Origin of the sequence: Streptomyces sp. ISL-94 (genome assembly GCF_018614075.1) — a bacterium.
GTDB lineage: Bacteria > Actinomycetota > Actinomycetes > Streptomycetales > Streptomycetaceae > Streptomyces.
Map to the genome: position 1 here is coordinate 16,114 of NZ_JAGGOZ010000077.1, position 56,155 is coordinate 72,268.

The window sequence follows — 56,155 nt, forward strand, 5'->3', positions numbered from 1 at the left end:
CTTTCCGGTCACAGCACTAGTCGGCCGGGAGACCGCGCAGCGCGGCCGTCGCCGCCACCGCCAGGCGCGGGTGGGCCTGGGCGCGGGTGAGGAGCTCGCGGGCCCGGGGGTCGCCGAGGGCGCCGAGGCCCTCGACGCAGGCCAGGGCGACCCGCCAGTACGGGTCGTGCGGGGACAGCAGCCGGGACAGCGTCGCCATCAGCGCGGGGGCCGATTCCGGGGCGCGCAGGGCGGTGAGCAGCCGGACCGGCTGGAGGGCGTAGGCCGTGCGCAGGCCGTTGGTGGCGAGGGCCGCGGCCGCGCGGGCGGTGCGGGGGTCGCCGAGCGCGGCCAGCGCCTCGGCGGCGGCCGCGCAGCGCGGCGGGTCGCGGTGGTTGAGCAGCAGCACCAGGGACTCGAAGGCGCGGCGGTCGCCCGCCAGCCCCAGGCGGTAGGCGGCCAGTTCCCGGGCCCACAGGGGCAGGCCGGCCGAGGTCAGGGAGGCCGCCAGGGCATCGGGGTCCGCCGCGAGGAGGACCTCGTACTCCGCACACTCCGGCGAACCCGCGGCTTCCGCCCGCAGTCGCTCCAGCACGTCGTTCACACGGCCACCCTAGGGGAGGCCGTTGATCGATGATCGATGATCGATACATTTGGGCAGTACAGGTCACATCTCCGCACTCTGGCGCGACAGTTACCGGCGAGTTACTGTCCTGGTAACACGCACGAGGACGGCCTGGTGACGCAGCCGCCTCGTGCCAGTCGGTTCTGCACCGCCCCGCACGGCGTGACCCCGGGACAGGGTTACGCCGCTTCGCCCGCCGGGCTCTTCGCCTCCGGGCTCTCTCCGTACGGCTCCGTACGGGGCCGTACCGCTTCGTACGGCCCCCTACGCCCCGGTACGCCCTCCGTGCGTTCCGCACGGCTCTTCCGTACGGCATTACGCGCGCTGTGCGCCGCGCGTCCCCAGTCGTCACCCTCTTCCACTGGAGTCCCTCGATGGACCGTCCGTCCAGTCACCCCACCCTCCAGACCATCGCCGTCGTCGGCCTCGGCACGATGGGCACCGGCATCGCCGAGGTCCTCGCCCGGGCCGGCCGCGAGGTCATCGGCATCGACGTCAGCCAGGCCGCCGCCCGCCGGGCCGCGGCCTCCCTCGCCGCCGCCACCGCCCGCTCCGTCACCCGGGAGCGCCTCACCGAGCAGGAGCGGGCGGACGTGCTCGCCCGCTTCCGTACCTACTCGGATCTGGGCGCCGCCGCCGAGGCCGACCTCGTCATCGAGGTCGTGCCAGAGTCGTACGAGCTCAAGCAGCAGGTGTTCCGCGAGCTGGACGCGATCGTCCGCCCCGACACGATCCTGGCCACCGGCACCAACGCCCTGTCGGTGACCCGTATGGCCGCGGAGTCCCAGCGCCCGGAGCGCGTGCTGGGCCTGCACTTCTTCAACCCGGCTCCGGCGATGAAGCTGGTCGAGGTCGTCTCCTGCGTCCTGACCGCCCCGTCGGCCGTCGAGGCGGTCACCGCACTGGCCCGCGAGCTCGGCAAGGAGCCCGTCTCGGTCGGCGACCGGCCCGGCTTCGTCGCCGACGGCCTGCTCTTCGGCTACCTCAACCAGGCCGCCGCCATGTACGAGGCCAAGTACGCCTCCCGCGAGGACATCGACGCGGCGATGCGGCTCGGCTGCGGCCTGCCCATGGGCCCGCTCGCGCTGCTCGACCTGATCGGCGTGGACACCGCCCGCACCGTCCTGGAGGCCATGTACACCTCCTCCGGCGACCGGCTGCACGCCCCGGCCCCGATCCTCGGTCAGCTCGCCGAGGCCGGGCTGACCGGGCAGAAGTCCGGGCGCGGCTTCTACACGTACGAGGCCCCGGGCAGCTCGGTGATCGTCCGCGACCTGCAGACCCCGCCGGACGGGGCCCTGCTCGGCGCGGGCCGCCCCGTCACCTCGGTCGGCGTGGCCGGCTCGGGCACGATGGCGAGCGGCATCGCGCAGGTCTTCGCGCAGGCCGGCTTCGCGGTGGTGCTGGCCGCCCGCAGCCACGAGAAGGCGGAGGCGGCGAAGGCCGCGATCGGCAAGTCCCTCGGCCGTGCGGTGGCCAAGGGCCGGCTGACGGACGAGGCCGCGACGCGGACGCTGGACCTGATCACCCCGGCCGGTTCGCTGGACGCCTTCGCCGAGGTGGACCTGGCCGTGGAGGCGGTGGCCGAGGACCTGGCCGTGAAGCAGGAGCTGTTCGCGGCTCTGGACAAGGTCTGCAAGCCGGGCGCCGTGCTGGCGACGACCACCTCCTCGCTGCCGGTGATCGCAGTGGCCCGCGTGACCTCGCGTCCGCAGGACGTGATCGGCATGCACTTCTTCAACCCGGCCCCGGCGATGAAGCTGGTCGAGGTGGTCCGCACGGTCCTCACGGCCGACGATGTGCACGCCACGGTCCGCGAGATCTGCGTCAAGGTGCGCAAGCACCCGGTGGACTGCGGGGACCGGGCCGGCTTCATCGTGAACGCGCTGCTGTTCCCGTACCTGAACAACGCGATCAAGATGGTCGAGCAGCACTACGCGAGCCTCGACCAGATCGACGCGGCGATGAAGCTGGGCGGCGGCTACCCGATGGGGCCCTTCGAGCTCCTCGACGTGGTCGGCCTCGATGTCTCGCTGGCCATCGAGAAGGTCCTCCACAAGGAGTTCCGCGACCCGGGCCTGGCCCCGTCCCCGCTGCTGGAGCACCTGGTGGCGGCGGGCTGCCTGGGCCGGAAGACCGGCCGCGGATTCCGTGAGCACGCCCGCCGGTAGGGGGGGTCCGGCCGATCAGGGCCGGATCAGCCCGGGTCGGCCGGCGCCGTGGATGGCAAGGCGGAGGAGGGAGTCGATGCGGAGCATCGACGACCGACGACAACGCGGCCAGGCGCGGCGCCGACCGACCCGGGCCCGGCCATGATCGGCCGGACCCCCCCTGACCCCCGGCCGGGCCAAGAGCCGGATGCGTGGGGAGGGCTCCTCGGGCCCGCCGGACCCTCACGGCGGGCAAACCCTCCCGACGAGCACTGTGTGCCCAGTGCCTGCCCTCCCCCGCATCCCTCCCCGTCCCACCCCCCTCAGGCGCGCTCACCCGCGCGAATGAAGTACTTTCGCTCTATGTCCCAGCCCGCCAAGACCTCGCCCCGCGCCTCCTCGGCCGCCGACGCCCCGGAGAGCGCGGCCGGCACCCGGGCTGCCGCTCAGCGGCTCAAGATGCGCCGCGAGCTCGCCGCGGCCGCCATGGAGCTGTTCGCGACCAAGGGGTACGAGGCGACGACGGTCGACGAGATCGCCGCGACCGCCGGGGTGGCGCGCCGGACCTTCTTCCGGCACTTCCGGTCCAAGGAAGAGGCGATCTTCCCCGACCACGACGACACCCTGACCCGCGCCGAGGCCGTCCTGGACGTGGCCCCGGCGCACGAGCACCCGCTCGACACGGTGTGCCGGGGGATCAAGGAAGTCATGAAGATGTACGCCGCCTCGCCGGCGGTGTCGGTGGAGCGCTACCGGCTGACCCGCGAGGTGCCGGCGCTGCGGGAGCGGGAGATCGCCTCGGTGGCCCGGTACGAGCGGCTGTTCACCCGCTACCTGCTGGCCCACTTCGACGAGACCGACCACCACGACGGCAACGACGATCCGCTGCTGGCCGAGGTGGCCGCCTCGGCGGTGGTGACCGCCCACAACCACGTGCTGCGGCGCTGGCTGCGGGCGGGCGGCCAGGGGGACGTGGAGGCGCAGCTGGACCACGCCTTCTCGATCGTCCGCAAGACCTTCGGTACGGGCATCGGCGCGGGCCGCACCCTGAACACGGCCGCGCCGGCCGCCCGGGCGGCGGTCCGCACGGAGGGCGAGGTGCTGGTGGCGGTGGCCCGTACGGACGCCCCGCTGGACGAGGTCATGCGGACCATCGAAGAAGCACTGCGCAACAAGTAGTCGAAAAGCAACACGCGCGACCCTCCTCACACAGGCCGCCCCGGAGACCGGGGCGGCCTTTTCTTATGCCCGACTTGCCCCTACTCGCGGGTAACTTTGATCGATCATCGCTCATCTGCGCAGGTCAATAGGCAAATGAGAGAAAGTTTTGGCACGCGGTGCCTTGTCGAGTGACACGGGGTGCCATACGTTGAATCTCGTCCGGACGTCCCCGCGGTCCACACCCACACGGTGCAGACCGCGCCCCGGATGCCTGCGTCACCAGGCCCCGCACGCCCCACCACAGGCGCGCCCGCACCACACTCGCCGGACCGACGGCACCCACCACCCGTTCCACGCACCTGCGTATCCCTCAGCGCACCCTCATCAGCGCTAGCCGGAGGCTCTACCGTGAAGGACATCCTGGACGCGATCCAGTCGCAGGCCGCTACGGCCGCCGACTTCGCGGCCCTGCCGCTCCCCGACTCGTACCGCGCGATCACCGTGCACAAGGACGAGGCGGAGATGTTCGCCGGGCTCACCACCCGCGAGAAGGACCCGCGCAAGTCCCTGCACCTGGACCAGGTCCCGGTGCCGGAACTCGGCCCGGGCGAGGCCCTGGTGGCCGTCATGGCCTCCTCGGTCAACTACAACTCCGTGTGGACCTCGATCTTCGAGCCGGTGTCCACCTTCAGCTTCCTTGAGCGCTACGGGCGCCTGTCGGAGCTCACCAAGCGCCACGACCTTCCGTACCACATCATCGGCTCCGACCTCGCGGGCGTCGTGCTGCGCACCGGCCCCGGCGTCAACGCCTGGAAGCCCGGCGACGAGGTCGTCGCGCACTGCCTCTCGGTCGAGCTGGAGTCCTCCGACGGCCACAACGACACGATGCTCGACCCCGAGCAGCGCATCTGGGGCTTCGAGACCAACTTCGGCGGCCTGGCGGAGATCGCGCTCGTCAAGTCGAACCAGCTGATGCCGAAGCCCGACCACCTGAGCTGGGAGGAGGCCGCCTCCCCCGGCCTGGTGAACTCCACCGCCTACCGCCAGCTGGTCTCGCGCAACGGCGCCGGCATGAAGCAGGGCGACAACGTCCTGATCTGGGGCGCCAGCGGCGGCCTCGGCTCCTACGCCACCCAGTTCGCCCTGGCCGGCGGCGCCAACCCCATCTGCGTGGTCTCCAGCCCCGAGAAGGCGGACATCTGCCGCGCGATGGGCGCCACCGCGGTCATCGACCGCAACGCCGAGGGCTACAAGTTCTGGAAGGACGAGCACACCCAGGACCCGAAGGAGTGGAAGCGCTTCGGCAAGCGCATCCGCGAGCTGACCGGCGGCGAGGACATCGACATCGTCTTCGAGCACCCGGGCCGCGAGACCTTCGGCGCGAGCGTCTACGTCACCCGCAAGGGCGGCACCATCACCACCTGCGCCTCGACCTCGGGCTACATGCACGAGTACGACAACCGCTACCTGTGGATGTCGCTCAAGCGGATCATCGGCTCGCACTTCGCGAACTACCGCGAGGCATGGGAGGCCAACCGCCTGATCTCGAAGGGCAAGATCCACCCCACCCTGTCGAAGGTCTACTCCCTGGAGGAGACCGGCCAGGCCGCCTACGACGTCCACCGCAACCTCCACCAGGGCAAGGTCGGCGTCCTGGCGCTGGCCCCCGAGGAGGGCCTGGGCGTCCGCGACCACGAGCTGCGTGCGACGCACCTCGAGGCCATCAACCGCTTCCGCAACGTCTGAGAAGCCCAGAGGCCAAAGGGACAGCCTGAGATGACAGAGCGCCAGAAGGACCGTCCGTGGCTCATGCGGACGTACGCCGGCCACTCCACGGCCGAGGCGTCCAACGAGTTGTACCGCCGCAACCTCGCCAAGGGCCAGACCGGCCTGTCGGTCGCGTTCGACCTGCCGACGCAGACCGGCTACGACCCCGACCACATCCTCGCCCGCGGCGAGGTGGGCCGGGTCGGGGTCCCGGTCTCCCATCTGGGCGACATGCGGCGGCTGTTCCAGGACATACCGCTGGAGCAGATGAACACCTCGATGACGATCAACGCCACCGCCATGTGGCTGCTGGCGCTCTACCAGGTGGCCGCCGAGGAGCAGGGGGCGGACGTCTCCCAGCTCCAGGGCACCACCCAGAACGACATCGTCAAGGAGTACCTCTCGCGCGGGACGCACGTCTTCCCGCCCGGGCCGTCCCTCCGCCTGACGACGGACATGATCGCGTACACGGTCAACCACATCCCGAAGTGGAACCCGATCAACATCTGCAGCTACCACCTGCAGGAGGCCGGGGCCACCCCGGTCCAGGAGATCTCGTACGCGATGTCCACGGCGATCGCCGTCCTGGACTCGGTGCGCGACTCGGGCCAGGTGCCCGAGGAGCGCTTCGGCGAGGTGGTCGCCCGTATCTCCTTCTTCGTGAACGCGGGCGTCCGCTTCATCGAGGAGATGTGCAAGATGCGCGCCTTCGGCCGCATCTGGGACCAGGTCACCCGCGAGCGCTACGGCATCGAGAACGAAAAGCAGCGCCGCTTCCGCTACGGCGTCCAGGTCAACTCCCTGGGTCTGACCGAGGCGCAGCCGGAGAACAACGTCCAGCGCATCGTGCTGGAGATGCTGGCGGTCACCCTCTCCAAGGACGCCCGGGCCCGCGCGGTCCAGCTGCCGGCCTGGAACGAGGCGCTGGGCCTGCCCCGGCCCTGGGACCAGCAGTGGTCGCTGCGCATCCAGCAGGTCCTGGCGCACGAGAGCGACCTGCTGGAGTACGAGGACATCTTCGCCGGATCCCACGTCATCGAGGCCAAAGTCGACTCCCTGGTCGCCGACTGCCTGGCCGAGATCGGCCGGATCCAGGAGATGGGCGGGGCGATGGCCGCCGTCGAGTCCGGGTACCTGAAGTCCCAGCTGGTTTCCTCGCACGCCGAGCGCCGCGCCCGGATCGAGGCCGGCGAGGACAAGATCGTCGGCGTGAACTGCTTCCAGCAGACGGAGGAGAACCCGCTCACCTCCGACCTGGACGGCGCCATCATGACGGTGGACCCGGCGGTGGAGGCGCTCACCGTCGAGCGCATCGGCCGCTGGCGGGCCGAGCGGCAGGAGTCCTCGGACCGGCAGGGGAACGGCGATCCCTTCGTCTTCCCCACCACCCAGCAGGCTCTGGAGCGCCTCAAGGAGGCCGCCGCCGGCACCGAGAACCTGATGGAGGCCACCCTGGAGTGCGCCCGGGCGGGCGTCACCACCGGCGAGTGGTCGAGCGCGCTGCGCGAGGTGTTCGGCGAGTTCCGCGCCCCGACCGGGGTCTCCTCGGCGCCGGTGGCGGTCACCGCCGAGCCCGGTACGCCGATGCACGAGGTCCGCGAGAAGGTGGCCCGTACGGCCGACGAGCTCGGCTCGGGCCGGCTGCGGCTGCTGGTCGGCAAGCCGGGCCTGGACGGGCACTCCAACGGCGCGGAGCAGATCGCCGTCCGCGCCCGCGACGCCGGCTTCGAGGTGGTCTACCAGGGCATCCGGCTGACGCCCGAGGAGATCTCCTCGGCGGCGCTGGCCGAGGACGTGCACTGCGTGGGACTGTCCATCCTGTCCGGTTCGCACAGCGCGCTCGTCCCCGACGTGCTGGAACGCCTGCGCCTGGCGGGGGCGGGCGACATCCCCGTCATCGTGGGCGGCATCATTCCGAATGCCGACGCGGTGACACTCAAGGCGGCCGGCGTGGCCGCCGTGTTCACCCCCAAGGACTTCGGCATCACGGAGATCATCGGCCGTATCGTCGACGAGATCCGCAAGGCCAACAAGCTCGATCCCATCAACAGCGCCGACAACGCTGACGTCGTTGAAAGCACGGAGGTTCCCGCATGACCACGCCCTCTTCCCCGGTCAACCGGCTCCGGCCGCGCCGCTCCTGCCTCGCGGTGCCGGGCTCCAACCCCCGGTTCCTGGAGAAGGCGCAGGGCCTGCCGGCCGACCAGGTCTTCCTGGACCTGGAGGACGCCTGCGCGCCGCTCGCCAAGGAAGGCGCCCGCCACACCATCGTGGACGCGCTGAACAACGGTGACTGGACGGGCAAGACCCGGGTCGTGCGCGTCAACGACTGGACCACCCACTGGACGTACCGCGATGTGATCACGGTCGTCGAGGGGGCCGGCCAGAACCTCGACTGCATCATGCTGCCGAAGGTCCAGGACGCCCAGCAGGTCGTCGCCCTCGACCTGCTCCTGACCCAGATCGAGAAGACCATGGGCTTCGAGGTCGGCAAGATCGGCATCGAGGCGCAGATCGAGAACGCCAAGGGCCTGGTGAACGTCGACGAGATCGCGGGCGCCTCCTCGCGGCTGGAGACCATCATCTTCGGCCCGGCCGACTTCATGGCCTCCATCAACATGAAGTCCCTGGTCGTGGGCATGCAGCCGCCCGGCTACGGCGCGGACGCCTACCACTACATCCTGATGCGGATCCTGATGGCGGCCCGTATGCACGACCTCCAGGCGATCGACGGGCCCTTCCTCCAGATCAAGAACGTGGACGGCTACCGCGAGGTCGCGGGCCGCGCCGCCGCCCTCGGCTTCGACGGCAAGTGGGTGCTGCACCCCGGCCAGGTCGACGCCGCGAACGAGGTCTTCTCTCCCTCGCAGGAGGACTACGACCACGCCGAGCTGATCCTGGACGCCTACGACTGGTGCACCTCCGAGGCCGGCGGCAAGAAGGGCTCGGCAATGCTCGGCGACGAGATGATCGACGAGGCCAGCCGCAAGATGGCCCTGGTCATCTCCGGCAAGGGCCGCGCCGCGGGCATGCAGCGCACCACCAAGTTCGAACACCCCTCGATCGAGAAGACGGCGGAGGCGTAGGGCCATGCAGTTCGGACGCACGTACGAAGAGTTCGAGGTCGGGGCGGTCTACAAGCACTGGCCCGGAAAGACGGTCACCGAGTACGACGACCACCTCTTCTGTCTGCTGACCATGAACCACCACCCGCTCCACATGGACAGCAACTACGCCGAGAACACCACCGACTTCGGCAAGAACGTCGTGGTGGGCAACTACATCTACTCCCTGCTGCTGGGCATGTCGGTCCCCGACGTCTCCGGGAAGGCCATCGCCAACCTGGAGATCGAGTCCCTGCGGCACGTGGCCCCGACCTTCCACGGCGACACGCTCTACGGCGAGACCACGGTCCTCGACAAGACCCCGTCGAAGTCGAAGAACGACCGCGGGATCGTCTACGTCGAGACCAAGGGCTACAAGCAGGACGGCACCCTCGTCTGCGTCTTCCGGCGCAAGGTGATGGTCCCGACCGAGACGTACATCAAGGAGCGCGGCGGCGAGCAGCCCGGCCGCCCGCAGCTGAAGGAACAGGGGAAGTAGCCATGGCCCGACTCGCCCAGACCGCCGGGCTGAACGACGTCCAGCGGGAGATCCTCAAGACCGTCCGCGAGTTCGTCGACAAGGAGATCATCCCGGTCGCGACCGAGCTCGAGCACCGCGACGAGTACCCGCAGCAGATCGTCGACGGCCTCAAGGAACTCGGCCTCTTCGGCCTCATGATTCCGGAGGAGTACGGCGGCCTGGGTGAGTCGCTCCTCACCTACGCCCTGTGCGTCGAGGAGATAGCGCGGGGCTGGATGTCCGTCTCGGGCATCATCAACACGCACTTCATCGTGGCGTACATGCTCAAGCAGCACGGCACGCAGGAGCAGAAGGACTACTTCCTCCCCCGCATGGCCCTGGGCGAGGTGCGCGGCGCGTTCTCGATGTCCGAGCCGGGGCTGGGCTCCGATGTGTCGGCCATCACCTCCAAGGCGGTGAAGGACGGCGACGAGTACGTCCTGAACGGCCAGAAGATGTGGCTGACGAACGGCGGCACGTCCACCCTGGTCGCGGTCCTCGTGCGCAGTGACGAAGGACACCCCGAGGGCACCGCGCCCCACAAGTCGATGACGACCTTCCTCGTGGAGAAGGAGCCGGGCTTCGGCGAGGTGCGCCCCGGCCTGACCATCCCGGGCAAGATCGACAAGATGGGCTACAAGGGCGTCGACACGACCGAGCTCATCATGGACGGACTGCGCATTCCGGCCAATCGCGTCCTCGGCGGCGAGACCGGCCGAGGGTTTTACCAAATGATGGACGGGGTCGAGGTCGGCCGCGTCAACGTGGCGGCGCGTGGTTGCGGTGTCGCTCAGCGTGCGTTCGAGCTGGGTGTCTCATATGCCCAGCAACGTCATACTTTCGGCAAGGCGATCGCCGAGCATCAGGCCATCCAGTTCAAGCTGGCCGAAATGGCTACCAAGGTCGAAGCCGCCCATGCGATGATGGTCAACGCAGCACGCAAAAAGGACTCCGGGGAACGAAACGACCTCGAAGCAGGGATGGCGAAGTACCTCGCCTCCGAGTACTGCAAGGAGGTCGTGGAGGACGCCTTCCGTATCCATGGCGGCTACGGGTTCTCGAAGGAGTACGAGATCGAGCGCCTCTACCGGGAGGCTCCGATGCTGCTGATCGGTGAAGGTACCGCCGAGATTCAGAAAATGATCATCGGGCGACGCCTGCTTGAGGAGTACCGACTCCAGGGCTGAAAGTACTTTTTGCGGCGGATCCTCCCGGGATTCGTCGCAGAAGTGTCACTGGCAGTCACTGGCCGACGGCCATCGACTCGTCTTCTGGCTTGCCCAGTTGTTGCGCGCAACCGATAGCATTCCAGTAAAGCCGCCGTCCCGTCCCCCTGTTTGCGGCGCGGCAATCACCCGCTACGAAGGTCATCCATGCCCCACAGCCAAACCTCTGCACCTCGCGACAGCCTCCTTGGCGTACGCCTCGCGCGCGGAGCATCGCCGTGGCTTCTGCCGACCGTCGCCACCGCGGCGCTCAGCCTCACCCGGGCCCGCAAGTCCGGACGCTGGGCCGCGGCGGCCGTGCCCGCCACCGCTCTCGCGGCGGGCATGCTGTGGTTCTTCCGCGACCCCGAGCGTGAGATCGCCCAGGGCCGTGTCATCTCGCCCGCCGACGGTGTGGTGCAGAGCATCATGCCGTGGAAGGACGGACGGACCCGGGTCGCGATCTTCATGAGCCCGCTGAACGTCCACGTCAACCGCGCGCCCCTCGCGGGCACGGTGACGTCCGTGGAGCACATCCCCGGCGGATTCGTCCCGGCGTTCAACAAGGAGAGCGAGAACAACGAGCGCGTTGTCTGGCACTTCGACACCGAGCTCGGTGACATCGAAATGGTGCAGATCGCCGGCGCCGTCGCCCGCCGCATCGTCCCGTACCTGCCGGCCGGCACCAAGGTGGAGCAGGGCGAACGCATCGGTCTGATCCGCTTCGGTTCGCGCGTCGACATCTACCTCCCCGAGGGCGTCGAGGTCGCGGTCGAGGTCGGTCAGGCCACCACCGCGGGGGTGACCCGAATTGACCGTGACTGACCCTGAGACTCCCGCCGCAGGCTGGGTTCCGGAGTCCGCCGAGGAGGAGTCCGCCGAGGACGACATGCCGCTGTCACTGCGGCTGTCGATAGCGGACACCCTCACCCTCGGCAACGCGACGTGCGGATTCATGGCGGTGTACTTCACCACCACCGGAATCCTCATCCCGCACCTCACCGGCAGTGGCGAGTCGGGCATGGCCCGCAGCAGCGCCGCGACGGCAGTGATACTGATGCTGCTCGCCGCGGTCTTCGACCTCTTCGACGGCATCGTGGCCCGCAAGCTGCGCAGCTCGCCGATGGGTGCGGAGCTGGACAACCTGTCCGACCTGATCAGCTTCGGCCTGGCTCCCGCGTACTTCGTGCTCGTCTACGGCATGGTCGCTGTCGACGCGCACCAGAAGATGTCGGCGCTGGCCGCGATCGTGGTGCTGCTGGCGGTGGTGCTCAGACTCGCGCGATTCAGCTGCGTGACGATGAAGGACGGCATGTTCCAGGGCATGCCGAGCCCCTTCGGCGCGCTGACGGTCGTCTCGATCGTGCTGCTGGAGCTGCCGTTCGTCCCGACGCTGCTGGCGATCATCGGGGTGGCCTGGCTGATGGTGAGCCGGGTCGAGTACCCCAAGCCGCGCGGTGTCCTCGCGGTGGCGATGCTCAGCTGGATCGTCGGGGCGATGGGGCTGCTGGCGGCCTGGGCGTTCGACGCCCCGGGCGGTCAGCTGCTGCTCCAGACCGGCTGCGCCCTGCAGATCGCTCTGGCGGCCACCATTCCGCTGTTCGCCACGACCCGTCGTGCGAACACGTTCCGGCACAACCGGCGCGAGGCGCGAGCCGCGACGCTGCGCTAGCTGTTGTGTGAGAGGGCCCCGGATGCCGATGGCATCCGGGGCCCTCTCGCATGCGGCCGCGGCCCCGCTGCCGGGGCTCCGCCCCAGACCCCGCGCCTCAAACGCCGGCGGGGCTGGATTTGCCCGCCCTGCGCATTCGGGTGCGGCTCAACGAAGTCTCGGCGGCACTTGGCAGCGGAGTCCAGCCACATCCAGTCGCGCCGGCGTTTCAGGCGCGGGGGACCGGGGGCGGAGCCCCTGGGCCTTTCAGCCTCGCCCGCGTTTGAGGCGCAGGGGGCCGGGGCGGAGCCCCTGAGCCTTTCAGCCTCGCCGCGTTTGAGGCGCAGGGGGCCGGGTGGCGCCCCCCGGGAGCGGCGCCGCGCGCCCCGGCCCCGCAGGGGGACACGGCGGGCCCGCGCTGGAGGCGACTAGGCTTGATGTCGGAAAGTCGCCAGCCGCCGACTCCTTCGCCCCCGATCCTGGAGCCATGCACACCGACACCGAGCGCTGCGTCAGAGCCGTGCAGTCGAAGGACGCCCGCTTCGACGGATGGTTCTTCACCGCCGTCCTGACCACCCGGATCTACTGCCGGCCCAGCTGCCCCGCCGTGCCGCCCAAGGTCGAGAACATGACCTTCCTGCCCAGCGCCGCCGCCTGCCAGCAGGCCGGGTTCCGGGCCTGCAAGCGGTGCCGGCCCGACACCAGCCCCGGATCCCCCGAGTGGAACGCCCGCGCCGATGCCGTCGCACGCGCGATGCGGCTGATCCAGGACGGGGTCGTGGACCGGGAGGGAGTCCCGGGGCTCGCCGCCCGCCTCGGGTACTCCGCCCGCCAGGTGGAGCGGCAGCTCAACGCCGAGCTCGGGGCCGGTCCGCTCGCCCTGGCCAGGGCCCAGCGTGCGCAGACCGCCCGGCTGCTCATCGAGACCTCCGCGCTCCCGATGGGCGATGTGGCCTTCGCCTCCGGGTTCGCTTCCATCCGCACCTTCAACGACACCGTCCGCGAGGTCTTCGCCCTCTCCCCCACCGAGCTGCGCGAGCGGTCCGTGAAGGCCGGCCTCCGCAAGGACGCCCAGCCGCGGATCCCGGGGACGATCAGCCTCCGGCTGCCGTTCCGGGCCCCGCTCAACCCCGACAACCTCTTCGGGCACCTCGCCGCGACCGCCGTCCCCGGCGTCGAGGAGTGGCGCGACGGCGCGTACCGCCGGACCCTGCGCCTCCCGTACGGCACCGGCGTGGTCGCGCTCACCCCGCAGCCCGACCACATCGGCTGCCGCCTCGCCCTGACCGACCTGCGCGACCTCACCATCGCCATCAGCCGCTGCCGCTGGATGCTCGACCTGGACGCCGACCCCGAGGCCGTGGACGAGCAGCTGCGCTCCGACCCGCTGCTGGCGCCCTTGGTGGACAAGGCTCCCGGCCGCCGGGTTCCCCGTACGGTCGACGCGCAGGAGTTCGCCGTACGGGCGGTCCTCGGCCAGCAGGTGTCCACGGCGGCGGCGCGCACGCACGCGGCCCGCCTGGTCGCCGCTCACGGAGAACCGGTCGAGGACCCGCTGGGCGGGCTGACCCGTCTCTTCCCCTCCCCTCAGGCCCTCGCCGGGCTGGACCCGGAGGCCCTGGCCCTGCCGCGCAGCCGGCGCGCCACGCTCACCACCCTGGTGTCGGCCCTCACCGACGGCTCGCTGCCGCTCGGCATCGACAGCGACTGGGAGGCGGCGCGTGCACAGCTCTCGGCGCTGCCGGGCTTCGGCCCGTGGACCACCGAGATCATCGCCATGCGGGCGCTCGGCGACCCCGACGCGTTCCTCCCGTCCGACCTCGGCGTACGGCGGTCCGCGCGGGGGCTGGGGCTGCCCTCCGCCCCCTCCGCGCTGACCGCCCGCGCGGCCGGCTGGCGGCCTTGGCGCGCGTACGCCGTGCAGTACCTGTGGGCCACCGAGGACCACGCCATCAACCACCTGCCCGTCTGAGGAGCACCAGCAATGAGCGTCAAGCAGCACACCGTCGTCGACAGCCCCTACGGCCCGCTCACCCTGGTGTCCGCGGACGGCGTCCTCAGCGGCCTCTACATGGCCGGGCAGCGTCACCGCCCGGCCGAGGAGTCCTTCGGGGAGCGGGTCGCGCCCACCGAGGAGCCCTTCCCGGCGGTGACCCGGCAGCTGACCGCGTACTTCGCCGGGGAGCTCACCGCGTTCGACCTCCCGCTCCGGCTGGAGGGCACCGACTTCCAGCGCAGGGTGTGGGACCAGCTGGTACGGATCCCCTACGGCGAGACGTGGTCGTACGGGCAGCTCGCGGCCAGGCTCGGCAAGCCGAACGCCTCGCGTGCGGTGGGTCTGGCGAACGGGAAGAACCCGATCGGGATCATCGTGCCCTGCCACCGGGTGATCGGCGCCTCGGGCGGCATGACCGGCTACGGCGGCGGCGTCGAGCGCAAGGTGCAGCTGCTGGCCTTCGAGTCCGGGAGCGGCATCCAGGGCCTGGCCTACACCACGAGCAGCGGGACGAGCAGTGCGAAGGCGGCGCCCGCCTCGACGGCGTAGCTGTAGAGCGAGGGGTGCTGGACGGGGGCGGCGAGCAGGACCACGCTCTGCTGGGCGGCGCCGGCCGCCACCCATTCGGCATCGGCGCCGAGGTTGCCCTGGTACCAGCCTTCGCAGGAGCCGGGGCCGCTGACGGCGAGGAGGTCGTCCTCGCGGCGGTAGAAGGCCTGCCACTGGGTGGCGGGCACGGACCAGCCCTCGAAATCGGTGAACCGGGCCCAGCCGCCCTCGCGTATCGCGGTGTCGAACAGCCAGACCGGCGTTCCCTCCGGGGTGACTTCGCCGCCCGCCTGCTGGTCGGTGGTGAAGTGGACCATGGGCAGGGCGTCAGGCCCGTCGGCGGTGCTGGGCCAGGCGTACATCGTGATCATCAGCTGATTCTGTCCTGCTCGGAGTAAGCCCGGTGTTACGGGCTGGATCTTACGAGGAGGGCGGGCGCCGGCCGTTCTCCAGCTCCGCGGTTCCCTCTCCGGACAGGAGGACCCGGTAGGCCTCTTGGGTGCGCAGCCCGAGCGCTCCGGGGAGGTACGCGGTGAGTTCGGCGGGCTCGACCAGCCGCCAGGAGATCAGCTCCTCCTCCTGGAGCCTGATGGAGGCGAGCTGTTCGGCGTCCAGCACCCCGCCGTCGTAGAGGTAGGCGACGAGCGGCGGGCGGGCCGCGTCGAGGGTCCAGTCGACGGCGAGGAGCCGGCCGAGCGGTACGTCGATGCCGATCTCCTCGGCGCTCTCGCGGCGGGCGGCCGTACGCGGTGACTCGCCCCGGTCCGACTCGATCGTGCCGCCCGGCAGGGCCCAGCCCGCGCGGTAGTCGGGCTCGACGAGCAGGACCCGGCCCTCGGCGTCCCGGTAGAGGGCGGCCGCGCCGGCCAGCACCCGGGGCAGGCTCGCGATGTACGTGGCGTAGTCATCCGTGGTGGTCACCGGGCCACCCTACCGAGGGTCAGGCGTCGGAACCGCCGGGATTGCCGGGGCCGCCGGGGCCGCGGGGCCGCCCTCGCGGTCCCGAGGAGTAGGGGGGCGACGGCGGGGGCCCGCCGGGGGAATCCGGACGTGGCTGTTCCAGTGAATCCGCGACCATGCGGCCACACTATGCAGGCGTATATCCCCATTTAGGGGCATGCCGCGTCCGGTGTGTGCCAGGCCACGCATGGGCATAGGAGGATCCTCCGGATAGGCTCAGGGGGGCGCGACTGCACTGTTCGATAGCAAGGGATTAGCAAGGTGACGGACGGAGCAGTAACTGAGACCGCGCGCGTGCTCATCGCCGCGGACAAATTCAAGGGCTCGCTCACGGCCGTTCAGGTCGCGGAGCGGGTGACGGCCGGCCTTCGCAAGGCCGTACCGGGCGTGGAGATCGAGACCCTCCCCGTCGCGGACGGCGGCGACGGCACGGTCGCGGCCGCTGTGGCGGCCGGTTTCGAACGCCGGGAGGTACGGGTCACCGGGCCCCTCGGCGACCAGGTCACGGCCGCTTTCGCCCTGCGCGACGGCACCGCCGTGGTCGAGATGGCGGAGGCCTCCGGGCTGCAGCTGCTGCCGCCGGGCACCTTCGCCCCGCTGACGGCCACCACGTACGGCTCGGGCGAGCTGCTGAAGGCCGCGCTGGACGCGGGTGCGCGCTCGATCGTCTTCGGCGTGGGCGGCAGCGCCACCACGGACGGCGGCGCGGGCATGCTGGCGGCGCTCGGCGCGGTGTTCCTCGATGCGGACGGTGAACCGGTCGGCCCGGGCGGCGGCGCACTGGCGTCCCTGGCCTCGGCGGACCTGTCCGGGATCGACCCGCGCTTCGCGGACGTGGAGTTCGTGCTGGCGAGCGACGTGGACAACCCGCTGACGGGCCCGAAGGGCGCCCCGGCGGTCTACGGCCCGCAGAAGGGGGCGTCGCCCCAGGACGTGGCGACGCTGGACGCCGCGCTGGCGCACTTCGCGGTGGTGCTGGAGAAGTCGATCGGCCCGAAGGCCGCCGAGTGCGCGGTGCTGCCGGGTGCGGGCGGCGCGGGCGGCATCGGCTACGGGGCGCTGCTCCTCGGTGCCACGTTCCGCCCCGGGATCGAGCTGATGCTGGAGGTGCTGGGCTTCGCGCCGGCGCTGGAGCGGGCCACGCTGGTCATCACCGGTGAGGGCTCGCTGGACGAGCAGACGCTGCACGGCAAGGCCCCGGCGGGTGTCGCGGCCGCCGCGCGCGCCGCGGGCAAGCCGGTGGTGGCGGTCTGCGGGCGGCTGCTGCTGAGCCAGGAGGCCCTGGAGGCGGCCGGCATCCGCCACGCGTACCCCCTGACGGACCTGGAGCCCGACCCGGCCAAGTCCATCCCGAACGCGGGTCCCCTGCTGGAGCGGGTCGCGGCCGGCATCGCCGCCGACGTCCTCTGACCCCGGCAACCCTGAGGCCCGGTACCCCGCGTGGGGGTACCGGGCCTCATCCGTTCCCGCCGCTGCCCCGAGGCTCGCGCTTGCCGGGGTGCGGGGCGGCGCCCCGGTTCTTGAGCCGCGCGGACGCACCCAGCCGCGCCACATCCAGCCCCGCCGGCGCTTGAGGGGCGGGGGGCGGGGGCGGCGCCCCAGGGAGCGGGAGCGCGGGCGGCCGCCCCGGCAGCCACTCCCAAACCCACTGGACAGTGTTAGAAATGGCTCATGACCGGACGATTTGATCGTCAGCCGACCGGATGGGGCCCGCGACTGCGCGCGCGCCTGTCCCAGGGGCTGCGCAGTGTCGCCGGTCAGGTCTTCGCCCTCCAGGCGGTGATCGTGCTGCTGCTGATCACGGCGGCCGCCGTGGCCCTGGTGGTCCAGGCCCGCTACGACAGCACGCGCGAAGCGCGAAACCGCTCGCTCGCTGCCGCCGAGGCCTTCGCGCACGCCCCCGGCCTCCCCGCGGCGCTGAAGTCGGCGGACCCCACCGCCAAGCTCCAGCCGCTGGCCGATGCCGCCCGGCGGGCCTCGGGCGTCGACTTCATCGCCGTGATGACCACCGACGGCATCCGGTACACCGACTCGCGGCCCGAGCTGATCGGCCAGCGGGCCACCGGCGACCTGGCCCGCGCCGCCGCCGGGGAGTCGTTCACCGAGAGCTTCAGGGGCGAGCCGAGCGACGCGGTGCGGGCCGTCGTGCCCGTACGGGACGCCAGTGGCGCCGTCGTCGGCCTGGTCGGCACCGGCATCGAGGTGGTCAACGTCACCGACGCGGTCGCGGACCAGTTCCCGCTGCTCCTCGGCGCCGCCGGCGGCGCCCTGCTGCTCGGCACCGGCGGCGCGGCCCTGGTCAGCAAGCGGCTGCGGCGCCAGACCCACGGCTGGGGCGTCGCCGAGATGACCCGCATGAACGAACACCACGAGGCCGTCCTGCACGCCGTACGCGAGGGCGTGCTCATCATCGGCGCCGACCGCCGGCTGCTCCTGGCCAACGACGAGGCCCGCCGGCTGCTCGACCTGCCGTCCGACGCCGAACAGCGGCACGTCGGCGATCTCGGCCTCGACCCGCGCACCGCCGAGCTGCTCGCCTCGGGCCGGTCCGCGACGGACGAGGTGCACCTGGCGGGCGACCGGCTGCTCGCGGTCAACGTCCGCCCCACCAAGCCGTACGCGGGCCAGCCCTCGGGCACCGTCATGACCCTGCGCGACACCACCGAGCTCGCCGCGCTCTCCGGCCGGGCCGAGGTGGCCCGCGAGCGGCTCCAGATGCTCTACGACGCGGGCGTGCGGATCGGGACGACCCTGGACGTGGTCCGCACCGCCGAGGAGCTGTCGGAGGTCGCCGTGCCGCGCTTCGCCGACTTCGTCACCGTGGAGCTGCTGGATCCGGTGCTGCGCGGCGACGAGCCCTCGGCGGCCGACGGCGTGTACAGCGAGATGCGGCGGGCGGCCATGACGGCTGTCCGCACCGACCACCCGCTCCAGCCGGTCGGCGACATCATCCGGTTCGAGGTGCCGACGGCGCCGATGGCGTCGGCCCTGGCCGCCGGGCACGCGGTGCTCGCGGCCGACCTGCACGCCGCGATGGGCTGGCGGGCCCAGGATGCCGGCGGGACCCATGTCGCCCTGGACTACGGGCTGCACTCGCTGATCTCCGTACCGCTCCAGGCCCGTGGCGTGGTGCTGGGCATGGCGAACTTCTGGCGGGCCGCCGACACCCCGGAGTCCTTCGACGAGGAGGACCTGTCCTTCGCAGAGGAGCTGGGGGCGCGCGCGGCCGTCTCCATCGACAACGCCCGGCGCTTCACGCGCGAGCACGCGACGGCCGTGGCCCTCCAGCGCAGCCTGCTGCCGCGGGTGCTGCCCGACCAGACCGCCGTGGAGGTCGCCTTCCGCTACCTGCCGGCGAAAGCGGGGGTGGGAGGGGACTGGTTCGACGTGATCGCGCTGCCGGGTGCGCGGGTGGCGCTGGTCGTCGGCGACGTCGTCGGGCACGGGGTGCACGCCGCGGCCACGATGGGGCGGCTGCGGACCGCCGTGCACAACTTCTCCACCCTGGACCTGCCGCCGGACGAACTGCTCGGGCACCTGGACGAGCTGATCAACCGGATCGACCAGGACGAGACCGGGGACCGCGGCGGCGACGAGGAGGGCGCCGCCGACGGGGTGGACGGCGCCGCCGGGATCACCGGCGCCACCTGCCTGTACGCGGTCTACGACCCGGTGTCCGGGCGGTGCGTGATGGCCAGCGCCGGGCACCCCGGGCCGGCGCTGGTCAGCGAGGGCGGGGTGGTGGAGTTCCCCGAGCTGCCGGCCGGGCTCCCGCTGGGCGTGGGCGGCATGCCCTTCGAGGCCACCGAGCTCCAGCTGCCCGAGGGGAGCCGCCTCGTGCTGTTCACCGACGGCCTGGTGGAGGACCGCCACCGGGACTACGACGCCGGCGTGACCCTGCTCGCCGAGACCTTGTCCCGGCCCGGCCGCAGCCCCGAACAGGCCTGCGCGGACGTGCTCGCCTCGCTGCTGTACCCGGTGCAGAGCGACGACATCGCCCTGCTGATCGCCGACACCCGGCTGCTGGAGCGGGACCGGATCGCGGAGTGGGAGGTGCCGGGCGACCCCTCGGCCGTGTCGCGGGTGCGCAACGCCGGGGCCGCACAGCTGATGGCCTGGGGTCTGGAGGACATCTCCTTCACCACCGAGCTGATCCTCAGCGAGCTGATCACCAACGCCATCCGGTACGGGAGCGCGCCCGTCCGTGTACGGCTGCTGCGCGACCGCAGCCTGATCTGCGAGGTCTCCGACGGCAGCAGCACCGCCCCGCACCTGCGGTACGCGGCCACCACCGACGAGGGCGGCCGCGGGCTGTTCCTCGTCGCGCAGTACTCCGAACGGTGGGGCACCCGCTACACGGAGCGCGGCAAGGTCATCTGGGCGGAGCTGCCGCTGACCGGGGGCGCCGAGCCGCCGGCGCGGGTTCCGCTGGACTTGGACGAGCTGGAGGACCTGGCCTGGTGAGCCGGTCGCCGCACGGCCCCGGCCGTGGGCGTACGGGTCACACACGGGACGGGTCACACACGCGTCTGGTCACACGGGACAGGTCACACGGGCCGGGTCACACGGGCAAGGTCACACGGGCAAGGTCACACGGGCAAGGTCACACGGGCAGGGTCCGGGCCAGCAGGACCGCCACGTCGTCCTGCGGAGCACGCGGCAGCAGGCTCTCCAGGATCCCGTCGCACAGCTCCTCCAGCGGCTGCCGCACCCCGCGCAGCGCCTGCGCCAGCCGGTCCATGCCCTCGTCGAGGTCCCGGTCCCGGGCCTCGATGAGGCCGTCGGTGTAGAGCACGAGCAGGCTTCCCGGGGGCAGCGGCACCTCCTCGGTGCGGAAGTCCTGCCCGCCGGTGCCGAGCGGGGTTCCGGGCGGGCCGTCGAGGAAGGTGATGGTGCCGTCGGCCGCGGCCACGGCCGGCGGCGGGTGGCCGGCGCGGGCGATCACGCAGCCGCCCGTGGCCGGGTCGTGGACGGCGTAGACGCAGGTGGCCATCTCGTCCTCGCCCAGGTCGGCCACCACCGCGTCGAGCGAGCGGAGCATCCGCTCCGGGGGCACGTCGAGGCGCGCGAGGGTCCGTACGGCCGTGCGCAGCTGTCCCATGACGGCCGCCGCGTGGACCCCGTGGCCCATGACGTCCCCGATGACCAGCCCGGTCCGGCCGCCGGGCAGCTGTATGACGTCGAACCAGTCCCCGCCGACGTCGTGGTCGCTGGCCGGCAGGTAGCGCCCGGTGAGTTCGAGGCCGGTGACCTCGGGCAGCGCGCTGTTGGTGAGGCTGCGCTGGAGGGTGAGGGCGGCCTGCCGCTGCCGGGTGTACATCCGGGCGTTGTCGATGTTGAGGGCGGCGCGGGCGACCAGTTCGTCGATGAGGACGCGGTCCTCCTCGTCGAAGGGCTCGCGGTCGCGGACCCGGGTGACGGCGACCGCGCCGAGTACGGTGCCGCGCGCGACCAGCGGGACCAGGCGCGCTGAGCCCAGGGTGGCGAGGTAGCCGCGCAGGGGCCCGGCGCGCGGGTCCGTGATCAGCGCCGGGACGTCGGAGGCGTAGAGGTTCATGGGCCGGCCCTCGGCGATGACCTGTTCGTAGACCGAGTCCGCGGGGATCCGGAAGGTCTGGCCGGCGACGAGTTTCGCGGTGGGGGCGCCCGGGTCGGGGAAGGCGGCCGCCAGCCGGCGCATGAGGCCGCGTGTGGAGGCGGCGGCGACGGCGCCCTCGTCAGGACCGAGGACCGCTTCGAGGAGCTGTACGTCGGCCGAGTCCGCGAGCTGCGGCACCAGGACGTCCACGATCTCCTGGGCGGTCTGCCGCAGGTCCAGGGTGGTGCCGATGCGGGTGCCCGCCTCCGCCAGCAGGGCGAACCGGTGGCGGGCCCGTTCGGCGTCGGCCTGGGCCCGCTGGCCCTCGGTGATGTCGATGAGGGAGGCGATCAGGCCGAGGCGGCGCCCGGAGCCGTCGAGCAGCGGGGCGTACGAGCAGGACCAGGTCCGGTCGTGCTCGGGGTCGGCGGGGGTGCGCCCGGTGCGCCGGACGTCGACGACGGCCGTGCCCCGGTCGAGCACCTGCTGCATCATCGCCTCCAGCGCGGTGGCGTTGACCCCGGGCACCACCTCGGTGAGCCGTCGGCCGAGGTGTTCGGCGGCGGAGACCCCGTTCATATGGGCCAGGGCGTCGTTGACCCGCAGGAATCGCAGGTCGGGGCCGAGGGTGCCGAGGCCGATGGGCGACTGGGTGAAGAGGCTCTGGAGGGCGGCGAGGGAGTCCCGCATGTGGAGCACCTCGGAGGTCTCCACGGCGATGAGCATGGCCCCTCTGCGGCCCTGCGGGTCGGCGGCGGGGACGATCCACATCTCCATCGCGACGCGGTGGCCGTCGCGGTGGCGCACGGGCAGGGTGCCGACGACGGTCTCGCCCGCCTGGACGCGGCGGGTCAGCTGGTCGGCGAGCTCGCGGTTGGCCTCGGGGACGAGGACGGCGGTGCCGGGGCGGCCGAGGATGTCCTCCGGGCGGTGTCCGAGCAGGTCCTGGGCGGCGAGCGACCACTCTACGACGCGGCCGTCCGCGTCCTCCCGCCACAGGGCGATGGGCAGCAGCTCGCGGAGCACGCCCGCGTAGCCGACAGCCGCCACCGGCGGATCCGGGACCTCGCTCGTCGACTGGTACGTGTCCAATGCACCGACCTCACCCGGGGGGCCCGATTCCTACCGATTCACCCTATCCGAGGCATCGGCGCGGGGCTCTCCGTCCGGCGCCGCCGCAACCTGCTCGAATCCGGCTCTTGACTCCGGAGAAATAGGGAGGAAACTCATCAATACACCGGAATACCGGAAAGAGCCGCACCTCCCTCCGGAGACGTCCAGAGGCCCGCGTGACCCTGTTCCAGGCTCTGGCCAGGCCCCCGGCAGTACGTGCGAACCACGGGAGCCATCGGCGACGGCGGATGGCTCATGGCATCGACGAGACTGCCGGGGACTGTCGTGCCCGGGCCCCGTCGCCCGTATCCGCACCGGCAGCCGCAACCGCGTCGGCACTCGCGCCCGAACCCGTACCGAGGACCGCCGCGATGCCCTGCGCGAGGAACGGGATGCGGTGCGCCGGGATCCCCGCGATGTTGATCCGCCCCGAGGTCGTGCCGTAGATCGCGAACTGCCTGCGCAGCCGGAGCATCTGCTCGGCCGAAAGCGGCAGCATCGAGAACATTCCCTTCTGCCGCGCGAGCGACCGCGCCTGCACCTCGCAGCCCAGGGCGCTCAAGTGCGCGGTCAGGTCGGTGCGGTTGGCCGCGATGCGGCCGCGCATGACATCCAGTTCCGCCCGCCACAGGGCGCTCAGCCGCTCGTCCTCCAGGATCGTCGTCACGACGGCCGCGCCGTGCTCGGGCGGCATCGAGTAGAGCGTCCGGGCGGCGTTCTGGAGGGTCGTCTCGGCGTGCCGCACGGCCTGCCCCGACGCGCCGAGGACGATCGCGCAGCCGGTGCGGTCGCTGTAGAGGCCGAAGTTCTTCGAGCAGCTGACGGCTATGAGCATCTCCGGGACGCGAGCGGCCAGCATGCGGGTGGCCGCCAGGTCGGCTTCCAGGCCGCCGCCGAGCCCGTGGTAGGCGAGGTCGACGAAGGGCACCCAGCCGTCCCGGACGGCCAGTTCGGCCAGCGCCGCCCAGTCCTGCGGCGACGGGTCGACACCCGTGGGGTTGTGGCAGCAGCCTTGGAGCAGCACGACGTCGTCCCGCCGCACGCCGCTCAGCTCGCGCAGCACTCCGGCCGCGTCGAAGCCGCCGTCCGCGTCGACCCACCCGTACGGGCGCACCCGCAGCCCGGCGGCCTCCAGGATGGGGCGGTGGTTGACGTAGGCCGGGTCGCTGATCCAGACCGTGGTGCCGGGGCGGGTCCGGCAGACCAGGTCCGCCAGCAGCCGCAGCGCGCCGGAGCCCGCGACGGTCTGGACCGCCGCGGCCCGGCCGGCGGGGCCGCCGGACCCCTCGGAGCCCAGGACCATCTCCACCAGGGCGCGGTTGAAGGCGGTGTTGCCGGACAGGCCCCGGTACTCCTTGGACGCGGAGCGCTCCGCCAGACGGATCTCCGCCTCGCGCACGGCGGCCATGACGGGCGTGCGGCCCGCGGCGTCGCGGTAGACGCCGAGGACGAGGTTCAGGCGCTCGGGCCGCTCGTCGGCCGCGAACTCGGCGGTCAGGTCCCACAGCGGGTCGGTGGGGGGCGGCGGGAGGAGCTCAAGCATCTGCGGGAACCTCGGGGCGGGGGTGGGGGCGGACGGAGGGACGGCGGTTGGCGAGGACCACGCCGGCGGTGATGAGGGGTACGCCGACGAGGACGGCGAGGGCGGGCGACTCGTCGAGCAGGGGGATGGCGAGCAGCACCACGGCCACGGGGCTCAGGCTGCCGACGACGGCGCTGCGCTCGGCGCCCAGCCGGCGGATGGCGTAGGCGTACAGCAGGCCGGCGCACAGCCCGACCCCCAGCCCCTGCACCACGAGGAAGAGGACGATGTCGGCGCCCGCCGCGTGGGCGAGACCGGTGGGAAGCACCCCGGTCAGGACTAGGAGCCCGATCACCGCGAAGGAGGGCAGGCAGAGCAGTCCGATGGATCCGACCGGATCGAGGTCCACATCGCGCAGGCCCACCGTGTACAGGGCCCACAGGCCGCTGGCCACCAGGAGCGTGCCCGCGCCCGCCAGGACGCCGGTGTCCACCGGGACGACGTAGCGCCAGACGAGGGCGGCCACGCCGACGGCGATCAGCGCGAGCCCCGCCGCCTGTGTTCCCCGCGGGGCGCGGTGGCCGCGAGCGACCATGAGCGCGGAGACGAAGAGCGGGACCATGCCGGGGACGATCGAGCCGACGAAGGCGGCCGAGGTGAGGGCGCCGCCGTGCATCGCGGCCAGGAAGAACGGCACCCCCGCCCCGCAGATGATCTTGGCTGCGGGGCCCGGCCGCACTGCGGCGATGCGCCGGCGACGGCGCCACAGCGCGGGCAGCAGGACGACCAGCGGGACACCGAACCGCAGCAGGGCCGCGTCGGCGGGCAGCAGGGTGGAGGCGCTCAGGGCGCGGGCGCTGAGCGCGAAGGCGGCCCAGATCGACACGGTCACGAGCAGCGCCAGGGTGCCCCGGGCCTGTGGGGAGAGCCCGCGCCGGCCGGGGTGTCCGGCGCGCGGGCCCGCCGCATCGGGAGGCGCGGCCGCTGTGGAGGTGTTCGTCGCGACCAAGGGAAGTGCTCCAGCCTCTGAAACGGAACCGGTCTGGTCCGTCACTGGCAACGCTAGGGCTTCGGGCGGGGCAGCCGATTGCCAGTTCTGCCGCTCGGACATACGTTTGGGGCAGAATCTGCCAAGGAGTGGCCATGGACGCAGTCGATCTGCAGATCATCCGGGAATTGCAGGCCGACGGACGCCTGACCAACCAGGACCTCGCCGACCGGGTCCGGCTCTCCCCGTCCCCCTGCCTGCGCCGGGTCCGGCGCCTGGAGGAGGCGGGCCTCATCCGCGGCTACACGGCCATGGTCGACCAGGTCGCCTTCGGACTGCCGGTCACCGTCTTCGTCCGGATCCGGCTGGAGCGGCACACGGCGGAGGCGGTCCGGCTCTTCGAAGAGCACGTCGCGGTCATCGAGCACATCCAGGACTGCTACCTGATGGCGGGCAGCAGCGACTACCTGCTCCGCGTCGTCATCGAGGACCTGGAGGCGTACGAGGCCCTGGTGCGCCACCGGATCCACGCCATTCCCGGCATCGCCTCGATCGAGTCGAGCTTCGCCTTCGGCAGCGTCAAGCAGTCCAGGACGTACCCCCGCCCGGCACCGGGCAGGGCCCGTTGATCACGGACCGTCGACGACGCGGTAGCCCACTCCCGGGGTGGTGGTGATGACCTGCGGGTCACCGAGTTTGCGGCGGAGGCGGCCGATGGTCACCGCGACGGTGTTGGTGAAGGGATCGGCGTGCTCGTCCCAGACCTGTTCGAGCAGCGCCTCCGCGCTACGGAACGCCGGGCTCGCGTCCATCAGGGCTTCGAGCAGGGAGAACTCCTTCACCGAGAGGTCGAGCTGCCGCCCGTCGCGGGTGACCGTGCGGCGCAGCGGATCGAGTTCGATCCCGGCTGCGCGCAGGACGCGCGCCCGCACGGCAGGCCGGCGCCGGGCCAGGGAGCGGATGCGCAGGACGAGTTCGGGAAAATGGAACGGCTTGGCGAGGTAGTCGTCGGCGCCCAGGAGCAGCCCGCCGACCCGGTCGCCGGGCGCGTCGGCCGCGGTCAGCATCAGGACCATGACGCGGTCGTCCCGCGAGGTGATCATCCGGCAGAGGGTGTCGCCGTGGATGCCCGGCAGGTCGCGGTCGAGGACGACCACGTCGTAGGCAGTGGCGTCGAGCTTCGCCGCGGCCTCCAGCCCGTCGTAGGCGACGTCCACGGCCATGCCCTGGTCGCGCAGCCCCTCGACGAGGATGTCAGCGAGGGAGCGCGCGTCCTCGACCACCAGCACCCTCATGCCGCCGCTCCGTCGGCTCGGTCGGCCCCTGGCAGGGTGACGGTGACCCGTAGGCCGCCCTCGGGGCGCGCCCTCAGCTCCAGCGTGCCGCCGTGCGCCTCTGCGACGGCCGCGACGATGGAGAGGCCGAGCCCGGACCCGCGGCCCCGCCCGGTCCGGTCCGCGCCCAGCCGCCGGAACGGCTGGGCCAGCTCCGCGACCTGCCCCGGGTCCAGCACCGGCCCACCGGTCTCGACGGCCAGCCGCACCGTATCGCCGCCCGCCCGGGTGGAGACGCCGATCCGGCCCCCGGTGTCGTTGTGCGTGATCGCGTTGTCGACCAGGTTGTCGACCAGGCGGCGCAGCAGGCTCCGGCTGGCCCACACCTGCGCGCGGCCGTCCGCATCCGTACGGCGCACGGTGAGCTCCTTGGCGGCGATGTCCGGCGCCCGCGCGCCCAACGAGGCGGACACGACCTCCTCCAAGGGGACGCGCGCGGCATCGGTGAAATCGCCGTGCCGGCTGCGGGCGAGCACGAGGAAGCCCTCCAGCAGCCGGTCGACCTGATCGAGCTCGCCCCGCATCCGGCCCGCAAGCGCGAGCGTCTGCTCGGGTACGGGACCGGGCTTGGCGACGGCCACGTCCACGGCGGCCCGCATGGTGGCCAGCGGGGTGCGCAGTTCGTGGGAGGCGTTGGCCACGAAACGGCGCTGGGCGGCGAAGGAGCCCTCCAGCCGCTCCAGCAGTCCGTCGATGGTGTCGGCGAGGTCCTTCACCTCGTCGCCGGGGCCGGGGACGGCGAGCCGCTCGTGCAGGTTGTCGGCGGAGATGCGGCGGGTCGCCTCGGTCACCGTCCGCAGCGGGCGCAGCACCCGCCCGGCGACGAACCAGCCCAGGACGAGCGACACCACCGCCATGACGGCCAGCGCGACGGCCGAGCCCAGCAGGATCTGCGCGGACTGTGACTCCTGGACCCGCGCCAGCTGCTGCTCCAGCTCCTCGATACGGGCCTGCGCCCGCGCGGGTGTTCCGGGTTGTTCCGGGGCGGTGCCCGGCACGGCCCGGCTGGCCCTGCTGCCGGAGGCCACGGCCGCGGCGATGAGGAGCAGGGCGGTTCCGGAGAGCAGGAAGAGGCCGGCGTACAAGGCGGTGAAGCGCGCCCGCACGGTGCCGAGCCGACGGGGAGGAGCCCACTTCATCGTCCTGGTCCTCCCTCGGCGCCCGGTCCGGATCCGGTCCCCAGGGTATGCGCAGGGGCCTAACAGCGGCATGACAGCGCCCGTTCGGCCGGTGTCATGGCCTCCGCCGCAGGGTAGGGCCATGAACGATGAATCGAGGGCGACCATCGAGGTCGTCGGCCTGCGCAAACGCTTCGGACCGCAAGTGGCGCTGGACGGGATGGCCTTCACCGTCCGGCCGGGGCAGGTGACCGGCTTCGTCGGCCCCAACGGCGCCGGGAAGTCCACCACGATGCGGGTGATCCTGGGCCTGGACGCCCCCGACGGGGGCCGGGCCCTGGTCTGCGGGCGACCGTACCGGGACCTGCGCCATCCGCTGAAACACCTCGGGGCGCTGCTCGACGCCTCGGCGCTGCAGCCGGGCCGCACCGCCCGCAACCACCTGCTGTGGCTGGCCCACTCCCAGGGTCTGCCCGCCCGGCGGGTGGACTCGGTCATCGAGCAGGCCGGGCTGGGCAAGGCCGCCCGGAGGAAGGCGGGCGGCTTCTCGCTGGGCATGCGGCAGCGGCTCGGGATCGCCGCGGCGCTGCTCGGCGACCCGCCGGTCCTCATGCTGGACGAGCCGTTCAACGGGCTGGACCCTGACGGCATCGTCTGGATGCGCGGCTTCCTCTCCTCGCTGGCCCGGCAGGGCCGCGCCGTGCTCGTCTCCACCCATCTGATGGGCGAGCTCCAGGACACCGCCGACCATCTGGTGGTGGTCGGCCGCGGGAAGGTCGTCGCGGACACCGGCGTACGGGAGCTGCTGGCGGCCGCCTCCGGCGACCGGGTCACGGTACGGACGACGGCGCTCCTGCGGGCGACGTCCGTACTGCAGGCCGCCGGAGCGGTGGTGCGGGCGATGGGGCACGACGCGCTCAGTGTCTCGGGGCTGGCCGACGAGGGGATCGTGGCCGCGCTCACCGGGAGCGCGGTGCCGTTCTCCCACGTGTCGGCGCATCGCGCGACGCTGGAGGAGGCCTACATGGAGCTCACCCGGGACGCGGTGGAGTACCGCGGGGTGCCGGCCGGGGAGACGGCATGAGGGCCTCGGCCGGCTTCGCCCGGCTGCTGCACGCGGAGTGGACCAAGCTCCGTACGGTACGCGGCTGGGTGCTCGGCATGGCCGCCGCGGCCCTGGTGACGGTGGTGGTCGGGCTCCTCGGCACGGCCGCCCCGGAGCCTCCCGGCCAAAGCTCCTCCGGCCAGGGCGACGGCTTCCCCCTGGGCCCCGGCGGCGAGGCCGTCAACGACAGCTTCTACTTCGTCCACCGGACGCTGGAGGGCGACGGCAGCATCACGGTTCCGGTGACCGCGCTCGCCGGGGTGCTCGACACCGCTCCCGGGAGGACGGCCGGGGGCGTCCCGCCCTGGGCTAAGGCCGGGATCATCGTCAAGGCGAGCCTGGAGCAGGGGTCTTCGTACGCCGCGGTCATGGTCACCGGCGGCCACGGGGTGCGCATGCAGTACGACTACACCCACGACACGGCCGGCGTCCCCGGCGGGGTGTCCGAACGGTCCCCGCGCTGGCTGCGGCTGGTCCGGTCGGGCTCCACCCTCACCGGCTACGCGTCGGTGGACGGCGCGGGCTGGAGCCGGGTCGGCGCCGCCGACCTGTCCGGGCTGCCGGCGACCGTGCAGGCGGGGCTGTTCGTGACGACCCCCCAGGCCAAGGACGAGACGGCGGTCGGCACGGGCTTCAGCCCCGCCGTGGCGACCGGCACCTTCGGCCGCCCCGACCTCCGGGGCGACTGGTCCGGCGGGAGCTGGACCGGCACACCGGTCGGCGACGACGCCGGCACCTCCGGCAGCTACACGAACACCACGAAGGGCGGATTCACCGAGTCCGGCTCCACGCTCAGCGTGACCGGGGCTGGGGACATCGCCCCGGTGGTGGGCGGACCCGCCATGGGCAACGCCTACTCCCTGGAGAACTTCCTCGTCGGCGCGTTCGCCGGGCTGATCGTGGTGATCTCCCTGGGCACGGTCTTCATCACCGCCGAGTACCGGCGCGGGCTGATCCGCACCACCCTGGCCGCCCACCCCGGGCGCGGCCGGGTACTCGCCGCCAAGGCCTCCGTGGCAGGGTCCGCCGCCTTCGCCGCCGGGCTGGTCGCCGCCGCCGTCACGATCCCGCTCGGTGAACAGGGCGCGCGGGGCCGGGGCTTCCGGGTCTTCCCGGTCTCCACCGCCACGGAACTGCGCGTCGTGGTGGGCACCGCCCTGCTGTTCGCCGTCACCGCCGTGCTCGCCCTGTGCGTCGGCGCCCTGCTGCGGCGCAGCGCCCCGGCGGTCGCCCTGGTCGTCGCGTCGCTGGTGCTGCCCTACGTGCTCGCCACTGCCTCGGTGCTGCCCGCGGGCGCCTCGGAGTGGCTGCTGCGGGTGACCCCGGCCGCCGGTTTCGCCGTCCAGCAGACGCTCCCCCGCTACGCGCAGGTCGTCAGCGTCTACGAGCCCTCGACCGGCTACCACCCGCTGCCGCCTTGGGGCGGTCTCGCGGTGCTCTGCGGGTATGCGGCGCTCGTCGGCGGCCTGGCGCTCGTACGACTCCGCGGGAGGGACGCATGAGGCACGTACTGCACGCCGAGTGGACCAAGCTGCGCACCGCCGGGGGAACGGGCGCGCTGCTGCTCCTGGCGATCGCGCTGACCGTGGCGCTGGGTGCCGGGACGTCCCGGGCGGTGATCTGCCCCGACGCGGGGTGTGGTGAGGACGGCGTGCGGGTCGCCCTCACCGGCGTCACGCTCGGCCAGGCGGTCGTCGCCATCGCCGCCGTGCTGGCGGTCAGCGGGGAGTACGGCACCGGCATGATGCGCACCACCCTCACGGCCGTGCCGCACCGGATCGGCGTCCTGACCGCGAAGGCCGCGGTGCTCACCGCGGTGGTGTCGGCCGCCGGGACCGTCGCCGTCCTCGGCTCCCTTCTTGCCGGGCGCCTCATCCTGCCGGGCAACGGCTTCACCGCGGCCCACGGCTACCCGCCGCTGTCCCTGGCGGACGGGGCGACCCTGCGCGCCGCCGCGGGGTCGGTCCTCTACCTCGCCCTGATCGCCCTGCTCAGCCTCGGCGTCGCGGCGGCGGTCCGGGAGGCCGCGACCGCCGTCGGCACCGTCCTCGGGCTGCTGTACCTCTTCCCGGTCGTCGCGCACGTGGTGGGCGACCCGGAGTGGCAGCGCCGCCTGGCGCAGGTCGCGCCGATGAGCGCCGGGCTCGCCGTGCAGTCCACCACCGGCCTGGACCGGCTGGTCATCGGCCCCTGGGCCGGCCTGGGCGTACTCGCCGCGTGGGCGGCCGCGGCCCTGCTCACCGGCGGGCTCGTGCTGCGCCGGCGCGACGCCTAGCCCCCCGCGCCGGCGACCTGCCCGGCGAAAGCCGCGTAGGCCTTCTCGTCGAAGAGGACGAACCGGACCTCCTCCACCTCGGTCCGGGCCTCCCGTACGGTCTGCACCGCGATCCGCGCCCCGTCGTCCATGGGCCACCCGTAGATGCCGGTGGAGATCGCGGGGAAGGCGACCGTACGGGCTCCCAACTCGTCGGCGACCCGCAGGGATGCGCGGTAGCAGGAGGCGAGGAGCTCCGAGCGGTCCTCCTCGCGGGACCAGACCGGGCCGACGGTGTGGATGACGTGCGCGGCGGGCAGGCGGCCGGCCGTGGTGGCGACGGCCCGGCCCGTGGGCAGGCCCTTGCCGTAGTGCGAGCGGCGCAGGTCCTCGCAGGCGGCGAGGATCTCCGGGCCGCCGCGCCGGTGGATGGCGCCGTCGACCCCGCCGCCGCCGAGCAGCGAGGAGTTCGCGGCGTTGACGATCGCGTCGGCCTTCTCGGCGGTGATGTCGCCGCGGACCAGGGTGATGCGGACCATCAGGAGTCCTTTCGCAGGTGGCGCCAGACCGCCTTGGCCGCGTTGTGCCCGGACATGCCGTGGACGCCCGGTCCGGGCGGGGTCGCCGAGGAGCAGATGAAGACGGCCGGGTGGGCCGTGGCGTACGGAAAGAGGGAGATCCTCGGGCGCAGCAGGAGCTGGAGTCCCGAGGCGGCGCCGCAGGCGATGTCCCCGCCGACGTAGTTGGGGTTGCGGGCGGCGAGTTCGGGCGGACCGGCGGTGGCGCGGGCCAGGACCAGGTCGCGGAAGCCCGGTGCGAAGCGCTCCAGTTGGCGTTCGACGGCGTCGGTGAGGTCTCCGTCCCAGCCGGCGGGGACATGGCCGTACGCCCAGAACACGTGCTTGCCCGCGGGTGCGCGGCCGGGGTCGGCGAGGCTGGGCTGCGCGGTGATGAGGAAGGGGTTGCGCGGGGCGCGGCCGCCCGAGGCGAGCTGGAGGGCGGCGTCGATGTCGCGGGCGAGGGGGCCGATCTGGACGGTGCCGGCCCGGCGGGGCTCCTCGGCGGTCCACGGGACGGGTCCGTCCAGGGCGTAGTCGATCTTGAACACGGAGGCGCCGTACCGGTAGCCGTCGTAGGCGCGCCCCAGGCGGGCGATCCGGGCCAGCGCCGTCGGCGAGGTGTCGAAGACGTAGGTGCGGGCGGGAGGGAGGTCGTCGAGCCGTTTGACCTCGAAGCCGGTGTGGACGGTGCCGCCGAGGTCGCGCAGGTACGCGGCGAGGGCGTCGGGGACGGCCTGCGAGCCGCCGCGCGGCATCGGCCAGCCGTTCGCGTGCGCGGCCAGGGCGAAGACCAGGCCGACGGCGCCGGTGGCGATCCCGCCGAGCGGGGCGATGACGTGCGCCACGAGCCCGGCGAACAGGGCGCGCGCCCGCTCGTCGCGGAAACGGCGCAGGAGCCAGGTGGAGGGGGGCAGTCCGGCCAGCCCGAAGCGGGCGAGGGTGAGCGGGTCGCGGGGCAGCGCGGTGCTCGGCAGGGACATGAAGTCCCGGGCCAGGGTGTCCCATTTGCCGAGGAACGGCGCGACGAGCCGCCGGTAGGTGCCCGCGTCCCGGGGGCCGAAGGACGCCGCCGTCTCCGCGACCGAGCGGGAGAGGACGGCGGCCGTGCCGTCGTCGAAGGGGTGCGCCATCGGGAGCGGGGCGTGCAGCCACTCCAGCCCGTACCGCTTCAGCGGCATGGTGGCGAAGACCGGCGAGCCGATGCCGAGCGGGTGCACCGCCGAGCAGGGGTCGTGCCGGAAGCCGGGCAGGGTCAGCTCCTCGGTCCGGGCTCCGCCGCCGATCGTGTCGGCGGCTTCGAAGACGGCCACCGAGAGGCCGCGCCGGGCCAGTTCGACGGCGGCCGTCAGCCCGTTGGGCCCCGCCCCCACCACGACCGCATCGAGAATCGACGGCACTTGCGACTCCTTCGTCCGGCGGCGCCTGCGCCCCCAGGATATTCCGCCCGACCGGGCGGGCCGACCCGCTCTACGCGCCCCGCAGCAGCTCCCGGATCCGTACGGCGGTGGCCTCGTCCCGTCCGACGGCGAACGGCAGCGTGTTGTCCCGGTCCACCCGGAAGGGGATGCCGGCGACGGTGCTCTGCGCCCCGCCCGCCTCGGCGACCAGCAGCAGGCCGGCCGCGTGGTCCCAGGCCGAGGGCCAGGTGAAGGCCAGGCCGTCCATCTCGCCGCGGGCCACCCTCAGGTACTCCAGGCCCGCGGAACCGCACGGGCGGGCGGCGATCCCGGGCACGTCCAGGCGGCTCAGGGTCTGCTTGTCCGCCTCGGAGGTGTACAGCGGGTGGGCCATGGCCACGCGCAGGTCGGCGCCGGGCTCCGGGGAGCCGCTGCGGATCCGCTCGCCGTTGACGTACGCGCCCTGCCCGCGCACGGCGGTCGCCAGCTCCTCCAGCGCCGGGGCGAAGGTCCACGAGGCGAGGATCTCCCCGCGGTGGGCCAGCGCCACCAGGGTGCAGAAGGCGGGGTCGCCGTTCACGAACTGCCGGGTGCCGTCGACCGGGTCCACGATCCACACCGGCGCGTCGGCGCGCAGCGCCCCGTACACGGTCGGATCGGCGTGCACGGCCTCCTCGCCGACGACGGCCGAGCCGGGCAGCAGCCGGGTCAGGGCGGCCGTGAGGTTCTCCTCCGCCCGGCGGTCGGCGATGGTCACGAGATCGTGCGGGCCGCTCTTCTCGTCGACCTCGTGCTCGGCGAGCTGCCGGAACCGCGGCATGATCTCGACCGCCGCCGCCTTGCGGACGGCTTCTTCCACGTCGGACAGGCCCTGGGCCAGGAACTCATCGATCATGTGTCCATCACACCACGCCCGGCCGGCAAACCCCACCGGCAATCCCCGGCGCCGGGCCGGACACCGGGTGGACTCCCGGTGAACCGGCCTGTCCGGGCGCCCGGGAAGCCGAGATCAGCGGGGCAGGCGGTCGCGCCACATGAGCGCCGTGTACAGCAGCAGGGACGAGGCCAGTCCCACCGCCCAGCCGTAGTCCGAGAGCGGGCGCAGGAGCGGGATCAGCCCGTCCTCGGGGAAGGGGCCCCGGCCGGGAGCCGAGTGCGAGCCGCCGATGGCCAGCACGCCGCCGGCGAGGAACACGGCCACCGCCCGCGGGTTCCAGCCGCCCCGGTACCAGTACGGCCCGGCCGCCCGGTAGAGGTCGGGCAGCGACAGCCGGGTGTGGCGGACGATCCAGTAGTCGGCGATGAGGATGCCCGCCACCGTGCCGAGCAGCCCGCCGACCAGGCCGAGCCAGGTGAAGATGTACAGCTCGGGGGTGGAGGTCAGCTTCCACGGCATGATCAGTACGCCGACCACCCCGGTGATCAGCGCCCCCCTGCGGAAGTTGATCAGGCGGGGCGCCAGGTTGGCCAGGTCGTAGGCCGGGGAGACCACGTTCGCCGCGATGTTCACCGAGATGGTCGCGACGAGCACGGTGACCAGGGCGTAGAGCAGCCCGAAGGCGTTGTCGGCCTTGGCGACCAGCTCCACCGGGTCCCAGATCGGCGTGCCGTACACCGCCTCGGAGCCGGAGGTGACGAACACCGACAGCAGCGCGAAGAGGGTCATCGTCGTCGGCAGCCCCAGGGACTGGCCGAGGATCTGGGAGCGCTGGCCGGCGCCGAAGCGCGTGAAGTCCGGGATGTTGAGCGAGAGGGTCGACCAGAAGGCGATCATCCCCATCAGCGACGGGAAGAAGACCGGCCAGAAGTCCGCGCCCCAGCCGAGCCGGGACGGCTGGTTCAGCAGCTCGCCGAAGCCGCCGGCCTTCACCCCGATCCACACCAACAGCGCCAGGGCGCCGACGATGACGAAGGGCGCGGCCCAGTTCTCGAAGCGCCGCAGGGTCTCCATCCCCCGGTAGATGATGGCGAGTTCGAGGGCCCAGAAGAGGACGAAGCACAGCCACAGCGTCCAGGGCTGGCCGGCGATCTCCCCCGCGTCCGCCCAGCCGCCGAAGATCTTGCCGAGCAGGACGAAGATCCCGGACCCGCCGATCCAGGTCTGGATCCCGAACCAGGCGCAGGCCACCGCCGCCCGGATCAGCGCGGCCAGATTGGCCCCGCGCACCCCGAAGGAGGCCCGCGCCAGCACCGGGAACGGGATCCCGTACTTGGGTCCGGCGTGCCCGGTGAGCAGCATCGGTACCAGCACGATCAGGTTGGCCAGGGCGATGGTGAAGACGGCCTGTTTCCAGTCCATCCCCAGGGCCACCAGCCCGGAGGCGAGCAGCCAGGAGGGGATGTTGTGCGCCATGCCGACCCACAGGGCCGTGAAGTTGTACGTCGTCCAGCGCCTGGCCTCGACCGGTACGGGGAGCAGGTCGGTATTGGCGAAGCGGCCGTCGGAGGGAACTTCCCCGGGCGCGAGCTCGACGCGGTCCCCGGTGTCGCCGATCGTGTGCTCCGGCATGCGCGCACGTCCCTTCGGGTCGGGAGGGGTCAGGGTCTGAACGCGGGGATGACGTGCAGGCCGTAGGCGTCGATCGCGGCCTCCCGCGCGTCGTGCATGGCGTAGACGGCGAACTGGTCGACGCCGAGGTCGCGCAGGGCCCGCAGCTTCTCGATGTGGGCCTCGACCGGTCCCAGCAGGCAGAAGCGGTCGACGATCTCGTCGGGGACGAAGTCGGTCGACGGGTTGCCTGCGCGGCCGTGGTGGCTGTAGTCGTAGCCCTGGCGGGACTTGATGTACTCGGTGAGCTCGTCCGGGACCATGGAGGAGTGCTCGCCGTAGCGGCCGACCAGGTCGGCGACGTGGTTGCCGACCATGCCGCCGAACCAGCGGCACTGGTCGCGGGCGTGGTCGAGGTCCTCGCTCACGTACGCGGGGGCCGCCACGCAGATGGTGATGTCGGCCGGGTCGCGGCCGGCCGCCGCCGCGGCCTCCCGGACCGACTTGACCATCCGCTCGGTGAGGTAGAGGTCGGCGAGCTGGAGGATGAACCCGTCCGCCTTCTCGCCGGCGAGCGCGAGCGCCTTGGGCCCGTACGCCGCCATCCAGACCGGGAGGCGGCCCTCCCGGACCCAGGGGAGGCGGACCGGGTTCCCGTCCACGAGCGCCTCGCGGCCTTCCGCCAGATCGCGGATGACCCCGATGGCCTCGCCGAGGCGGGCCAGGGTGTTGGGTCTGCGCCCGGCGACCCGCATCGCGGAGTCCCCACGCCCGATCCCGCACACGGTGCGGTTGCCGAACATGTCGTTGAGGGTGGCGAAGGTGGAGGCGGTCACCTCCCAGGTGCGGGTGCCCGGGTTGGTGACCATCGGGCCGACGTGCAGCTTCCGGGTGTGCTCCAGGATCTGGCTGTAGATGACGAACGGCTCCTGCCACAGCACGGCGGAGTCGAAGGTCCAGCCGTAGCGGAACCCGTTGCGCTCCGCGCGGCGCATGAGGCTGACGACCTGCGAGGCGGGCGGGTCGGTTTGCAGGACGAGGCCGAAGTCCATGGCGGGCTGCTCCTTGCGTGCGCTTACAGGTACTGGCAGGTGGAGCGGTGGATGAAGGCGCCGTGCCCGGCGCGGCCGGTGAACTCGCGCCGGTCGATGACGAGTTCACCGCGGGAGAGGACCGTGTCGACGCGTCCGGTGATCCGCTTGCCCTCGTACGCCGAGTAGTCCACGTTCATGTGGTGCGTCTCGGCGGAGATGACCTGCTCGGCGTGCGGATCGTAGAGGACGATGTCGGCGTCGGAACCGGGCGCGATGGTGCCCTTGCGGGGGTAGAGGCCGAACATCCGGGCCGGGGTCGCGCAGGCGATCTCGATCCAGCGGCGGCGGCTGATGTGCCCGTCCAGGACAGCCTGGTGGAGGAGGTCCATCCGGTTCTCCACCCCCGGCAGTCCGTTGGGGATCTTGGAGAAGTCGCCGCGGCCCAGATCCTTCTGGCCGCGGAAACAGAAGGGGCAGTGGTCGGTGGAGACCACTTGGAGGTCGTTGGTCCGCAGCCCCCGCCACAGCGCCGCCTGGTGTTCGCGGGGGCGCAGCGGGGTGGAGCAGACGTACTTGGCGCCCTGGAAGTCGGGCTCGGCGAGGTTGTCGGTGGACAGGAAGAGGTACTGCGGGCAGGTCTCCCCGAAGACGGGCAGGCCCTTGTCGCGGGCGGCGGCCAGCTCGGCCACCGCCTCCTCCGCCGAGACGTGGACGACGTAGAGCGGGGAGCCGGCGACGCGCGCCAGCTGGATGGCGCGGTGCGTGGCCTCGGCTTCGAGGAGCACCTTGCGGACCTCGCCGTGGTGGCGGGGGTCGGTCTCCCCGCGGGCCAGGGCCTGCTCGACGAGGACGTCGATCGCGATGCCGTTCTCGGCGTGCATCATGATCAGCCCGCCGTTGGAGGAGGCCCGCTGCATGGCGCGCAGGATCTGCCCGTCGTCGCTGTAGAACACGCCGGGGTAGGCCATGAACAGCTTGAAGGAGGTGACGCCTTCCCCGACGAGGAGGTCCATCTCCTTCAGAGTGCCCTCGTTGACGTCCGAGAGGATCATGTGGAAGGCGTAGTCGACGGCGCAGTGGCCGTCGGCCTTGTCGTACCAGGTGTCGAGCCCGGCGCGCAGCGGCTGGCCCACGCTCTGCACGGCGAAGTCGACGATGGTGGTGGTGCCGCCCCAGGCGGCGGCCCGGGTTCCCGTCTCGAAGGTGTCCGAGGCGGAGGTGCCGCCGAAGGGGAGCTCCATGTGGGTGTGCGCGTCGACCCCGCCCGGGATGACGTACTTCCCGCCCGCGTCGATCGTACGGTCGGCCGTCCAGGCCTCGGCGGCGGCCGAGCCGTGCGCGGCCAAGGCCGCCACGCGGCCGTCCTCGATCAGGACGTCCGCGTGCAGTTCGTCGGCGGCGGTGACGACCAGGCCGCCGCGGATCAGGGTGCGGATGCTCATCGGATCCCCCTACTGGATGCTGCGGAGCGCCTGTTCGAGGATCTCGGCGCCCTCTTCCGCCTCGGCGACGGTCAGGGAGAGCGGCGGCGCGATGCGCAGCACGCTGGTGTCGTACCCGCCGCCCTTGCCGACCAGCAGTCCGCCCGCGCGGGCGGCCTCCAGGACGGCGGCGGCCGCGTCCGGGTCGGCCTGGTCGGTGCCGGGCCTGGTCAGCTCCAGGCCGGCCATCAGGCCCCGGCCGCGTACCTCCCGTACGGCGGGCGCGTGGGCGGCGATCGCGCGCAGCCGCTCCAGGAGGAGGCCGCCGACGCGCCGGGCGTTGCCCTGGAGGTCGTGGTCCAGCAGGTAGGCGAGGTTGGCGTTGCCCGCCGCCATGGTGACCGGGGAGCCGCCGAAGGTGGAGATGGAGTTGGAGTCGAGGCAGTTCATCACCTCCGCGCGGGCGACGACCCCGCCGATGGACATGCCGTTGCCGATGCCCTTGGCGAAGGTGAGGATGTCCGGCGGGCCGTTCTGGGCGTGGGCCTGCCAGCCCCAGAAGTTGTCGCCCGTACGCCCCCAGCCGGTCTGCACCTCGTCGCTGATCCAGAGGATGCCGTGGCGGTCCAGGACCTCGCGGAAGGCTCCGTAGAGGCCGTCGGGCGGGGAGGTGAAGCCGCCGACGCCCTGGACGGGCTCGGCGATGAGCGCGGCCGCTCCCCCGCGGGCCTGGCCGAGGACGTCTTCGAGGTCCGCGACGGCGGCGGCGGTGAAGTCGGCGTCGGAGAGGTGGGCGAAGGGGCCGCGGGTGCGGACGGCGCCGTGGACGTAGTACGTCTGGAGCGGCGAGAGGCTGGTCGGGGACCAGCCGCGGTTGCCCGTGACGGACACGGTGGAGAAGGACCGGCCGTGGTAGCTGTTGCGCATCGCCAGGATCTGGTTGGAGCGGCGGTACGCCGTCGCGAGCAGCAGGGCGGTGTCGTTGGCCTCGGTGCCTGAGGTGGTGAAGAAGACCCGGGCGTCGGGGATGCCGGACAGGGCGGCGATCCGCTCGGCCAGCTCGATCATCGGGCGGTTGAGGTAGAGGGTGGAGGAGTGGATGATCCGTCCGGCCTGTTCGGAGACGGCCTTGGTGACCTCGGGCAGGGCGTGGGCGGTCATCGTGGTGAGGATGCCGCCGAAGAAGTCGAGGTAGCGGTTGCCGTCGGCGTCCCAGACGTGGCGGCCCTCGCCGTGGGTCAGCTCGATGGGGCGGTCGTAGTAGAGCGCGAGCCAGTCGGGCAGGACGGAACGGTGGCGGCTGTGCAGGGGGATGGGGTTGCTCACGGTTGTACAAGCCCTCCGTAGGCGTCGGGGCGGCGGTCGCGGTAGAAGGCCCACTGGGTGCGGACTTCCTCGATGAGGCCGAAGTCGAGGTCGCGGATGAGGAGTTCCTCCTCCTTGTCGCTGGCGACATCGCCCACGAACTTGCCGCGCGGGTCCACGAAGTAGCTGGTGCCGTAGAAGTCGTTGTCGCCGTACTCCTCCCGGCCCACGCGGTTGATGGCCGCGACGAAGTACTCGTTGGCCACGGCGGATGCGGGCTGTTCCAGCTGCCACAGGTGCGAGGAGAGGCCGCGGTGGGTGGCGGACGGGTTGTACACCAGCTGGGCGCCGGCCAGGCCCAGTTGGCGCCATCCCTCGGGGAAGTGGCGGTCGTAGCAGATGTACACGCCGACCCGGCCGACGGCGGTGTCGAAGACGGGCCAGCCGAGGTTGCCCGGGCGGAAGTAGTACTTCTCCCAGAAGCCCTTGACCTGGGGGATGTGGTGCTTGCGGTACTTGCCGAGGTAGCTGCCGTCGGCGTCGATGACGGCGGCGGTGTTGTAGTAGAAACCCTCGCTCTCCCGCTCGAAGACGGGGACGACGACCACCATGCCGGTCTCGCGGGCGAGGTCCTGCATGCGGTGGACGGTCGGGCCTTCGGGGACGGCCTCGGCCCATCGGTAGTGCTCGGGCTCCTGGACCTGGCAGAAGTAGGGGGCGTTGAACACCTCCTGGAAGCCGATGATCTTCGCACCCTGGGCGGCGGCCCGGCGGGCGTGCTCCTCGTGCTTGGCGATCATCGACTCGGTGTCTCCGGTCCAGGTGGCCTGGACCAGCGCGGCGCGGACGACTTGGGCCATGAGCTGCTCCTCGCGACGGGCGACGGGAACGCCGGTTCTACGCACGTAGACGGTGTACGTAGGGAGTAGAACGTAGGCCTCGTCACAGCGTGGGGCAAGACCGCCGTGCGCGGTTGGAGTAGTCGATCACGTTACGTCGTCCCGTGGTCGATTGCGGTCAGGAGACGGGCGGTTTACGCCGTGGCGATGCCTGCCACGCGGCGTCGGCGCGTTCCGCCCGCGGCCGAAGCGGGCGCCGCGCGGGGCCTGCCGGGCCGTCTCGGGCTCCCGTTCCGGGGGGCCGAAGCGGGCGCCGCGCGGGGCGGGGGCGGTGAAACGCCCCGCGCCGCCGCCAGTTGACTGATCACCAGCGAAGTCGCGGTCTCCATGACCGCATTGGACCCCACCAGTGTTACGGGCGGGCTACGGGCGTCTCAAAGCTTCACGGCGATCCCGGTGTGCGGCCGCTTCCCCCGCCGCGCCACCGAGGCGGGCAGGTCCACCGCCCAGAACTGCCAGGTGTACTTCCGGGACATCAGCCGGCGCACCCTCTTCAGCCCGGCCTCGTCCAGCAGCCGCGCCTCGCCCTCCAGCACGGGCGCCCCCTCCGCCACGCGCCCCCGCACGTCGCACGCGGCGACGGTGACCCGCGCGTTGTTGCGTATCCGCTTCACCTTCCACGAATCGCTGCGCGTCCATACGTACAGCTCACCGCCGTCGGCCACCGCCCACACCGGAGTGGCGACGGGTGTGCCGTCCTTCCGGAAGGTGGTGAGGCTGACGTACCTGCCCCGGTCCAGCTCTTCAAGAGTCATGACCGGAGCCTAAGGGTGGCGGTGGCCCCCTCCAGCCGGCGGGCCTGCCGGCTGGAGCCGGTGTGGCCGGCGGCGGCGCCCGGGTGGCGGAGGACCAGGTCGCCCTGGTCCTTGGCACGGCCTCGGCCCTCGGGGACGGCGCAGGCCGCGAGCAGGAGACCGACCGCGAGCAGCGCACCGAGGAGTCCGAGACCGAGTCGCTTGGATGCGTTCGTGGCTGACACGCCTTCACGCTTCCCCCGCGCTCTCACCGCCGATTGGTCCGTTCGGCCGCCGCGCCCGCCCGAACGACGGGGCCCGTGGGGCCGGTCGGACCCGCACCGGGCCCGGGGCGGCGGGAACTAGGCGGGAACGACGGCGCAGCGCCTCAGCAGCTCGTCCAGGGAGAGCCCGAGCGCCTCGGCGAGGGCCGCGACCGTGAAGAAGGCGGGGGTGGGCGCCCGGCCGGTCTCGATCTTGCGCAGGGTCTCGGCGGAGAGCCCGGCGCCAGCGGCGACCTCGACCATGCTGCGGGCGCCGCGAGCCTCGCGCAGAAGGGCGCCCAGACGCTCGCCGCGCTCGCGCTCTTCGGGGGTGAGAGGGGTACGGACCATGCCCTCATCCTACCCGACACACCAATAAGTATCCCGTTATAGTTATACCGGTATAGTTATTGGCATGGTGGAACTGAAGACGGACCGACAGATCGACGAGATGCGCGCCGCGGGCCGGGTGGTCGCGCACGCCTTGGCAGCCGTACGGGAGGCCGCGCGCACCGGGGTGTCCCTGCTGGACCTGGACCGGGTGGCCCACGAGGTGCTGCGGGAGGCCGGCGCGAGCTCTCCCTTCCTGGGCTACCGGCCGCAGTTCGCGCCCGTGCCCTTTCCCGCCGTGGTGTGCGCTTCGGTCAACGACGCGATCGTGCACGGCATCCCCGACGGGTACCGGCTGCGCGACGGCGACCTGATCAGCATCGACTGCGGGGCGGAGCTCGGCGGCTGGGTCGGGGACGCGGCGGTGAGCTTCACGGTCGGCCGGCCGCGCCCGGCCGACCTCCGGCTGATCGAGGCCGCCGAGGCGGCCCTCGCGGCCGGGATCGCCGCCGCCGTGCCCGGCAACAGGATCGGGGACATCGCCCACGCCATCGGCACGGTCGGCCGCGCCGCCGGATACGGCATTCCGGACGGCTTCGGCGGCCACGGCGTCGGCCGCGGCATGCACGAGGACCCGGGCGTGCCCAACGAGGGCCGGCCGGGCCGCGGCATGAAGCTGCGCCCCGGCATGGTCCTCGCCATCGAGCCGATGCTGATCGCCGGCGGTACGGACGACTACCGGTGCGACGGGGACGGCTGGACCCTGCGCACCCTCGACGGCAGCCGGGCCGCGCACGCGGAGCACACGGTCGCGATCACCGACGAGGGCCCGAGGGTCCTCACCTCGCCGTAAGGCCCCAAGTCCCCAAGGCCCCCGAGCCCCTACGGCTTCCCGTGCGGGCGGACCACCATGGCGGAGCCGCCGCCCCGCCGGCTCGTCTCGGCCGCCGCCAGCCAGCGGCCGTCCGGCAGCCGCTGCACGCCGGTCGCGGCGCCGATCTCCGGGTTCTGCCGGAAGCCCTGGCCGAGCGCCTCCAGCTCCGCGCGCAGCGGGCTGTTCCACAGGCCCGGCTCCAGCTCGGTGGTGGTCTGGTTGCGCTGGCTGGCCCGCGGCGCCGCGATGGCGTCGACGAGCGGCAGGCCCCGGTCCAGGTGGCCGGTCAGGGTCTGCAGGACGGTGGTGATGATGGTGGCACCGCCCGGGGAGCCCACCGCGAGGACGGGCCGCCCGTCGTCCAGCACGATGGTCGGGGACATGGAGGACCGCGGCCGCTTGCCGGGGCCGGGCAGGTTCGGGTCCGGGACACCGGGCGCGGCCGGAGCGAAGGAGAAGTCCGTCAGCTCGTTGTTGAGCAGGAAGCCGCGGCCCGGGACGGTGATCGCGCTGCCGCCCGTGGACTCGATGGTCAGGGTGTAGGAGACCACGTTGCCCCAGCGGTCGGCGACCGTCAGGTGGGTGGTGTTCTCCCCCTCGTAGGTGGTCGGGGCGGCCTGCCCGGTCGTGGCGCAGGGTACGGGGCTGCGCGGGTCCCCGGGGGCCAGCGGGCTGGTCAGCGCCCGGTCCGGCCTGATCAGGCAGGCGCGCGAGTCGGCGAACCGCTGGGAGAGCAGTTCGCGCGTCGGCACGTCCTCGGCGGCCGGATCGCCGACCCAGCGGCCCCGGTCGGCGAAGGAGATCCGGGAGGCTTCGATGAACCGGTGCAGGTACTGCGCCTCGGACAGCTTCGAGAGGTCGGTCCCCTCCAGGATGTTCAGCGCCTCGCCGACGGTGGTGCCGCCGGAGGAGGAGGGCGCCATGCTGTAGACGTCCAGGCCGCGGTAGCCCACCCGGGTCGGGGCCTGGCGCTTGGTCGCGTACGCGCGCAGGTCGCCGGCGGTCAGGTCGCCGGGCCGGACGTTGCGCGTGGCCGCCGGGTCCACCGGTGGCTTGCGGACGGCTTGGACGATGTCGTCGGCGATGGGCCCCTTGTAGAGGGCGCCGGTTCCCTTTCGCCCGAGCTCGGCGTACGTGGCGGCCAGGTCCGGGTTCTTGAAGGTGGAGCCCACCACGGGCAGGGCGCCGTTCGGCAGGAACAGCTTCCGCGTGTCGGGGAAGTCCTTGAACCGGTTTTGGTTGGCCTCGGTCTGGGCCCGGAAGGTGGGATCCACGGTGAAGCCGTCGCGGGCCAGTTTCCCGGCGGGCTCGAGCAGCCGGCCGAGCGGGCGGCTGCCCCAGGCGTCGAGCGCGCTCTTCCAGGTGGCCGGGGTGCCGGGGACGCCGACCCCGCGGCCGCTGGTCTGGCCCTCGGCGAAGGGGATGGGGACGCCGTTCTCCTGGAAGAGGGTGGCGGTGGCCGTGGCGGGGGCGGTTTCGCGGCCGTCGATGGTCTGCACCCGGCGGGACGCGGCGTCGTAGTAGACGAAGTAGCCGCCTCCGCCGATGCCGGCCGAGTAGGGCTCGGTGACGCCCAGCGCGGCGGCCGTGGCGACGGCCGCGTCGACGGCGTTGCCGCCGGAGCGCAGGACGGCGATACCGGCGGCGGAGGCGTCCGCGTCGACGCTGGCGACGGCCCCGCCGTAGCCGGCGGCGACGGGCACCTTGGGCGGGGTGGCCTGGGCCGAAGGCGGGGCGGCGGCTCCGGTCGAGACGAGTGCGGCGGCGACGGCCAGCAGCGGTAGCGTACGGGCGGCGCGACGGTGCATCCGGACCTCCAGTGGCAGCGTGCGCCGAGCCTAGCGGGCGCCCCGCCGTCCCGTCAGGACGTCGGGCCGGCCGTGCGGTTCGCGGGCCGGACACCGGCTGGTGACCCCCGACATCGGATGCCCTAGCATCCCGCGCATGAACGACGACGTGCGCAACATCGTGCTCGGGGTGATGGCCACCGCCTGCAGCGGCGGGTTCGGCTGGTTCACCCGGACCTACCTCTGGCGGCGCGCGCTGCGCCGCAAGCAGGCCTTCTTCGGCCTGCCGACCGGGTCCGACTGTCTGTTCGTGGTCAACCGCCAGATGGGCGGCACCGATTCCTCCCTGCACCGCAACGATGCCTTCGCCCTCCTGGAGATATCCGCCCTCATCAAGGACTGCGGGGCGAACGTGCAGATCGTCACCCACGACGGGGCCCGCCAGGGCTTCGGCGAGCGGGCCGAGTTCTGCGTGGGCGGGCCCGTCTCCAATGCCCGTACGACGGCGCATCTGGCCTCCATGCTGCCGGGGGTGCGCACCGACGTCGGCCTGGAGCCGGGCCATCCGGATCGCGGGGCCATCCGCGTCGGCGAGGAGAAGTACCGCTGGGAGAAGGGCCGGGTCGAGCACGTCCTGCTGGCGCGGCTGACGACCGGGCAGGGCTCGCGGCCGGTGTTCCTGCTGTCGGGCCAGACCGCCAACAGCAACCAGGCCGCCGCCCGTTATCTCGCCAAGCACCATGTGCAGCTGGCCCGCGAGTACGGCAACGAGTCGTTCTGCGTGATGCTGAAGGTGATCAACTCCGATGCCTACGGGCCGGATGTGACGGAGCTGGTGGCCGATGTCACCCGGCAGGCCCGGACACCCGTAGCGGAAGCCGCGTGATCCCGTTGATGAAGTTGGACACCAGTCGCCGCGGCGGGCCCGCCAGTTCGGGTACGGGCATGGTCGCGCACCACTCCTCGTAGAGGGTGCGCAACTGGAGCCGGGCGAAGTGGGCGCCGAGGCAGACGTGCGGGCCGTCCCCGAAGGAGACGTGCGGGTTGGGCGCCCGGCCGAGGTCGAGGCGGCCGGGGGCGGGGTCGGTGAAGACGCGCTCGTCGTGGTTGGCGGAGGCGTGGAAGACGACCACCTTGTCCCCGGCCCGGATCGGCTGCCCGGCCAGTACGGTGTCGGCGGCGGCCGTGCGGCGGAAGCTGAGCACCGGCGGGTGGACGCGCAGCAGTTCGTCGACGGCCCGCTCCACCGGGACCTGTCCTGCGGCGAGTTGCCGGTAGGCATCCGGTGCGTGGGCGAGCGCGAGCAGCCCGCCGGGCGCGGCGCTGCGGACGGTGTCGTTGCCGGCGACGGTGAGCAGGAAGAAGAACATCTCCAGTTCGGCGTCGTCGAGTCCGGCGTGCGCCAGCGCGGTCATCACGTCGTCGCCGGGGTGCGCCCGCTTGTGGGCGGCCAGTTCCCGGGCGTACGCGAACATCTCGCCGAGCAGCGCCGGGGAGCGCGGGTTCAGCGGCTTGCCGTCGGGGCCGAGCAGGGGCGCGGGCGCGTCCTCGGGATCCTGGTAGCCGATGACCCGTACGGTCCACTCCAGGAGCAGCGCGCGGTCGGCGGGCGGGACGCCCAGCAGGTCGGTGAGGTTGAGCAGGGCGTACTCGTCGGTGACCGTGCGCACCAGGTCGGCGGTCCCGTCCTCGGCCCGGTCCCGGGCGGCGGCCAGCAGCGTACGGGCCCGCTCGCGCACCCGCCCGGCGAAGGCCTCGACGCGGGCGGGGGTGAAGGCGCGGGCGACGAGGCGGCGCAGGCGCCCGTGCTGCGGCGGATCCTGGTTGAGCATGGTCCGGCGCAGGAAGGGCAGGTCGGCCGGGTCGGGGTCGCGGATCTGGGTGGCGCCGAGCCAGGAGGAGTACGTGCGGTGGTCGCGCAGGACGCGCACCACGTCGGCGTGCCGGGTGACCGCCCAGAAGCCGGGGCCTGCGGGCCAGCCCTCGATCTCCGGCTCCGCCTGCCAGGCCACGGGGTGCCGATCGCGCAGCAGCCGGTATCGCTCGTGCGGGATGCCGTCGGCGTAGATGCGGGGGTCGAAGACGTCTGGGACGTCCGCGGCGTGGTCCATGGGGCCACCGTGACGGGTGCGCTGCCCCGACCGCAAGGGCGCGCGGCCGACCGCGGGCCGGCCGCACACGTCAGCGCTTCAGGTCGCACTCGGCGGACGGGATGGTGGTGTCGGTGCCCTGCAGGGTGACCCGGCTGAGGGTGTCCGGCACGGCGGAGACGCCGACGGTGCACACGAGCTGGCTGCGGGCCAGTTCCGACAGGTCGCCCACGGCGAACGGCACACGGACCGTCATCCCCTCGCTCGGCGAGTACTCGCTCACCGTCACCGAGTCCTCCTTCCCGGCGGGCAGCCGGGGCAGCGCCGTGGTGAGCCCGGCCTCCCCTGCCCGGCCGCCGGGGCCGTCCAGCAGCAGGTGCACGAGCGCCAGGGGCGCGATGGTGTAGCCGTCGAACAACGTGAACGGGGCCGGGACGAGCCGGTCGCCCTCCTTGGAGAGGAAGTAGAGGACGGTGCTCTTGCCGGCCCCGGGGACCTTGACGGTGGCGGCGTGGCCGCTGTCGATCACCCCGGTGGTTTTGATCCCGCATCCGGCGAGCAGCAGGGTGCAGCCCGCCAGCGCCGTGGCCGCCGCGGCCCGGGACCTCGTCTTCCGCGCTGTCATACCTGTGCCTCCAGCGGCATGTCGAGGGTGAAGACCGCTCCCCCGGAAGGCGCGTTGGCCGCGCGGAGGGTGCCACCGTGCAGGCGGACGTTCTCCAGGGTGATGGCGAGCCCGAGGCCGCTGCCGGCGGAGCGGGTCCTGGCCGCGTCGGCCTTGAAGAAGCGGTCGAAGATGTGCGGCAGCACCTCGGGGGCGATGCCGGGTCCGCTGTCGGCGACGCCGATCAGCAGCCGTTCGCCGTCCTCGCCCGGTGCGGTGCGCACGGTGACGCTCACGGGGGCACCGCCGTGCCGCAGGGCGTTGCCGACGAGGTTGGCGAGGACCACGTCGAAGCGGCGCGGGTCGAGCCGGGCGCGCACCTGATCCGGCAGCTCGGTGACGACGCGGCCGTCGTCCCAGTGGCGGCGTTCGAGGGTCTTGCGCACGGCTTCGGCGATGTCCACGTCGTCGAGATTGAGCTCGGCGGCCCGGGCGTCGAAGCGGGAGATCTCCATCAGGTCCTCGACGAGGCCGGCGAGTTTGCCCGTCTCGGAGCTGACCAGGCGCAGGGCCTTGGCGGTGTCGGCGTCGAGGCGCTCGGCGTCCTCGTCGAGGACCTCGGTGACGGCGAGCATCCCGGCGAGGGGGGTGCGCAGTTCGTGGGAGACGTCGGAGGCGAAGCGGCGGGCGCGGACCTCCGCGTCCTGGAGCTCTCGCACGGACTGCTCCAGGGCGCGGGCGGTCTCGTTGAAGGTGCGGGCGAGTCCGGCGAGTTCGTCGGCGCCCCGGACCTCGATGCGGGTGTCGAGGTGGCCGCGGCCCAGCCGCTGGGCGGCCCGGCGCATGTCGCGGACCGGCCGCAGCACACTGCGGGCGGCCAGCAGGGCGGGGATGACGGCGATGGCCAGGCCCGGGACGGCGCCCTGCTTGGCGGCGTCGACCATGGCCTCGACGGTCTGCTTCTCGGTGGAGAGCGGGATGCCGGCGAAGAAGACGGCCCCGGTGGATTCGGCGGAGCCGTTGTGCTCGAAGAGGGCGGGGACGCCGACGGTGAGCCACGGGTTGCCGCGCTGGTCCTCGACCCGCTGGAAGGCGGTGTACTGGTTGTTGCGGACCTTGTCGCGCAGGTTGTCGGTGATCACGCCGGAGGTGGGCGTGCCGGGGTTGGTGGAGACGCGCAGACTGCCGTACTCGCCGAAGACGATCCACGGGTGCGGTTTGCCGCGCTTGCCGAGCTCGATGACGACGCGCTGGAGCTCCTGCTGGTCCAGGGGGAGGCGGATCTCCTGCTGCTCCACCTGGTCCCGCAGGGTGTTGACGGCGGTGTCCTGGGTCTGTTTGAGGATCGCGTTGCGCGCCTGCTGGTAGGTGAGGGCGGCGGTGGTCACCGCGCTGATCGCGGCGACCAGCAGGAAGGCCGCGATCAGCCGGGTGCGCAGGCCCAGCGGCGCTATGCGTTTCACCGGGGCCTACAGGGGGCCGAAGCGGTAGCCGAAGCCCCGCACGGTCTGTATGTAGCGGGGGCTGCCGGCGGGGTCCTCGATCTTGTGGCGCAGGCGGCGGACGCAGGCGTCCACGAGCCGGGCGTCGGCGTGGTAGCTGTGGTCCCAGACGTACTCCAGGAGCTGCTGGCGGGAGAAGACCTGCTCGGGTGAGGCCGACAGGTGCAGCAGGAGCTTGATCTCGCTGGGCGCCAGTGCGACGCGTTCGCCGTTCTTGGCGACGGTCAGCCCGGCGCGGTCGATGGCCAGTTCGCCGTGGACCTGGACCTCGGGGCGGGCGCCGACGGGGTCGGTGAGCCGGCGCAGCACGGCCCTGATCCGGGCCTCTATGACCTGGGTGCGGGCGGGTTTGACGATGTAGTCGTCGGCGCCTGCCTCGAGGCCGATGACGATGTCGAAGTCGTCGCCGCGTGCGGTGAGCATGATGATCGGCACTTCGCTGGTCTCGCGGATGCGGTGGCAGACCTGGACGCCGCTGATCCCCGGCAGCATCAGGTCGAGCAGGACGAGCTCGGGGCGGAAGGCCCCCATCAGGGCGAGGCCTTCCTCGCCGGTCTCGGCGGAGCTCACCTCGTGGCCGCGCCGGCGCAGGCCGAGGCCCACTCCCTCCCGGATGGACGGGTCGTCCTCGATCAGCAGTACGCGTGGCATCCGGTCAGTATCCCAAGGTGTTCCACCGCTTCTCCTCCCCCTACCGGCCGGTCTTGCGCCGCAGGGAGTCCAGCAGGTCGGTGATCTCCGTCAGGCGCAGCGGCCCGGCGAGGAGGACGACGACGAGCGCCAGCGCCGCGGTTCCCGCCCCGACGGCGGCGAAGTCGCCGAAGCGGTCGGCGGCGCGGGCGGCGGCGTACCCGGCGGCCGCCGCCGGGGTGCAGGCGGCGAGCAGGCGCAGGTGGGTCCGTACGGCGGTCGCGCGCCGCTCCGTACGGGTGGCCGCGTGCGGGCCGAGCCGGCGGGAGAGGGTGTGGGCGGTCACGGCGGCCCCCGCGAGGAAGGCGAGGGAGGTGGCGGCGGCCATGCCGGTGACGGCCCAGCGCGGGCTGAGGAGGAAGTACGCGGCCGCGGACAGTCCGGCGTTCAGCGCGGCGACGACCAGGTTCAGGAAGAAGGGGGTGCGGGTGTCGGAGAGGGCGTAGAAGCCGCGGGAGAGCACGTACTGGGCGGAGTAGGCGATCAGTCCGGGCGCGAAGGCCATGAGTATGCCCGCCATCACCTCGATGTCGGCGGCGCCGGTGCGGCCGTACTCGAAGACGCTGCCGATCACCCAGGGGGCGAGGGCGGCGAAGAGCGCGGCGGCGGGGACGACGAGGGCCGCGCTGGAGCGCAGGGCGTACGAGATGTCCCGGCGGACGGCGCCGAGGTCGGCGTCGGAGGCGGCGGCGCTCATCCGGGGCATCAGGGCGGTGACGAGGGAGACGGTGATGATGCCCTGGGGGACGATCCACAGCTGGTAGGCGTTGCTGTAGGCGGTGTAGCCGGCGCCGCCCGCGAGGCCGGCTTCGACGGCGTGCTGCCCGGTGGCGGTGGAGAGCCGGGTGACGACCCAGTAGGCGATCTGGTTGGTGAAGACGAGCATGACCAGCCAGCCCGCGTTGCGCAGCGGGCGGCCCAGTCCGCTGCCGCGCCAGTCGAAGCGGGGGCGCCAGCGGAATCCTGCGGCGCGCAGCGAGGGGACCAGGGCGAGGGCCTGGATGACGATGCCGGCGGTGGTGCCGAGGCCCAGCAGCCGGGTCTCGGAGGCGGTCAGGCCGTCGGCGGCGTCGTGGGAGACGTAGAGGAAGAGCCCGAAGACGCCGATGATCACGAAGTTGTTGAGGACCGGGGTCCACATCATCGCGCCGAACCTGCCGCGGGCGTTCAGCACTTGGCCGAGCAGGGTGAAGAGCCCGTAGAAGAGGATCTGCGGCAGGCAGTACCGGGCCAGGGCCACGGTGGTGTCCGCCTGGGCTCCGCTGTAGTCGGTGTACGCCGAGACGATCACCGGGGCGGCGAGGACCGCGACGGCGGTGAGCGCGACGAGGGCGGCGGTGCAGGCGGTGAGCAGCCGGTCGGTGTAGGCGGAGCCGCCGTCGGAGTGCTCCTTGGCGGCGCGCACCAGCTCGGGGACGAAGACGGCGTTGAGGGCGCCGCCGATGAGCAGCATGTAGAGGATGTTGGGGACCGTGTTGGCGACGGCGTAGCCGTCGCCGAGCAGTCCGGTGCCGAGCGCCGCGACGACGACGGCGGAGCGGACGAAACCGGTGGCGCGGGAGACGAGGGAGCCGGCCGCCATGAGGGCGCCGCTGCGCAGCACGGAGGTCTTTTTCGGCGCCGCGGTGTCGGCGCCCGCCTCGGCGGGTCTGGCGCCGGTGGACGTGTCGGCGGCGGTGCCGTTGGCGGTGTCGGTGCCGTTGGCGGTGTCGGTGCCGTTGGCGGTGTCGGTGCCGTTGGCGGTGTCGGTGGCCGTCACCGGCGGGCCATGTAGGCCTGGAACGCCTTGTAGAGCGCCGTGTTGGTGTATCCGTCCATCGGGGTCTCCCACTCTCCGAGCGTCTCGACGACCTGTCCGCCGGTGCCGAGCTTCCAGCGCAGCAGCCCGAAAGAGCGTTCGCCGGGGTCGAGGGTGGAGGGTACCCCGCGCATGTCGCATTCGTCCGCTCCGAGGGCATGGGCGTCCCGCATCATGCGCCACTGAAGGGCGTTGCTGGGGCGGACCTCGCGGCGGTGGTCGGCGGAGGCGCCGGTCTGGTACCAGACCCGGGTCCCGGTGCTGATCATCGTGTGGGCGGCGAGGACCTCGCCCTGGTGGATGCCCAGGTAGAGCCGCATCCGCCCCGGCTGCTCGGCGTTGAGGACCTTGTACTGCCGCTCGTAGTACGCGAGGGAGCGGCCGAGCCGGAAGCCGTCGCGCTCCTCGGTGATCCGCAGCAGCCGGTAGAACTCGGGCAGGTCGGCGGCGGTGCCGACGACCGTCTCCACGCCCGCCTTCCCTTGCGCACATTGCGCCGCCACTCCTGGTTCAGGCCCGACCACAGGTCGTCGAGGGTGCGGCCGGCCAGCGGTACGCGGAAGACGTGGCGGGGCTGTGCGTCACCGTCGTCCTCGCCGCCGCAGCGCTTCCAGCCGCGGGTGCGCAGCCGGTCGGCCAGGGCGGCGCCGACGGGGTCGACCTCGGTGGCGAGGACATCGGACACCTGGCGGCCGGGGCCGGTGCCCGATTTGACGGTGGCCGCGTCCCAGCGGCGGTAGGCGGGGGTGGGGCCGATGCGGACGGCGAAGGCTCCGGCGGCTCTCAGGTGGCGCATGAGGGGGGTGAGCCAGCGGTCGATGTGCGGGTCGGACCAGTCGGCAACGGGCCCCTCGGGGAGGTAGGCGAAGTATTTGCGGGTGCCGGGAAATTGGCGATAGAGAACGAGTCCGGCACCGACCAGGGTCCCGTCGGACAAGTGCCATCCGACCCTTTCCGAGTGCCAAAGGTCCTTCACCTCGCCCCACGACGGGTACTGCAGAAAGCTCGCCCGCCGGTGCCGTGAAAGGAACCACAGGTATTCGGAAACGGACAGGGCGCGCACGCCGAGCTCCTGGCCCTGGTCCTGCTGATGGGTGGTCACGAGCAGTGCACACACGGCTGACGGCCTTCCTGTCCGGTCCGATGGATACGCACAGGACTCTCACAGCCGCCCGTGACCGGAGGGCGCGGCGAATGTGACCGGACGATGACCGTTTCGCCGCGGTCCACGTCACAGCCGAAATGCCGACCTTTTCCCCGAGTTCCGCAACCTAAAGTCGCTCTGTCCGCTCCTACTTTGCGGACGCTCATTACTACTGCTACCCGAAGGGGCCCTTCGTTGAGCCGCACACGCCACACCGCCATGGCCGGCACCGCACTACTGGCCCTCGCGCTGACCGCCTGCGGGGGCGGCTCCGGAACCGTCGGAAGCGGCTCCGGCCAGGCGGAGACGAAGCAGGAGCAGAAGGCGGACATGGCGATCTCCGTGAACCTCACGGGCAATCAGGTCAAGGCCGGTGAGCCGGTGAAGGTGACCCTCTCCGAGGGCAAGCTGTCGCTGGTGAAGGTGACGGACGGCAAGGGCGGGGAACTGCCGGGCCGGATATCCGCCGACGGCAGGACCTGGACCTCGGAGCGCAACGCCCCGCCCGGCACGGACTACAAGGTGGAGGCGCAGAACACCGACACCAGGAAGATGACGGTGACCGAGGACGGCCAGACGGTGAAGACCATCCCGGTCTCGGCCGGAACCCCCGGCGGCCAGAAGGCCTCCTGGTCCGGGAAGATGGTGCTGATGTCCAAGGAGGGCACCATCCGGATGGACTCCCGGTCGGTGGGCCTGGGCGACGCCTACGACAAGACGGTCGACTACTCGATGCGGCTGACCTGGTCGGGCATGTACGCGCACGCCGCGCCGTGGAACAGCGGCAACTTCGGGAGCGCCAACACCAGTTCGGGCTGTGTGGGGATGAGCGACGCCAACGCGCGCGCCCTCTACGCCGAGGTGCAGGTCGGCGACCCCTTCGAGGTCGTCGGCGAGGGCTCGAAGGGCAATGCCGACATGGGCAACGGCTACGGCGAGTGGAACCTCTCCTGGGACCGGTGGAAGGCCAAGAGCGCCCTGTCCGGGGCCCCGCTGAACGGCTGAGCGGTCGACTGACTCTCGTTCAATCGTTACCAGCGCGTAACTTACCGATGGGTTACCTCCAGTAACCCCCTCCGGTTACCGTCGGGTCACTTTGACAACCCGGCGTACGCGAGGAGTGATTGATGGAACGCACCACCACCGCCGCAGCCGTGGCAGCCCTGCTGGCGGCAGCCGCCCTGGGCCTGGCCCCCCACCAGGCCCAGGCGGCGCCCGCAGTCTCCGCGACCGTCTCCGCCGATGCCCCGGCAGGCTCGTCGGGGCTGACCTTCCACGACATCCCGGGCTCCGGAGGCATCACCCTCAAGGGCAACGTCTTCACCCCGGCGGGCGCCGAGGCCGGCCGGAAGTACCCGCTGATCGTGCTGCCCACCAGCTGGGGCATGCCGCAGATCGAATACATCGCCCAGGCCAAGCAGCTCGCCGACTCCGGCTACGTGGTGGTGAGTTACACCTCCCGCGGCTTCTGGCTCTCCGGCGGCCAGATCGAGGTGGCCGGCCCGCCGGACATCGCCGACGTCTCCGCCGTCATCGACTGGGCCCTCGCCCACTCCCCCGCCGACGCCGCCCGCATCGGGCTCGGCGGCGTCTCGTACGGCGCGGGCATCAGCCTGCTGGCCTCCGCGCACGACCCGCGCATCAAGGCCGTGGTCGCGCTCAGCGGCTGGGCCGACCTCATCGAGTCCATCTACTCCGGCCGCACCCAGCACCTCCAGGCCGCCGGCATGCTCGGCGCCGCCGGCTACCTCACCGGCCGCCCCGGCCCCGAACTCCAGCAGATCCTCGGCGACTTCCTCGGCTCGAAGCTGGAGAACGAGCAGGCGATGATCGACTGGGGCAAGAAGCGCTCGGCCGCCGACCAGGTGGACCGGATCAACGCCAACGGCGCCGCGATCATGCTGGGCAACGCCTGGGGCGACACCATCTTCCCGCCCAACCAGTACGCGGAGTTCTTCGAGGAGCTGACCGGCCCCAAGCGCCTGGAGTTCCGCCCCGGCGACCACGCCACCGCCGAGGCCACCGGCCTGCTCGGCCTGCCCAACGACACCTGGACCAACGCCCGCCGCTGGTTCGACCGCTACCTCAAGGGCGAGCGCAACGGCGTCGACGCCGAGGCCCCGGTGCAGATCAAGTCCCGCAGCCACGACGGCTACGAGGGCTACGCCGACTGGAAGTCGGTCGGCTCCGGCGGCACCGAGAAGCTCGCGCTCTCCGACAGCGAGCACCTCTTCGCCAACGTGGACTCCGGCGCCAACGGCGGGATCATCTTCCTCTCCAGCATCCTCGACCAGTTCGCCAAGGCGCCCCCGACCGCCTCCATCCCGCTCCTCCCCCGCGCCTTCGCGGCGGTCTGGCAGTCCGAGCGCTACGGCGAGGACCGCCGCGTGCGCGGCACGGCCCGGCTGCACACCACCGTCACGCCCACGAAGGCCGACGGCACCTTCGTCGCGTACCTCTACGACGTGGGCCCGCTCGGCATCGGCAAGCTGGTCAGCAACGCCCCGTACACCTTCCACGACCGCACGCCCGGGCAGGCGTTCGGCGTGGACCTGGAGCTCTTCTCCACCGCCTACGACGTGCCCGCGGGCCACCGGCTCGCCCTCGTCGTCGACACCGTGGACCCGCTCTACATCGAGCACAACCCCACCGGCGCGCAGCTGACCTTCTCCTCGCCGAGCACCGATCCCTCGTACGTCTCGGTGCCGCTGCGCGAGCAGTGATCCACGGCTGCTGCCGGACCGGGGTCGCCCCACGCCCCCGGGCACAGGGGCGGAAGGCTCCTTGGGGGCTACTCCCGGCCCGGCAGCACGGGCTGCGGTCCCTTGACCGGGGGGCTGCCGGACCTGCCGCAGCCGGTGGCGGCGGCCGCGAGCAGGACGGCGACGAGGGCCAGTGTGCGCAGGTGTCTCATCGGTCGGGCTCCCTCAGTGCTTGAGGATCTTGGAAAGGAAGTCCCTGGCCCGCGCGCTCTCGGGCGCGGTGAAGAACTCCTCCGGGGTCCGGTCCTCGACGATCTTCCCGTCGGCCATGAACACGACGCGGTTGGCGGCGGAGCGGGCGAAGCCCATCTCATGGGTCACCACGACCATGGTCATGCCCTCTGCGGCCAGCTGCTGCATGACCTCCAGCACCTCGTTGATCATCTCCGGGTCGAGCGCGGAGGTGGGCTCGTCGAAGAGCAGGGCCTTGGGGTTCATGGCGAGGGCGCGGGCGATGGCGACGCGCTGCTGCTGGCCGCCGGAGAGCTGGGCGGGGTACTTGTCGGCCTGGTCGGCGAGGTCGACGCGGTCCAGGAGCTCCCGGGAGCGCTTGTCCGCCTCCCCCTTGCGGCGCCCCCGGACCTTGACCTGGGCGAGGGAGATGTTCGCGAGGACGGTCTTGTGCGCGAAGAGGTTGAAGGACTGGAAGACCATCCCCACCTCGGCGCGCAGGTGGGCCAGTTCCCTGCCCTCGGCGGGCAGCGGCTGTCCGTCGAGGAGGATCGTGCCCGATTCGACGGTCTCCAGCCGGTTCATGGCCCGGCAGAGGGTCGATTTCCCCGATCCGGAGGGGCCGATGACCACCACCACCTCCCCGCGGCCGACGGTGAGGTTGATGTCTTGGAGTACGTGCAACTGTCCGAAGTGCTTGTTGACGTCCCGCAGCTCGATCAACGGATCGACGGCCATGCGCTGCCCTGCCCACTTGTCGGTGTCGAGGTCAGCGCAAACTATCCAGCCCGGGAAGAGCACTTCCCCTCGACACGCCTAAAGGGGATATAAAGCTCGGCGGGGTCAGCCCTCCGAGGCTTCGGCGTAGGCCTGGCTGAGCTCGGGGGAGCCGGTCATCGCCCAGGAAACTCCCGATTCGATCACATTCAGCTCCCGGCCCGAGACCAGCCGGATCACCGGCTGGCCGTTGGGCCACACCTGCCAGCCGGCGCCGGGGATGGTGCGGATGATCACGGTCCCGAGGTAGAAGCCCGCGTCGTTGCCGAGCCACGGCACGATCTCGGGATCCCGCCGCCAGCGGGGCATCAGCTGATCGAGCGCCTCCAACGAGGCCTGGCTCTCGTCCAGTTCGAGCCCGGCCGCCCTCGCCTGGACACGCAGCATCTCGCACTCCGAGAACAACTCGGCGACGCCGTCGGGATCATCCGCGAGGGCGGCGGCGAGACCCGCGCCCTGTTCCGATTCGTGCCGGTTCAGCCAGTTGCCCAGGAAAGGGATGTTCATACCGCCCAGCGTCGCACCAGGATCCGCCCCTGGCCACAGGGCGCGCCTGGACAGGTTTCAGCGGTCGAGGTCCAGGTCCACGACGACCGGGGCGTGGTCGGAGGCACCCTTGCCCTTGCGCTCCTCGCGGTCGACGTAGGCGTCGGTGACGGCCTTGGCGAAGGGCGCGTTCCCGTACACCAGGTCGATGCGCATGCCCCTGTTCTTGGGGAAGGCGAGCTGGCGGTAGTCCCAGTACGTGTACGGACGGTCGTACTTGAGGGGGCGCGGCAGCACATCGGAGAGCCCGGCGGCCCGCAGCGACTCCAGGGCGGCCCGCTCGGCGGGGGTGACGTGGGT

The 56,155-nt window shown here is 72.3% G+C and carries 50 protein-coding genes and 1 pseudogene (1 of these 51 cut by a window edge); 21 read left to right on the forward strand and 30 right to left on the reverse strand.

All coding sequences use genetic code 11. The features are described from left to right. Positions 1-16: 16 nt before the first annotated feature. Complete coding sequence (locus J7E94_RS23350; protein WP_215018549.1) at positions 17-583, reverse strand: adenylosuccinate lyase; 567 nt, start codon at positions 581-583, stop codon at positions 17-19. 395 nt (positions 584-978) lie between these two features. On the opposite strand from J7E94_RS23350, the gene J7E94_RS23355 reads away from it, so the two are divergent. The 11 genes from J7E94_RS23355 to J7E94_RS23405 all read left to right on the forward strand — a co-directional run bounded on the left by J7E94_RS23355 (position 979) and on the right by J7E94_RS23405 (position 14,707). Next, entirely contained in the window at positions 979-2,775 is a 1,797-nt protein-coding gene (locus J7E94_RS23355) for a 3-hydroxyacyl-CoA dehydrogenase family protein (protein WP_215018551.1), read from the forward strand. Positions 2,776-3,117: 342 nt separating this feature from the next. Beyond that, positions 3,118-3,933 (forward strand): TetR family transcriptional regulator, encoded by an 816-nt coding sequence (locus J7E94_RS23360; protein ID WP_215018553.1) that lies wholly within the window; start codon positions 3,118-3,120, stop codon positions 3,931-3,933. A 390-nt stretch (positions 3,934-4,323) separates the two neighbouring features. Further along, positions 4,324-5,661, forward strand: coding sequence for a crotonyl-CoA carboxylase/reductase (gene ccrA, locus J7E94_RS23365; protein ID WP_215018554.1), 1,338 nt, complete (start codon positions 4,324-4,326; stop codon positions 5,659-5,661). 30 nt (positions 5,662-5,691) lie between these two features. Continuing rightward, positions 5,692-7,779: a protein meaA gene (locus J7E94_RS23370; protein ID WP_215018556.1), complete on the forward strand. Its 2,088-nt coding sequence runs from the start codon at positions 5,692-5,694 to the stop codon at positions 7,777-7,779. Further along, positions 7,776-8,768 carry a CoA ester lyase gene (locus J7E94_RS23375; protein ID WP_215018558.1) on the forward strand — a complete coding sequence of 331 codons (993 nt, stop codon included), beginning with the start codon at positions 7,776-7,778 and terminating at the stop codon, positions 8,766-8,768. Before J7E94_RS23370 ends, J7E94_RS23375 begins: the two co-directional genes overlap by 4 nt. A 4-nt stretch (positions 8,769-8,772) precedes the next feature. Further along, a complete protein-coding gene (locus tag J7E94_RS23380) occupies positions 8,773-9,285 on the forward strand; it encodes a MaoC family dehydratase (RefSeq protein ID WP_215018560.1) in 513 nt (170 codons plus the stop codon). Between the two features lie 2 nt (positions 9,286-9,287). Next, positions 9,288-10,493: an acyl-CoA dehydrogenase family protein gene (locus J7E94_RS23385; RefSeq protein WP_215018562.1), complete on the forward strand. Its 1,206-nt coding sequence runs from the start codon at positions 9,288-9,290 to the stop codon at positions 10,491-10,493. Positions 10,494-10,679: 186 nt separating this feature from the next. Next, positions 10,680-11,336: a phosphatidylserine decarboxylase gene (locus tag J7E94_RS23390; RefSeq protein ID WP_030010161.1), complete on the forward strand. Its 657-nt coding sequence runs from the start codon at positions 10,680-10,682 to the stop codon at positions 11,334-11,336. Between the two features lie 64 nt (positions 11,337-11,400). Further along, entirely contained in the window at positions 11,401-12,183 is a 783-nt protein-coding gene (gene pssA / locus J7E94_RS23395) for a CDP-diacylglycerol--serine O-phosphatidyltransferase (protein WP_374224490.1), read from the forward strand. A 466-nt stretch (positions 12,184-12,649) separates the two neighbouring features. After that, positions 12,650-14,134, forward strand: a complete 1,485-nt coding sequence (locus J7E94_RS23400; protein ID WP_215018566.1) for an AlkA N-terminal domain-containing protein — start codon at positions 12,650-12,652, stop codon at positions 14,132-14,134. A gap of 12 nt (positions 14,135-14,146) precedes the next feature. Beyond that, positions 14,147-14,707 carry a methylated-DNA--[protein]-cysteine S-methyltransferase gene (locus J7E94_RS23405; protein WP_215018568.1) on the forward strand — a complete coding sequence of 187 codons (561 nt, stop codon included), beginning with the start codon at positions 14,147-14,149 and terminating at the stop codon, positions 14,705-14,707. On the opposite strand, the gene J7E94_RS23410 is transcribed toward J7E94_RS23405, so the two are convergent. Next, complete coding sequence (locus J7E94_RS23410) at positions 14,650-15,078, reverse strand: hypothetical protein (protein WP_215018570.1); 429 nt, start codon at positions 15,076-15,078, stop codon at positions 14,650-14,652. The two genes, J7E94_RS23405 and J7E94_RS23410, sit on opposite strands and share 58 nt — an antisense overlap. Before the next feature lie 49 nt (positions 15,079-15,127). Further along, the gene (locus J7E94_RS23415; protein ID WP_215018572.1) at positions 15,128-15,628 is read right to left on the reverse strand and encodes an NUDIX hydrolase; all 501 of its coding nucleotides are present in this window, start codon (positions 15,626-15,628) and stop codon (positions 15,128-15,130) included. Positions 15,629-15,928: 300 nt separating this feature from the next. Here J7E94_RS23415 and J7E94_RS23420 point away from each other — a divergent pair, with 300 nt between their 5' ends. Next, the gene (locus J7E94_RS23420; RefSeq protein ID WP_215018574.1) at positions 15,929-17,077 is read left to right on the forward strand and encodes a glycerate kinase; all 1,149 of its coding nucleotides are present in this window, start codon (positions 15,929-15,931) and stop codon (positions 17,075-17,077) included. Between the two features lie 261 nt (positions 17,078-17,338). Then, entirely contained in the window at positions 17,339-20,131 is a 2,793-nt protein-coding gene (locus tag J7E94_RS23425; RefSeq protein WP_215018576.1) for a SpoIIE family protein phosphatase, read from the forward strand. A gap of 139 nt (positions 20,132-20,270) precedes the next feature. On the opposite strand, the gene J7E94_RS23430 is transcribed toward J7E94_RS23425, so the two are convergent. From J7E94_RS23430 to J7E94_RS23440, 3 genes are all read right to left on the reverse strand, one after another. Continuing rightward, positions 20,271-22,337 (reverse strand): SpoIIE family protein phosphatase, encoded by a 2,067-nt coding sequence (locus J7E94_RS23430; protein ID WP_215018579.1) that lies wholly within the window; start codon positions 22,335-22,337, stop codon positions 20,271-20,273. Positions 22,338-22,611: 274 nt separating this feature from the next. After that, the gene (locus J7E94_RS23435) at positions 22,612-23,901 is read right to left on the reverse strand and encodes an aromatic amino acid transaminase (protein WP_215018582.1); all 1,290 of its coding nucleotides are present in this window, start codon (positions 23,899-23,901) and stop codon (positions 22,612-22,614) included. Next, positions 23,894-24,889 carry a DMT family transporter gene (locus J7E94_RS23440; RefSeq protein ID WP_251057106.1) on the reverse strand — a complete coding sequence of 332 codons (996 nt, stop codon included), beginning with the start codon at positions 24,887-24,889 and terminating at the stop codon, positions 23,894-23,896. The genes J7E94_RS23435 and J7E94_RS23440 overlap by 8 nt, the downstream gene beginning before the upstream one ends. 134 nt (positions 24,890-25,023) lie before the next feature. Here J7E94_RS23440 and J7E94_RS23445 point away from each other — a divergent pair, with 134 nt between their 5' ends. Further along, positions 25,024-25,497, forward strand: coding sequence for an Lrp/AsnC family transcriptional regulator (locus J7E94_RS23445; RefSeq protein WP_215018584.1), 474 nt, complete (start codon positions 25,024-25,026; stop codon positions 25,495-25,497). On the opposite strand, the gene J7E94_RS23450 is transcribed toward J7E94_RS23445, so the two are convergent. Beyond that, a complete protein-coding gene (locus J7E94_RS23450) occupies positions 25,498-26,163 on the reverse strand; it encodes a response regulator transcription factor (protein WP_215018586.1) in 666 nt (221 codons plus the stop codon). Then, positions 26,160-27,341, reverse strand: coding sequence for a HAMP domain-containing sensor histidine kinase (locus J7E94_RS23455; protein ID WP_215018588.1), 1,182 nt, complete (start codon positions 27,339-27,341; stop codon positions 26,160-26,162). Before J7E94_RS23455 ends, J7E94_RS23450 begins: the two co-directional genes overlap by 4 nt. A gap of 121 nt (positions 27,342-27,462) precedes the next feature. On the opposite strand from J7E94_RS23455, the gene J7E94_RS23460 reads away from it, so the two are divergent. From J7E94_RS23460 to J7E94_RS23470, 3 genes are read left to right on the forward strand one after another with little or no spacing between them, the layout of a single operon-like run. Beyond that, complete coding sequence (locus J7E94_RS23460) at positions 27,463-28,404, forward strand: ABC transporter ATP-binding protein (RefSeq protein WP_215018590.1); 942 nt, start codon at positions 27,463-27,465, stop codon at positions 28,402-28,404. Next, positions 28,401-29,927: an ABC transporter permease subunit gene (locus J7E94_RS23465; RefSeq protein WP_215018592.1), complete on the forward strand. Its 1,527-nt coding sequence runs from the start codon at positions 28,401-28,403 to the stop codon at positions 29,925-29,927. Before J7E94_RS23460 ends, J7E94_RS23465 begins: the two co-directional genes overlap by 4 nt. Beyond that, complete coding sequence (locus tag J7E94_RS23470; RefSeq protein WP_215018594.1) at positions 29,924-30,700, forward strand: ABC transporter permease; 777 nt, start codon at positions 29,924-29,926, stop codon at positions 30,698-30,700. Before J7E94_RS23465 ends, J7E94_RS23470 begins: the two co-directional genes overlap by 4 nt. On the opposite strand, the gene J7E94_RS23475 is transcribed toward J7E94_RS23470, so the two are convergent. From J7E94_RS23475 to J7E94_RS23525, 11 genes are all read right to left on the reverse strand, one after another. Next, positions 30,697-31,218, reverse strand: a complete 522-nt coding sequence (locus J7E94_RS23475) for an O-acetyl-ADP-ribose deacetylase (protein WP_215018596.1) — start codon at positions 31,216-31,218, stop codon at positions 30,697-30,699. The genes J7E94_RS23470 and J7E94_RS23475 overlap by 4 nt on opposite strands. After that, complete coding sequence (locus J7E94_RS23480) at positions 31,218-32,636, reverse strand: NAD(P)/FAD-dependent oxidoreductase (protein WP_215018598.1); 1,419 nt, start codon at positions 32,634-32,636, stop codon at positions 31,218-31,220. Before J7E94_RS23480 ends, J7E94_RS23475 begins: the two co-directional genes overlap by 1 nt. Positions 32,637-32,706: 70 nt before the next feature. Further along, the gene (locus J7E94_RS23485; protein ID WP_215018600.1) at positions 32,707-33,531 is read right to left on the reverse strand and encodes an inositol monophosphatase; all 825 of its coding nucleotides are present in this window, start codon (positions 33,529-33,531) and stop codon (positions 32,707-32,709) included. A gap of 114 nt (positions 33,532-33,645) precedes the next feature. Next, on the reverse strand, positions 33,646-35,145 hold the full coding sequence (locus tag J7E94_RS23490) for an NCS1 family nucleobase:cation symporter-1 (protein WP_215018603.1): 1,500 nt from the start codon (positions 35,143-35,145) through the stop codon (positions 33,646-33,648). A gap of 29 nt (positions 35,146-35,174) precedes the next feature. Continuing rightward, positions 35,175-36,176, reverse strand: a complete 1,002-nt coding sequence (locus J7E94_RS23495) for a TIGR03842 family LLM class F420-dependent oxidoreductase (RefSeq protein WP_215018604.1) — start codon at positions 36,174-36,176, stop codon at positions 35,175-35,177. A 23-nt stretch (positions 36,177-36,199) separates the two neighbouring features. Continuing rightward, entirely contained in the window at positions 36,200-37,600 is a 1,401-nt protein-coding gene (gene hydA, locus J7E94_RS23500) for a dihydropyrimidinase (protein WP_215018606.1), read from the reverse strand. 9 nt (positions 37,601-37,609) lie between these two features. Continuing rightward, positions 37,610-38,905, reverse strand: coding sequence for an aspartate aminotransferase family protein (locus tag J7E94_RS23505; RefSeq protein ID WP_308345430.1), 1,296 nt, complete (start codon positions 38,903-38,905; stop codon positions 37,610-37,612). After that, positions 38,902-39,744, reverse strand: coding sequence for a nitrilase-related carbon-nitrogen hydrolase (locus tag J7E94_RS23510; RefSeq protein ID WP_215018674.1), 843 nt, complete (start codon positions 39,742-39,744; stop codon positions 38,902-38,904). Before J7E94_RS23510 ends, J7E94_RS23505 begins: the two co-directional genes overlap by 4 nt. A gap of 413 nt (positions 39,745-40,157) precedes the next feature. Beyond that, a complete protein-coding gene (locus J7E94_RS23515; RefSeq protein WP_215018608.1) occupies positions 40,158-40,538 on the reverse strand; it encodes a PPOX class F420-dependent oxidoreductase in 381 nt (126 codons plus the stop codon). Next, positions 40,535-40,762, reverse strand: a complete 228-nt coding sequence (locus tag J7E94_RS23520) for a hypothetical protein (RefSeq protein ID WP_215018610.1) — start codon at positions 40,760-40,762, stop codon at positions 40,535-40,537. Before J7E94_RS23520 ends, J7E94_RS23515 begins: the two co-directional genes overlap by 4 nt. 117 nt (positions 40,763-40,879) lie before the next feature. Then, on the reverse strand, positions 40,880-41,131 hold the full coding sequence (locus tag J7E94_RS23525; protein ID WP_215018611.1) for a helix-turn-helix domain-containing protein: 252 nt from the start codon (positions 41,129-41,131) through the stop codon (positions 40,880-40,882). 64 nt (positions 41,132-41,195) lie between these two features. Between J7E94_RS23525 and map the strand changes: the two genes are divergently transcribed. Next, on the forward strand, positions 41,196-41,963 hold the full coding sequence (gene map, locus J7E94_RS23530; RefSeq protein ID WP_215018613.1) for a type I methionyl aminopeptidase: 768 nt from the start codon (positions 41,196-41,198) through the stop codon (positions 41,961-41,963). Between the two features lie 29 nt (positions 41,964-41,992). Here map and ggt read toward each other — a convergent pair whose 3' ends face one another. Next, the gene (gene ggt / locus J7E94_RS23535; protein WP_215018615.1) at positions 41,993-43,792 is read right to left on the reverse strand and encodes a gamma-glutamyltransferase; all 1,800 of its coding nucleotides are present in this window, start codon (positions 43,790-43,792) and stop codon (positions 41,993-41,995) included. A gap of 136 nt (positions 43,793-43,928) precedes the next feature. Between ggt and J7E94_RS23540 the strand changes: the two genes are divergently transcribed. After that, the gene (locus J7E94_RS23540) at positions 43,929-44,657 is read left to right on the forward strand and encodes a hypothetical protein (RefSeq protein WP_215018617.1); all 729 of its coding nucleotides are present in this window, start codon (positions 43,929-43,931) and stop codon (positions 44,655-44,657) included. Here J7E94_RS23540 and J7E94_RS23545 read toward each other — a convergent pair. The 6 genes and pseudogenes from J7E94_RS23545 to J7E94_RS23570 form a co-directional block, all read right to left on the reverse strand. Next, positions 44,617-45,882 carry a cytochrome P450 gene (locus J7E94_RS23545; protein ID WP_215018619.1) on the reverse strand — a complete coding sequence of 422 codons (1,266 nt, stop codon included), beginning with the start codon at positions 45,880-45,882 and terminating at the stop codon, positions 44,617-44,619. The genes J7E94_RS23540 and J7E94_RS23545 overlap by 41 nt on opposite strands. 70 nt (positions 45,883-45,952) lie before the next feature. Beyond that, positions 45,953-46,486, reverse strand: a complete 534-nt coding sequence (locus tag J7E94_RS23550) for a GerMN domain-containing protein (RefSeq protein WP_215018621.1) — start codon at positions 46,484-46,486, stop codon at positions 45,953-45,955. After that, positions 46,483-47,928, reverse strand: a complete 1,446-nt coding sequence (locus J7E94_RS23555) for a HAMP domain-containing sensor histidine kinase (protein ID WP_215018623.1) — start codon at positions 47,926-47,928, stop codon at positions 46,483-46,485. The genes J7E94_RS23550 and J7E94_RS23555 overlap by 4 nt, the downstream gene beginning before the upstream one ends. 6 nt (positions 47,929-47,934) lie before the next feature. Continuing rightward, positions 47,935-48,618 carry a response regulator transcription factor gene (locus tag J7E94_RS23560; RefSeq protein WP_215018625.1) on the reverse strand — a complete coding sequence of 228 codons (684 nt, stop codon included), beginning with the start codon at positions 48,616-48,618 and terminating at the stop codon, positions 47,935-47,937. Positions 48,619-48,658: 40 nt separating this feature from the next. Beyond that, positions 48,659-50,416, reverse strand: coding sequence for a murein biosynthesis integral membrane protein MurJ (gene murJ, locus J7E94_RS23565; RefSeq protein ID WP_374224488.1), 1,758 nt, complete (start codon positions 50,414-50,416; stop codon positions 48,659-48,661). Continuing rightward, positions 50,413-51,518: pseudogene (locus tag J7E94_RS23570) on the reverse strand (lipid II:glycine glycyltransferase FemX). Before J7E94_RS23570 ends, murJ begins: the two are co-directional and overlap by 4 nt. A gap of 300 nt (positions 51,519-51,818) precedes the next feature. On the opposite strand from J7E94_RS23570, the gene J7E94_RS23575 reads away from it, so the two are divergent. Together J7E94_RS23575 and J7E94_RS23580 are read left to right on the forward strand one after the other, a co-directional pair. Beyond that, a complete protein-coding gene (locus J7E94_RS23575) occupies positions 51,819-52,604 on the forward strand; it encodes a L,D-transpeptidase family protein (protein WP_215018676.1) in 786 nt (261 codons plus the stop codon). 122 nt (positions 52,605-52,726) lie between these two features. Further along, positions 52,727-54,322, forward strand: coding sequence for a CocE/NonD family hydrolase (locus J7E94_RS23580; RefSeq protein WP_215018629.1), 1,596 nt, complete (start codon positions 52,727-52,729; stop codon positions 54,320-54,322). Between the two features lie 68 nt (positions 54,323-54,390). Here the strand turns inward: J7E94_RS23580 and J7E94_RS23585 are convergent, their stop codons facing one another. The 4 genes from J7E94_RS23585 to J7E94_RS23600 form a co-directional block, all read right to left on the reverse strand. Beyond that, a complete protein-coding gene (locus J7E94_RS23585; RefSeq protein ID WP_285440817.1) occupies positions 54,391-54,513 on the reverse strand; it encodes a hypothetical protein in 123 nt (40 codons plus the stop codon). A gap of 13 nt (positions 54,514-54,526) precedes the next feature. After that, positions 54,527-55,270 carry an amino acid ABC transporter ATP-binding protein gene (locus tag J7E94_RS23590; RefSeq protein WP_215018631.1) on the reverse strand — a complete coding sequence of 248 codons (744 nt, stop codon included), beginning with the start codon at positions 55,268-55,270 and terminating at the stop codon, positions 54,527-54,529. 105 nt (positions 55,271-55,375) lie between these two features. Continuing rightward, the gene (locus J7E94_RS23595; protein ID WP_215018633.1) at positions 55,376-55,816 is read right to left on the reverse strand and encodes a DUF6278 family protein; all 441 of its coding nucleotides are present in this window, start codon (positions 55,814-55,816) and stop codon (positions 55,376-55,378) included. Between the two features lie 57 nt (positions 55,817-55,873). Further along, positions 55,874-56,155, reverse strand: the 3' end of a protein-coding gene (locus J7E94_RS23600) for an exodeoxyribonuclease III (protein WP_215018635.1). It continues 504 nt past the right edge of the window; the window shows 282 of its 786 coding nt (coding positions 505-786); the start codon falls outside the window, past its right edge; the stop codon is at positions 55,874-55,876.

Bases quoted from the DNA above. Each gene is read 5' to 3' on its own strand.
- J7E94_RS23525 (WP_215018611.1), bottom strand. From the start codon at position 41,131: ATGGTCCGTACCCCTCTCACCCCCGAAGAGCGCGAGCGCGGCGAGCGT.
- J7E94_RS23495 (WP_215018604.1), bottom strand. From the start codon at position 36,176: ATGGACTTCGGCCTCGTCCTGCAAACCGACCCGCCCGCCTCGCAGGTC.
- J7E94_RS23595 (WP_215018633.1), bottom strand. From the start codon at position 55,816: ATGAACATCCCTTTCCTGGGCAACTGGCTGAACCGGCACGAATCGGAA.
- J7E94_RS23370 (WP_215018556.1), top strand. From the start codon at position 5,692: ATGACAGAGCGCCAGAAGGACCGTCCGTGGCTCATGCGGACGTACGCC.
- J7E94_RS23380 (WP_215018560.1), top strand. From the start codon at position 8,773: ATGCAGTTCGGACGCACGTACGAAGAGTTCGAGGTCGGGGCGGTCTAC.
- J7E94_RS23515 (WP_215018608.1), bottom strand. From the start codon at position 40,538: ATGACTCTTGAAGAGCTGGACCGGGGCAGGTACGTCAGCCTCACCACC.
- J7E94_RS23400 (WP_215018566.1), top strand. From the start codon at position 12,650: ATGCACACCGACACCGAGCGCTGCGTCAGAGCCGTGCAGTCGAAGGAC.
- J7E94_RS23545 (WP_215018619.1), bottom strand. From the start codon at position 45,882: ATGGACCACGCCGCGGACGTCCCAGACGTCTTCGACCCCCGCATCTAC.
- hydA (WP_215018606.1), bottom strand. From the start codon at position 37,600: ATGAGCATCCGCACCCTGATCCGCGGCGGCCTGGTCGTCACCGCCGCC.
- ggt (WP_215018615.1), bottom strand. From the start codon at position 43,792: ATGCACCGTCGCGCCGCCCGTACGCTACCGCTGCTGGCCGTCGCCGCC.
- J7E94_RS23470 (WP_215018594.1), top strand. From the start codon at position 29,924: ATGAGGCACGTACTGCACGCCGAGTGGACCAAGCTGCGCACCGCCGGG.
- J7E94_RS23585 (WP_285440817.1), bottom strand. From the start codon at position 54,513: ATGAGACACCTGCGCACACTGGCCCTCGTCGCCGTCCTGCTCGCGGCC.
- J7E94_RS23445 (WP_215018584.1), top strand. From the start codon at position 25,024: ATGGACGCAGTCGATCTGCAGATCATCCGGGAATTGCAGGCCGACGGA.
- J7E94_RS23405 (WP_215018568.1), top strand. From the start codon at position 14,147: ATGAGCGTCAAGCAGCACACCGTCGTCGACAGCCCCTACGGCCCGCTC.
- J7E94_RS23425 (WP_215018576.1), top strand. From the start codon at position 17,339: ATGACCGGACGATTTGATCGTCAGCCGACCGGATGGGGCCCGCGACTG.
- map (WP_215018613.1), top strand. From the start codon at position 41,196: ATGGTGGAACTGAAGACGGACCGACAGATCGACGAGATGCGCGCCGCG.
- J7E94_RS23410 (WP_215018570.1), bottom strand. From the start codon at position 15,078: ATGATCACGATGTACGCCTGGCCCAGCACCGCCGACGGGCCTGACGCC.
- J7E94_RS23475 (WP_215018596.1), bottom strand. From the start codon at position 31,218: ATGGTCCGCATCACCCTGGTCCGCGGCGACATCACCGCCGAGAAGGCC.
- J7E94_RS23450 (WP_215018586.1), bottom strand. From the start codon at position 26,163: ATGAGGGTGCTGGTGGTCGAGGACGCGCGCTCCCTCGCTGACATCCTC.
- J7E94_RS23465 (WP_215018592.1), top strand. From the start codon at position 28,401: ATGAGGGCCTCGGCCGGCTTCGCCCGGCTGCTGCACGCGGAGTGGACC.
- J7E94_RS23455 (WP_215018588.1), bottom strand. From the start codon at position 27,341: ATGAAGTGGGCTCCTCCCCGTCGGCTCGGCACCGTGCGGGCGCGCTTC.
- J7E94_RS23490 (WP_215018603.1), bottom strand. From the start codon at position 35,145: ATGCCGGAGCACACGATCGGCGACACCGGGGACCGCGTCGAGCTCGCG.
- J7E94_RS23590 (WP_215018631.1), bottom strand. From the start codon at position 55,270: ATGGCCGTCGATCCGTTGATCGAGCTGCGGGACGTCAACAAGCACTTC.
- J7E94_RS23435 (WP_215018582.1), bottom strand. From the start codon at position 23,901: ATGCTTGAGCTCCTCCCGCCGCCCCCCACCGACCCGCTGTGGGACCTG.
- J7E94_RS23550 (WP_215018621.1), bottom strand. From the start codon at position 46,486: ATGACAGCGCGGAAGACGAGGTCCCGGGCCGCGGCGGCCACGGCGCTG.
- J7E94_RS23510 (WP_215018674.1), bottom strand. From the start codon at position 39,744: ATGGCCCAAGTCGTCCGCGCCGCGCTGGTCCAGGCCACCTGGACCGGA.
- J7E94_RS23540 (WP_215018617.1), top strand. From the start codon at position 43,929: ATGAACGACGACGTGCGCAACATCGTGCTCGGGGTGATGGCCACCGCC.
- J7E94_RS23580 (WP_215018629.1), top strand. From the start codon at position 52,727: ATGGAACGCACCACCACCGCCGCAGCCGTGGCAGCCCTGCTGGCGGCA.
- J7E94_RS23355 (WP_215018551.1), top strand. From the start codon at position 979: ATGGACCGTCCGTCCAGTCACCCCACCCTCCAGACCATCGCCGTCGTC.
- J7E94_RS23460 (WP_215018590.1), top strand. From the start codon at position 27,463: ATGAACGATGAATCGAGGGCGACCATCGAGGTCGTCGGCCTGCGCAAA.
- J7E94_RS23375 (WP_215018558.1), top strand. From the start codon at position 7,776: ATGACCACGCCCTCTTCCCCGGTCAACCGGCTCCGGCCGCGCCGCTCC.
- J7E94_RS23575 (WP_215018676.1), top strand. From the start codon at position 51,819: ATGGCCGGCACCGCACTACTGGCCCTCGCGCTGACCGCCTGCGGGGGC.
- J7E94_RS23485 (WP_215018600.1), bottom strand. From the start codon at position 33,531: ATGATCGATGAGTTCCTGGCCCAGGGCCTGTCCGACGTGGAAGAAGCC.
- J7E94_RS23390 (WP_030010161.1), top strand. From the start codon at position 10,680: ATGCCCCACAGCCAAACCTCTGCACCTCGCGACAGCCTCCTTGGCGTA.
- J7E94_RS23385 (WP_215018562.1), top strand. From the start codon at position 9,288: ATGGCCCGACTCGCCCAGACCGCCGGGCTGAACGACGTCCAGCGGGAG.
- J7E94_RS23560 (WP_215018625.1), bottom strand. From the start codon at position 48,618: ATGCCACGCGTACTGCTGATCGAGGACGACCCGTCCATCCGGGAGGGA.
- pssA (WP_374224490.1), top strand. From the start codon at position 11,401: ATGCCGCTGTCACTGCGGCTGTCGATAGCGGACACCCTCACCCTCGGC.
- J7E94_RS23360 (WP_215018553.1), top strand. From the start codon at position 3,118: ATGTCCCAGCCCGCCAAGACCTCGCCCCGCGCCTCCTCGGCCGCCGAC.